Here is a 55279-nt window from a genome sequence, read left to right on the forward strand (position 1 = left end):
CCGCGGCTGGACCTGGGGCGGCTCCTGGGACACCCCCATCGACTACCAGCACTTCGAGAAGCCCTGACCCTCGACCGGAAAAACCACTGGGGTTACGTGAAATCGTGACGCGGGCTGCGTCTGGGATCGGCCACGACGGAATCCGCAGCCTCGCGCACTGGGGATGATCGACAGGCGCCCGGGATCGCCGCCGGATGGGGCGGCGGTTCTGGGCGTCGGCGCGTTCTAGTCGCGGCGGGCGTTCTGCAGCGCGAGGCCGCGCGGGGTTGCCACGCGGGTGATCAACGCGAACGCGCCGTCGCACAGGAGCGCCAGCAGTACCGCGGCCAGGCCGCCCGCGAAGATCGCTCCGTAACCCTGGGCTCCGACCGCGAAGCCGTCGACTATGTACCGGCCCAGGCCGCCGCCGTCGTTGACGATTGCTCCGATGGCCACCGTGGCGATCAGCTGGAGGAACGCCACCCGGGCGCCCGCCAGGATCACCGGGGATGCCAGCGGCAGCTCCAGGCGCAGCATGATCTGCCCTTCGCGGTAGCCCGTTCCGCGGGCCGCGTCGATCGTCTCCTGCTCCAACGTCACTACGCCCGCGTACGTGTTCGTGAACAACGGGGGCATCGCCAAGGCGACCAGCGCCAGCAGCAACGGCCAGAACGTCGTGTCCAGCTCCCAGCGGCTCGCCAGGAACCAGAACAGGATGATCAGCCCGAAACTCGGGATCGCCCGGCCGATGTTCACCGCGCTGCTCGCGAGGAACGCGCCGCGGCGGTAGTGGGCTAGCCACAGCGCCGCCGGGATGGTCAGCGCCGCCGCGATCGCCAGGGCGAGGAGCGAAAACCTGAGGTGCTCCAGGACGCGGTACGGGACGCCGGCCTTGTCGGTCCAGCTCCAGCGGTTCGGGTCCGCGAGCCACGCGTTCAGCTGATCGAGGAAGCTCATCGCGCCCGCACCTTCCGCGACCAGGGCGCCAGCACGCGCTCGCTGAGCCAGAGGGCCAGATCGACCACCACCGCCAGGACGACGGACAGGCCGACGCCGACGATGATCATCGTCGGGTTGGGGGTCGCCGTCTGGATGCCCGCTCGGATGAAGTAGCCCAGGCCGCCGAGGCCGAGCATCGAAGTCACGGTCACCAGGCCGATCGTCGTCACCGCCGCGACACGCAGGCCGGCGATCACCACCGGCAGGGCGAGGGGCAGCTCGATCTGCCAGAGCAGCCTGCCGCGCGTGTACCCCATCCCGACCGCGGCCTCGCGGACCTCGTTCGGCACCTGGTCGACGCCGGTGACGATGTTGCGGATCAGGATGAGCAGCGTGTACGTCGCGAGCGGGATCATCGCGGAGACGAACGTCAGCCCGAAGAACGGCACCAGCACCGCGAACGCGCCGAGGCTCGGGATCACGTACAACGCGCCCGCCGTGCCGAGGATCACCGGGTACGTCCAGCGGTAACGCAGGGAGACCACGGCGAGCCCGATCGAAACCACCAGCCCGATGCCGAGCGCGGCGCCGGTCAGCGAGACGTGCTCGATGAGGCGCTGGACGATGGCGTCGGCGTTGCGGTCCACCCACTTCCACTGGAAGATCGGCGGCCCGCTGTCGGCGGCCAGCGGCGTCACCGTGTTCACGTGCACCGGGCGACCTTACCCCGATCGGGCTGAAATATTCCGGGGAGTGGGAATTTCGGGTGCTATCTCCCACGATGTGGATTCTTGTCGGAGGTCAGGGCTAGGGTCCTTTCGTCTGTTCGAGTGACGAGGGAGTGGGGATTCGTGCGCTGGTTCCGGAACGCGTCCGTGGTGGCGGTGGCCGTCGCGGCGACGCTCGGTTTGGCCGCCTGTGGCGGCAGCGACAGCGGTGACAAGCCCGCCGCGCAGGGCAAGGGTGGGGCGCCGATCGTCGTCGCGTCCTTCAACTTCACCGACAGTCAGATCCTCGCCGAGATCTACGCGCAGGCGCTGGAGGCCAAGGGCTACCCGGTGACGCGCAAGCTGAACCTCGGGTCGCGGGAGCTGATCTACCCGTCGCTGAAGTCCGGTGAGCTGCAGTTCATCCCGGAGTACCAGGGTGCGGCGATCACCACCGGCTTCGGCAAGGAGGCCGGCAAGACCGCGCAGGAGGAGCACGACCAGCTGGCGAAGCTGTTCGAGCCCAGCGGCATCGGCCTGCTCAACTTCGCGCCCGCCGAGGACAAGAACACCTACATCATCAAGTCCGACCTGGCCAAGGACAAGGGCATCGCGTCCATCAGCGACCTGAAGAAGCTCGACAAGGTCGTCATGGCCGGCCCGCCGGAGTGCGAGAAGCGCCTTCCGTGCTTCAAGGGCTTCACCGACGTCTACAAGCTGACCAACATCACCTTCCAGACGATCCAGGAAGCCGGGCCGCGCGTCGAGCAGCTCAAGTCCGGTGCGGTCACGGTCATCCCGGTCGACTCGGTCAGCCCGCTGACCGGTGACTCGAAGTACACCGTGCTCAAGGACGACCTCAACATCGTGCCGACCGAGAACGTCGTGCCCGCGGTGACCAAGAAGGTCCTCGACGAGCGCGGCGCGGACTTCGCCACCGCCGTGAACGCGGTCAGCGCGAAGCTGACGACCGACGTCATGCGGGACCTCAACAAGCGCGTCGACTCCGACGGCGAACGCGCCGAAGACGTCGCGAAGGACTGGCTGAAGCAGGCCGGGCTCTGAGTCACGCGGTCCCGCTGACGACCCACGCCCGGGCCGTCAGCGGGATCGAGCCGTCGGGATCCGCCGGCAGGCGGCTGCGCAGCAGCTCGCGGATCCGGTCGCGGTGCGCCTGCGGCAGCGTGGCCAGGTACGTCGGCGCCGGGCCCTGCGCGCCGAGGAACGGCTGCCAGTAGTCGTCGAAGTCCGCGAACACCGTCGGGATCCTGATCTCGCCGACGGAGACCGCCGTGAAGCCCGCGTCCGTCCACAACCGGCCCAGCGGCTCCGGGTGGCACAGCGTGAACCGGCGGCCCTCGTCCAGCTCGGCGACCGTCTCCGGGTCGAGCTCGCCGGCCGCGTCCCAGAACCGGCGGATCAGCTCCATGCCCTCGGCGAGGTCCCACAGGTAGGTGGCGGCCAGCCCGCCCGGGGCGGTGACCCGCGCGATCTCCGCCGCCGCGCGGTCCGGGTCGGGGACGAAGTTCAGGACCAGGCCCGACACGACCACGTCGAACCGGGCGTCCGGGAACGGCAGCGAATGGGCGTCGGCGAGGGTGAACGCCGCCCGCGGGTCGGTCACGCTCGCGCGGGCCGACTCCAGGAATCCCTCGGACGGATCGGCGCCGACGACTTCCGCGGGGCCGGCCGCCGCCAGCACCGCCGACGTCAGTGCGCCGGTGCCGCAGCCGACGTCGAGCCAGCGCCGGCCCGCCGGGACGCCGAGCTGCCGGACGAACGTCTCCGCGATCCGGCGGCTCCACCGTCCGATGTAGGCCTCGTAAGCGTCGCCTGACTGCCACATGGCCCCGAGTACAGCACAGAAACCGCTGCTCAGCCGCCGGTCAGGGTCCCGGTCGCGTCGTGGCCCGCCGACGTCGCCCGGCGCAGGAATCCGGCGATCAGCGCCAGTTCGTCCTCGGTGTAGCGCGCGCAGAGCTCGTCCATCGCGGTGTTCATCCCCGCGTAGAGCCGGAACAGCTCCGCGTTGCGGCCGCGGACCGCGCGGACGGCGATCGAGCGCCGGTCGGCGGCCTCGGGGTCGCGTTCGCGGACGATCCAGCCGCCCTTCTGCAGCCGGTCGAGGATGCCGGTCATCGTCGCCGGGTGCAGCCCGGCCCGGCGGGCCAGCGCGCTCGGGCTGAGCGGGCCGTGCCGGGCGATCAGCTCGAGGCAGTCGAGGTCGACGTCCTTGAGCGCCAGCTGGGCGCTTACTTGGTGGTTCAGCAGCGAAAGCTGGTTGCGCAGCTCCCGCAGCGCATCTTTCACCGCCACGGTCGACCGGCGGTGCGCTCCCGCACTCATATGAACCTCGTATCAGTCGGCTGAGGAGCAGCCTAACCGCCGAGAGCCATTCGCGTGTACGCGCGGACGTCGGCGTCCGAATCGGTGCGCCGCGCCCGCAGCCGCACGGCGACCTCGGCGGAGTCCGCCCACTTGCCGAGCGCCTGGACGGCGGCCCGCCGGACGTTCGGGTGCTCGTCTTCCAGGGCTCCGAGCAGCGGTTCCGACGGCGTGGCCAGCGCACCCAGCGCCGTCGCCGCCCCGCGGCGCACCTGCCACGCCGGGTCCGCGGCCGCCGCCACGGCGAGGTCCGCCAGGTTGCCGCCGCAGCCGAGGTCGGCGGCGGCGGTCAGCGCGGCCGCGCGCACGAGCAGGTCCGGGTCGACGGCCAGCGCGGACACCGTGCCGGTGGCGCGCGGGTCGCCGATCGTCCCCAGCCCGGCCGCGACCGCGACCCGGACCTCGCGTGAGGCGTCCGAGGCCGCCTCCGCCAGTGTCGACGCCGCGTCCAGCGACACCAGGCCGCGGATCGCCTCCAGCCGGACCACGACCGCGGGGTCGGCGAGGGAAGCCGCGAACAGCGGCGCATCACCGAGCCGCAGCGCCCGCAGGACGTCCAGCGCCACCGACCGCACGTCCGCGTCGGACACCGCCAGGGCCGACCGCAGCCCCCCGGCCAGGGAAGACGACGGCGCCAGCACCTCCACCAGCTCGCGCAGCCCGGCCGCCGCCGCGGCCCGCACCCGCGCGTCGATGTCGTGCAACGCCGTGACCAGCGCCGGCCCGAAACCGTCCGGCGCCGACTCGGTGAGCACCGCGATCGCCGTCGTGCGGACCTCGGCGTCCGGATCGGACAGATACGTCGACAGCGAGGACAGCGACGGCTGTTCCTCCGCCATGGCGACGACCTCGAGGACCCGCGGCGACGAATGCGTCCGCGCCGGGCCGGCCGCGGTGACCACGTCCGGCGGTGTGTGCCCGCTGAAGGCCGTGTGGACCCCGAGGACTTCGACGGCGAAGTCCGGCACCGAGAACTCCGGCACCGGCACGACGTAGGGCGCCACCGGCCGCTTGACGAACTCCATCTCCCCGGACGGCGTCCGGCGCAGGTTCAGGTGCGCGAGCCACGAGACGTCGTCGCGGCCCGGGTGGTCGGTCCGGTCGTGGTAGAGCCCCCACCGGCTCTCGGTCCGCACCAGCGACGCCCGCGCCGCCATCTCGGCGCAGTCGCGGATGAACGTCACCTCGGCGCAGCGCATCAGCTCGTGCGGGGTCCGGGCGCCCATGCCCGCGATCTCGCCGGACATCCGCGCGAACGTCTCGAGGGCGATCTCCAGCTTCGCGGTCGTCTTGGGCGGTGCCACGTAGTCGTTGACGAACCGCCGCAGCTTGTACTCCACCTGCTGCTGGGGCGGACCATCCGGAGTGGACAACGGCCGGTAGATCAACGCGTGCGCCGCAGCGATCTGGTCTTCGGGCAAGGGGACAAGAGGACGCAGGGAACCCGACGCGTGCGCGCCCGCGAGGTCGCCGTAGACGAACGCGCCGATCATGTAGTTGTGCGGCACGCAGGCGAGGTCGCCGGCCGCGTACAGGCCGGGCACGGTCGTCGCGCCGTTCTCGTCCACCCAGACGCCGGACGCCGAATGCCCGCCGCACAGGCCGATCTCCGAGATGTGCATCTCGACGTCGTGCGTGCGGTAGTCGTGGCCGCGGGTGGCGTGGAACGTCCCCCGTGTCGGCCGTTCGGTCGTGTGCAGGATGTTCTCCAGCGCGCCGAGCGTCTCCTCCGGCAGGTGCGTCAGCTTGAGGTAGATCGGTCCGCGGGCCGACGAGATCTCGCGCGCCACCTCGGCCATCATCTGCCCGGACCAGTAGTCGCAGTCGACGAAGCGGTCGCCGGCCGCGTTGACCTGGTAGCCGCCGAACGGATTGGCGACGTACGCGCAGGCCGGGCCGTTGTAGTCCTTGATCAGCGGGTTGATCTGGAAGCACTCGATGCCGGACAGCTCGGCGCCCGCGTGGTAGGCCATCGCGTACCCGTCGCCGGCGTTGGTCGGGTTCTCGTACGTGCCGTAGAGATAACCGCTCGATGGCAGGCCCAATCGTCCACAAGGACCGGTCGCGAGGATCACCGCGGACGCGGAAACCGTGACGAACTCGCCGGTCCGCGTGTTGAACCCGACGGCACCGACCGCGCGTCCGCCGGACGTCAGCACGCGCACCGGCATCACGCGGTTCTCGATCGTGATGCGCTCGCGCATGTGCTTCTGCCGCAACACGCGGTAGAGCACCTTCTTGATGTCCTTGCCCTCCGGCATCGGCAGGACATAGCTGCCGGACCGGTGCACGCGCCGCACGGCGTACTCGCCGTACTCGTCCTTTTCGAACTTGACGCCGTACTTCTCCAGCCGTTGCACCATGGCGAACCCGCGCCGCGCGGTCTGGTACACAGTGGACTGGTTGACGACGCCGTCGTTGGCGCGGGTGATCTCGGCGACGTAGTCCTCCGGCGTCGCCTTGCCTGGGATGACCGCGTTGTTGACGCCGTCCATGCCCATGGCCAGCGCGCCCGAGTGCCGGACGTGCGCCTTTTCCAGCAGTAGCACGTTCGCGCCGTGCTCGGCGGCGGTCAGCGCGGCCATCGTCCCGGCCGTTCCACCGCCGATCACCAGGACGTCGGTCTCGAAGTGCGTCCGCGTGGACAGCGGGGGTGCTTCGAACGTCATGCCGCCACCAGCCCGTCCAGAACCTCGGCGCGCTCGGCCGCGACGGCGGGCTCGGCCGTCCGCGGCCGCGACGACTCGACGACCTTCGCCAGCCGCCCGTCACGGGTCAGCACCGCGACGCGGTCGGCCAGGAAGAGCGCTTCGTCGACGTCGTGGGTCACGAACACCACCGTCGTCGGCCGTTTGCGCCAGACCTCCACGAGTAGCCGCTGCATGGCCGTGCGGGTCTGGGCGTCCAGCGCCCCGAACGGCTCGTCGGCCAGGATCACCCGCGGCGCCCCGGCGAGGGTGCGGGCGAGCTGGACGCGCTGGCGCATGCCGCCGGAGAGCTCCCGCGGCAGGTGGTCCTCGTACCCGGCCAGCCCGACCTGGGACAGCCAGGACTCCGCTTCGGCCCGCCGCCGCGCCCGCGGGACGCGCCGGATGGACAGCGGCAGCTCGACGTTGCGGCGCACCGAACGCCAGGGCAGCAAGCCGTCGTCCTGGAACACCAGCGCGCGCTCGGCCGACGTGCCGGTCACCTCCTCGCCGGCGGACAGGACGCGGCCCGACGACACGGGCAGCAGCCCGGCCAAGGTGCGCAGCAGGGTCGACTTGCCGCACCCGGAAGGTCCGGTGACGGCCAGGATCTCGGCGTCGGCAATGTCCAGGCCGATGCCGGACAGCACCGCGCGGGGTCCGTAGTGGACGGTCAGGTTCTCGATGCGCAAGCTCATGAGTTCTCCCCTCGGGGCAGCCAGCGGGTGGCGCGGCGGCCGAGCAGTTCGACGGCGGCCGAGGTGACCCAGCCGAGCAGGCCGATGGTGAGCATCCCGACGATCACGCCCGGGTAGTCGACGACGGTGTAGGCCTGCCAGGTCCGGTAGCCGACGCCGAACTCGCCGGAGATCATCTCCGCCGAGATCACGCAGATCCACGAAACGCCCACGCCGACGGACAGCCCGCCGAACACGCCGGGCAGCGCGCCCGGCAGCACGACGTTCCACAGCACCCGCCGCGGTGAGCCCCCCATCGTGCGGATCGCGTCTTCCCAGACCACCGGCAGCGCGCGCACGGCGTGCCGCGTGCTGACCACGACCGGGAAGAACGCGGCGAGGAACGTGATGAACACGATGCCCTGCTCGTTGGTCGGGAAGAGCAGGATGGCGATCGGTACCACCGCGATGGCCGGGATCGGCCGCAGGACTTCCAGGAGTGGCTGGACGACGTCGGACGTGCCGCGGGAGCGCGCGATCGCCGTGCCGAGCCCGATACCGAACACCGCGGCCAGCGCGAAGCCCGTCACGATCCGGCGCAGGGAATCGAGCAGGTCCTGGTAGTAGACGGCGGTGCCGAGCTGGTAGCCGAGGTCGCGGGCCACCTCGACCGGTGTGGGCAGGCGGTCGAAGTGCAGCCACAGGTCGACGTCGAACGCGGTCAGCAGCTCCCACACGACCAGTGCGGCGACGATGCTGCCGGTGCGGACGGCGAGCCGGCTGAACCGGCGTCTCGGTGGCGCCGGTGGGGCTTCCGTGATGGCGGGTTCCTGTTCGAGGGTCTGGGTCATCGGGACTCCTCCACGGCTTGCGCGTAGCTGACGATCGAGCCGGTGTGCCCGGCGAGGTGGGCGCGGGCGCCGTCTTCGGTGGTGAAGGGCAGCAGCGCGCCGTCCGCGTCGCGCACCCAGACGGCCTTGTCCGCGAACCAGCGGGTGCCCGTGGCCGCGTCCGGGACGTAGGCCGCGCGGACTGGTTTCCCGGCGTGCGCCACGGCCTTGAGGAGGCAATCCGGGGTGGCCGCGGGGTGGGTCGCGGTCTCGCCGGTCAGCCACAGCTCACCCGCGGTGCGCGGATCGGTGACCGGCTGCGAACACGTCGTGTCGAAGCCCGTCACCGGGGACGGATTGGCCAAAATGGAGGCAGCCGCCTCGTACGCCGGCCCGTAGATCTCGCGCAGGTACCGGTCGTCGACGAACGCGCCGAGGTCGAGCCGCTTGATGTTGCCGATCGAACGCAGGAAGGGCGCGTCGGTTTCGAGCGCGCTGACCAGCGGGCGCTTCAGCGGCAGGTCGAAGGTGACCACGCCGCCGGCACCGTTGTAGAGGTAGACGACCTCGGGCGGCAGCTTGGTGGCGGACGCGACCTTCAGCGCCGCGTCCATCGGGTGCTGGTGCAGGTAGTCCGTCGCGTCGCGCTGCGCGCGCAGGAACTCCGCGACGACGTCGTGGTGGCTGTCCGCATAGGACTCCCGGACGACCACGCCGTGCCACGTCGGCAGGTTCAGCGCCGAGCCGTCGTAGAGCAGCCGCGCCTGGTTCGCGAACACCAGCTGCCCCGGCCACGCCACGAACTGCCCGAGCGCGTCGATCGACCCGGACAGCAGCCCGGACGCGCCGACCGCGGGCGCCTGGTTCTGCAGGTGGACGTCGCCGGTGCCGATGCCGATGTTCTGCAGGGCGTGCACGGTCGTGCCGTGCCCGGCCGAGCCGACGCTGGCCGAGATCTTCTTCCCGCGCAGGTCGGCCAGGGTGTGCGCCGGCGACTTCGGCGGCACCACGACCATGTTGAGTGCGCCCAGCAGGTTGTAGCCGGTGGCGGCGACCAGCTTGGTGCGTCCGTCGCCGAACTCCTGGGTCCGGGAACCGTTGATGAGCAACGGGTAGTCGCCCATCGAGCCGACGTCGATCTTCCCGGCCACCATTTGCGCGGTGATCGGGGCGCCGGTCGAGTAGTCCTGCCAGGTGACGTGATAGCGCTTCCCGTCCCGGTTGCCCAGGTCGGCGAGCCGCTTCTCGAAGTACCCCAGCGACCGCAGCAACGTGCCCGCGGTGACGGTGTTGATCGTCTTCGACTGGTAGCCGATCACGACGTCCACCTCGTTCGACGTGGCGGCGTTCGCGGTGCAGCCCGCGGCCAGCAGCGCGGCGACGAGCAGGATCCGGGCCCCGTTCATCGCAGCAGGTAAGGCATGTTGATGGTCACCGCGCCGGTCGGGCAGCGCGCCGCGCACGGCCCGCAGTACCAGCACTCGTCGACGTGCATGTACGCCTTGTCGGTGTCCGGGTCGATGGCCAGCGAGTCGAGCGGGCACATGTCGACACAGAGGCGGCAGCCGTCGAGGCACTTCGACTCGTCGATCGTCACCGGGACGTCGATCCGGCTCGGCACGAGGGGCATGGCGGTCTCCTTCAGGAGCGGTCGAGGCGGGCGCGCATGGTGAGGCGGTCGCCGCGCAGGCGGATGTATTCGAGGTCGACGGGCCGTCCGTCGGCGAAGTGCGTGAGGCGTTCCCACCGCAGCAGCGCCGCGCCCGGCGGAACTTCGAGGACCGCCGCGGTTTCCGGGTCGGCGTTGAGGGCTTCGACGTCGATGTCGGCGTAGCCCAGCCGCTGCCCGGACGTCTCTTCGATGAGCGCGAAGACGTCCCGGCCGGCGAGGTCGTGCTCCAGCAGCGGCTTCCCGATCTCCGGCAGCAGATAGGTGAGGTCGAGCGACAGCGGGACGCCGTCGAGTTTTCTGAGTCGCTCGAGGTAGACGACCTCGGAGCGTTCGGGCACGCCGAGCCGGTGCGCCACGACGGCGGGTGCGGGCACGAGGTCCGCCGCCCGGACTTCGTTGGTCACCTCGCCGTGTTCGCGCAGCACCTCGGCCAGCCCGGCCAGCCGGTTGAGCGCGTGCGGGTACTTGTGCCCGACGACGACCGTGCCGACACCCGGCTGGCGGGTGATCAGGCCGTCGTCACGCAGCAGCGCGAGGGCCTCCCGCACGGTGTTCCGGGTGACCGAGAACTCCACCGTGAGGTCCTCTTCACACGGCAGCGCCTCCTCGGCCAGCACCTGACGGCGCAGCAGGTCGGCGAGCTGCCGGGCGCTGTCCGACCGGGTGCGGCGGGGTGTGGTGGGCATGGCGGGGAGAATGGCCAGTGCACGTTAACACCGTGTTACGCCACTTCCGACCTCCTCGGCGACGCGCTGACCAGCGAAAACAGCTGTCCAGAGCGGACTTCCGCCGCTCACTATCTGAGACGTGCGAGGGCGCCCGCCGGTGGTGCGCCGGGCGGTGGAATCGTGGACCCTGATCTGTACGCCGGAGAAGGAGTCCAATGGGAAAGGTCACGGCCACCGCGGAGCGCACCATCGACGCCCCGGCCGACAAGGTCCGCGCGCTCGTCGCCGACTACGCCGAGACGCGGCCGAAGCTGCTCACCGAGCACTACCGCGACTACCAGGTCACCGAAGGCGGCGTCGGCGCCGGGACCAAGGCGGGCTGGAAGCTGCAGGCGACGTCCAAGCGCGTGCGGGACGTCAAGGCGACGGTCACCGAGCCGCGGCCCGGGACGCTGGTCGAGACCGACGCGAACTCCAGCATGGTCACCACGTGGACCGTCACCGAAGCGGGTGAACGCAGTGTGGTGAAGATCGAGACCACGTGGGACGGTGCGGGCGGGATCGGCGGCTTCTTCGAGAAGACCTTCGCCCCCGGCGGGCTCAAGAAGATCTACGACGGCGTCCTCGGCAAGCTCGCCGAGATCGTGTGACGCCTCACAATCGGAATCAGCGCCCCGGTTAGCTGGTTACATCGGACGGAATCCGGGGCGGCTGCCCCGCTTCGAGACTTTGGAGGAGATTCGACGATGAGCACGGCGACCGAAATCCGGCTGGCTTCGCGGCCGGAAGGTGTTCCGACGAACGACAACTTCGAGATCGTCGACACCGAGGTGCCCACCCCGGGTGACGGGCAGATCCTGGTCCGCAACCTGATCATGAGCGTCGACCCGGCGATGCGCGGCCGCATGAAGGACGTCAAGTCCTACGCGCCGCCGTTCCAGGTCGGCGAGGTCATGTCCGGCGGTGCGGTCGGCGAGGTCGTCGAGTCCCATGTGGACGACGTCAAGCCGGGTGACCACGTGCTGCACCAGGCCGGCTGGCGCACCCACGCCGTGCTCGACGCGGGCCGGTACGTCAAGGTCGACGGCGCCGCGGCGCCGCTGTCGACGTACCTCGGCGTGCTCGGCATGCCGGGCCTGACCGCGTACGCGGGCCTGCTGGAGTCGGCCGAGTTCAAGCCGGGCGACACGGTGTTCGTCTCGGGCGCGGCCGGCGCGGTCGGCTCGCTGGTCGGGCAGCTCGCGAAGCTGAAGGGCGCCAAGCGCGTCATCGGCTCGGCGGGTTCGGAGGAGAAGGTCCGGCACCTGATCGACGACCTCGGCTTCGACGCCGCGTTCAACTACAAGGACGGCCCGGTCGCCGAGCAGCTGCACAAGGCGGCGCCGGAGGGCATCGACGTCTACTTCGACAACGTCGGCGGCGAGCACCTCGAAGCCGCGATCGACGCGATCACCGTGCACGGGCGGATCGCCATCTGCGGGATGATCTCCACGTACAACGCCACCGAGCCGACGCCGGCGCCGCGCAACCTCGCGCAGGTCATCGCCAAGCGGCTCACCATCCGCGGCCTGCTGGTGATCGACCACTGGCACCTGCAGCAGCAGTTCGTCACCGAGGTCGCGCCGCTGGTGAACTCCGGCGAGATCAAGTACTCGGAGACCTTCGTCGACGGCATCCGCAACGCGCCCGAGGCGTTCCTCGGCCTGCTGTCGGGCGCCAACACCGGCAAGATGCTGGTCCGGATCGCGGACTAGAGGAGTCCGGCCAGCTCCGGCAGGGTCGACGCGGTGTAGGTGGGCGCGGGCGAGCCGGGCAGCGGGTGGACGCCGGGACGGGTGAGCAACGCCGTCTCGAGCCCCGCGGCCTGGGCGCCCGCGATGTCCCAGTCGTGCGCGGCGATCATGACCGCCCGCTCCCCGGGATAGGCGGCCGTGACCTGGAGGTAAGGCTCCGGCGCGGGCTTGAGCCTGCCGACCTGCTCGGCCGAGAAGATCCGGTCGAGCAGCGGCGCCAGCCCGGCGTTCAGCAGCTGCGCCTCGGCGGTGGCGAGCGGCGAATTCGTCAGGGCGACGATGGTGTGGCCCTGTTCGCGGAGCTTCACCAGGCCGGGTTCGACGTCCGGGTGGGCGGGGAGGCTGCGCAGTCCTTCGCCGATCTTCGCGAGATCGGCCTCCCGCCCGTGCCGGTCGGCGACCTCGATCGCGGCGTCGCCGGCGATGCCCGCGAAGTCCCGGTAGCTGCCGGTCGCCGTCACGGTCAGGACGGTGTGGATCGCCAGGCCGAACCACTCGCGCCGCAGCTCGGGCCCGCCGATGGTGGCGTCCAGCGCGGCGAGGTCCAGCAAGGTCTCGTTGACGTCGAGGACGCACAGCATGCGGCACTCCGGAGGTTCGAAGGTTCTCGTACCCGACCGAAGGTACGACAGCTGAGCGGCGGGGTTCGAACTGCTCCGCGGTGACGGCGGCGAGCGGGCGGCGCGACGCGGGCAACGGCACGTTCGTCGCCGGGATCAGTACTGCCCGGTCAACGCCCGCTCGTCGAGGCGTGCGTCCAGTTCCGCCGCCGACATCGGCAACGCCATCTGGTCACGCATGATCGTGCCCATCGACGGCAGCGTCTTCTCGTCGAGCACCGGCACCGAGCCCGCCGGGTCGCCACGCGGGGAGACGTCGCAGCTGCCGTCCGGTGCCGAAGTCGCCAGCAGCACGAACGGCGAGTGCGCGATCAGGGTGCGCGCGTGCTCGTCGATCCGGTCGATGACCTTCTGCTGCGTCAGCTCGGCGACCTCGCCGATCACCTCGCGCAGTGCCTCGTGTGTGTGTCGATGATCCCCATGTCGTCAACCTAGCGCCCACCACCGGCAGTCCGGCCCGCGATCACGATCCGCGCCGCCTCGGTGGACTTCTTCACCACCAGGTCCACCGAATAGCCGTGCTTCACGAACACGCCGTCGAGCTGGAACGTGCCGTAGCCGTGGGCCTGGGTGAACAACTGCTCCATCAGCTCCAGGGCCGTGGCCGGGTCCGGGGCGACGGCCAGGCAGCGCATCAGGAACTCGTCGGTCAGCCGGCGGGTCTGCTCGTGCAGGCCGACGTGGTCCGGTCCGTGCAGGCCGTCCGCGTAGAGGACGTTCATCCCGGCGCGGCGCTCGATCAGGTACCGCGTGTAGGCGCCCGCGGCCGCGGCGAGGGCTTCCGCCGGGGCGTCGTGCTCGGCGGCCGCCGCGGTGACGCGGTCGGCCAGCTGGCCGGCGATGTGGCCCGCGACCTCGGCCAGCAGGGTCTCGCGGTCGGCGAAGTGCCGGTAGGGCGCGCCGGGGCTGACCTTCGCGCGGCGGGCGACCTCGGCGACCGAGAAGCCGGCCAAGCCCTGCTCCGCGATCAGGTCGAGTGAGACGCGCACGAGCTCGCCGCGGAGGTCGCCGTGGTGGTACTTGCCGCCCATGACCTGGATCACGTCTCTCGCTCGAAATATGTAAGACCTCTCTTACGTAGAGATGTAAGAGGCCTCTTACGAACCGACGGTACTTGAACCTGGAGGGTTCCATGAGCACCACCACGCACGCCATCGCCGCTCCGGCGCCGGGCGCGCCCCTGGCGCCGACCACGATCGAGCGCCGTGACCTGCGTCCCGACGACGTGCTGATCGACATCGCGTTCGCCGGCATCTGCCACAGCGACATCCACCAGGCCAAGGAGGACTGGGGCCAGGCGATCTTCCCGATGGTCCCGGGTCACGAGATCGCCGGCGTCGTCGCCGCGGTCGGCTCGGACGTCACGAAGTACCAGGTCGGCGACCGCGTCGGGGTCGGCTGCATGGTCGACTCCTGCGGCGAGTGCGAATACTGCCTGGCCGGCACCGAGCAGTTCTGCGTCAAGGGCAACGTCCAGACCTACAACGGCGTCGGCTTCGACGGCGAGAACACCTACGGCGGCTACAGCAACCAGATCGTCGTGAAGGACGCCTTCGTCTGCGGCATCCCCGAGGGGATCGACCTGGACGTCGCCGCGCCGCTGCTGTGCGCGGGCATCACCACCTACTCCCCGCTGCACCACTGGGGCGCCGGCCCCGGCAAGAAGGTTGCCGTGATCGGCCTCGGCGGGCTCGGCCACATGGGCGTCAAGATCGCCGCCGCCATGGGCGCCGAGGTGACCGTGCTGAGCCAGAGCCTCAAGAAGCAGGAAGACGGCCTGAAGCTCGGCGCGAAGGACTACTACGCCACCAGCGACGAGGCGACCTTCGACGTCCTGCGCGGCAAGTTCGACATCATCCTCAACACCGTCTCGGCCAAGCTGCCGATCGACGCCTACCTGAGCCTGCTCAAGGTCGGCGGCGCGATGGTGAACGTCGGCGCGCCCGGCGAGCCGCTGGCCTACAACGCCTTCTCGCTGCTCGGCGGCAACAAGGTGCTGGCCGGTTCGATGATCGGCGGCATCGCCGAGACCCAGGAGATGCTGGACTTCTGCGCGAAGCACGGCATCGGCGCGGAGATCGAGACGATCTCGGCCGACAAGGTCAACGAGGCCTACGAGCGCGTCGAGAACTCCGACGTGCGCTACCGCTTCGTCATCGACGCCAAGACCATCGGTGCCTGACCCCTCGTGAGTGGTAATGCGGGTTCTAACGCGCATTACCACTCACGAGCGCGGTCAGAAGACGACGGTGCGGTTGCCGTGGACCAGCACGCGGTTCTCCAGGTGCCAGCGGAGGCCGCGGGCGAGGGTGACTTTTTCGATGTCCCGGCCCTTGCGGACCATGTCCTCGACCGAATCGCCGTGGTCGACGCGGATGACGTCCTGCTCGATGATCGGGCCCGCGTCGAGGTCCGCCGTCACGTAGTGGCAGGTCGCGCCGACCAGCTTCACACCGCGCGTGTGGGCCTGGTGGTACGGCTTCGCGCCGATGAACGACGGCAGGAAGCTGTGGTGGATGTTGATCGCCCGCCCGGCCCACTCGCGGCACAGGTCGGCGGGCAGGATCTGCATGAACCGGGCCAGCACCACCGCGTGCGGGTCGTGCTCGGCGACCAGCTTGCGGACCTCCGCGAACGCGGCTTCCTTGCCACCGGCCGGGAACGGCACGTGGTGGAACGGGATGCCGTGCGCGCGGGTGATGTCGGCCAGTGCGTCGTGGTTGCCGATCACCGCGGCGACGTCGACGTCGAGTTCCCCCGAGGCGACGCGGCCGAGCAGGTCGTACAGGCAGTGCCCGGCCGTGGAGACGAGGATCACCGCGCGGCGCCGCTCGCCGGTGTCGCTGACCCGCCAGCTCGACTCGGCGGACAGCTCCGCGGCGACCTCGCCGAAGCGGGCGCGCAACTCGTCGGCGTCGAAGGGCAGCGAGTCGGCCCGGACCACCTGGCGGGTGAAGAACCAGCCCGTGTCCGGGTCGGTGTGGTAGGCCGCCTCGACGATCCAGCCGCCGTGCTCGGCGAGGAACCCGGAGATCCGGGCGATGATGCCGGTGCGGTCGGGGCAGCCGAAGGTGATGACGTAGCGGCGTTCGGGAGCGGTCACGCCGTGCATTCTCCCTGGCGCTGGTCAGGGCGCTGCGAGCGGTGCGAGGTCACCCGTGACCGACGCCTGGTGCGGACGGCCCCACAGCGCCCGGTAGACGTCGTCGGCGGCGCCGGTGACCGCCGCGCCGGGCTCGCCGAGCGCCCACGTGCGCTCCGGCGTCGTGACGCGGACGTTGGCCGTCTTGCCCAGGCGCGGGGTGAGGTAGGTCAGGAACTCGTCGATGCCGTCGTTCGCGAAGCCGGGGGAGAAGCGGGTGCCCGGACCGTCTTCGAGGGCCGACTCGGCGTCGAGGCGGTGGATCGCCGTCTCGTGGGCCATCCGCCGCGTCCAGTCGCCGACCGTCGTGGCGAAGCCCGGGTACGGCGAGAAGGCCGGGGCTTCCGGGGCGCGGCCGAGCGCTTCGCGCAGCGCGAGGCGCTGGCCGTCCCACCACCCCAGCACGTCTTCCCAGTCCTCCGGTGGCGCCGGTTTCACGGGCCGGTTCACCGCCAAGCCGACCGCGAAGCCGTGCACGAACGCGATGTGCGTCACCAGGTCATGGACAGTCCACTTCGGACAGTTCGGCACCCGGGCCGACGGCCCGGCCGCCAGCGCCGCCCGTTTCAGCCCGTCCGCGTGGACGTCGATCGCTTCGAGCATGGGCCGACCGTAGCCGCCGGCCGGCCTCGATGGCGAACACCAATCCCAAGCCGAGGCTGAAGGACAACAGCAGGCCCTTGCCCGGCTCGTCCGCGAAAGCAGCACCGCCCGCGAAGCCGATCAAAACGCTGTACACCGCCCAGATCGCCGCTCCGGCGGCGTCGAGTGCGACGAACTTCGGCAGCGGGTAGCCGAGGCTGCCGGTGGCCAGCGCACTGGCGACGCGGCCGCCCGGCAGGTAGCGGGCCGCGATGATGAGCAGCCCGCCGTGGCGGCGCACCTGGTCGAGGGCCCATTCGTGGCGACGGCGGCCCTCCGGCCCGCGCTGCAGCCGCGCGAGCGCTTGCGGGCCGGCCGCCCGGCCGACGGCGTACCCGAGGCAGTCGCCCGCCCACGCACCCCCGGCCGCCACCGCGGCGAGCAGGGTCAATTGCGCCGGATCGGGCCCGAACAGGACGGCGACGGTGACGACCGTGGTCTCGCTGGGCATAAAGGGCAGCAACGCGTCCAATCCGGACACCGCGAAGACGAGCACCCACAGCCACGGCGAGCCGAGCGCCTCGCGCAGCAGTTCGGTGACCTGGCCCAGGAGTTCCACGGCTCAATGGTGATCACCGAAGGTCACCTGCGGGTGACGGAGCGGGGGTGGCCCGGTGAACGTTCAGGCGGGGGCGACGGCGGCCCAGGGAACCGTCAGTTCACCCAGCCGGATCCGGGACGGCGGGCCCAGCACCGGCCAGCCCCGCGCGGCCAGCAGCCGGACCGTCTCCAGCCAGCGCGAACGGGCACCGAAGGACTGGTGGGGAGCCGCCGTCGCCCAGCAGGCGTCCAAGGTGGACAGTAGCGCATGGACGCGCTCACCGGGGACGTTCCGGTGGATCAGCGCCTTCGGCAGCCGCTCGGCGATCGTCGACGGCTTCTCCAGCCCGGCCAGCCGCATCGAGAGCGTCAGCGAGACCGGACCGGCCTGGGAGACCAGCGCCCACGTCGACAGCCGGCCGATCTCGTCGCACGTGCCCTCGACCAGGAGGCCCTCGGCGGGCATCGAGCCGAGCATCCGGCCCCACGCGCCCGCGACCTCGTCCTCCGCGTACTGCCGGAGCACGTTGAACGCCCGCACCAGCACCGGCCGCGTCCCGGCGAGCTCGAAGCCGCCGCGGCGGAAGTCCAGCAGGGGCGGTGCCGCGGCGGGCAGAGCGGCGGCCACCCGCACCGGATCCAGCTCCAGGCCCAGCACCCGGACGTCGGGCCGGACCCGCCGCAGCCACCGGGCCAGCTCGACCGTCGTCACCGGGGAAGCGCCGTACCCGAGGTCGACGACCAGGGGTGCGCCGGCCGCGCGCAGCAGCCGGGAAGTGGCCGGCGCGGCCGCGATCCACCGGTCGACCCGGCGCAGGCGGTTCGGGTTGGTCGTGCCGCGCGTCGGCGCGCCGACCGGGGTCAGTTTGCTTTGGTGAGCCACTTCGCGGTGAATTCGGCTTCGCGTTCCAGCAGCTTCGTGACCTGCTCGGCGATCACGCTCTCCAGCTTCCCGCCGAACAGCGGGATCCGGACCGTGACCTCGCCGCTGGTCCGGTGCACCGTCCGGTCGCCGTCGGCCAGCAGCGCCGTCCGCGCGGTGATCTCGCCCGGGACGCCGCCGACCTCCACCGTGGCGTTGCCCTGGTGGCCGGTGCCGTCGTTGCTCACGCGCCAGGTCTGCGTGCGGGTCACCAGCAGGTCGCCCTTGTGCAGCGTCCGGACCGCCTGCGGCAGCTTGTCGGCGCTGATGCCCTGCCGCAGCTGGTACCGCAGGCCCGCGTCGGACGGTTCGTACGCCAGCAGCGCCGCGCTGTGCCCGCCCAGCTCCTCCAGGCGTGCCCGCAGCGCGTCTTCGCCGGCGACGGCCGCGTACGTGGACGCGACGTCGGCGGGGAACTCAGCGCGGTGCTCGATCCGGGATCCCATGAGCCGGACAGTACCGTCAGACGCGTGAACTCCGCCCGAACTCCCGCTCTCCCGAAGCTCGCCGCGTACACCACGCTGCGTCTCGGCGGCCCGGCCCGCCGCTTCGTCAGCGCTGTGACCAGCGAAGACCTGGTCGCGGCGGTCGGCGAGGCCGACGCGGCGGGCGAGCCGGTGCTGCTGCTCGGCGGCGGCTCCAACCTGGTGGTCGGCGACGCGGGGTTCGACGGCACGCTCGTCGAGGTGGCGAACACCGGCTGGCACCGTGACGGCGACCACATCGAGGTCCAGGCCGGTCAGAACTGGGACGCCTTCGTCGCCGCGCTGGTCGAGGCCGGGCTGGGCGGGCTCGAGTGCCTCTCCGGCATCCCCGGCAGCGTCGGCGCCACGCCGATCCAGAACGTCGGCGCGTACGGCTGCGAGGTCGCCGAGTCGATCGTCTCGGTCGAGCTCTACGACCGCGGGACGCGCGAAGTGCGCACGCTCAAGGCCGACGAACTCGGCTTCGCCTACCGCACCAGCGTCCTCAAGGGCACGGACACCGGCGTCGTCCTCTCGGTCCGCTTCGAGGTCCGCGAAGACGGCCGTTCCGCGCCCATCCGCTACGCCGAGCTGGCGCGCACGCTCGGCGTCGGGATCGGCGCCCGCGTCCCGGCCGCCGAAGCCCGCGAAGCCGTCCTCGAGCTGCGTCGCGGCAAGGGCATGGTGCTCGACCCGGACGACCACGACACCTGGAGCGCCGGCTCGTTCTTCACCAACCCCATCGTGCCGGGCGCCGAGGCCGAAGCGGTGCTCGAGCGGATCACGTCGGTCGCCGGCGCGGCGGCGCCGCAGTACCCGGCCGACGGCGGCGTCAAGCTGTCCGCCGCCTGGCTGATCGAGCGCGCCGGCTTCGGCAAGGGGTACCCCGGTCCGGGGAACCGCGTTTCGCTGTCGACGAAGCACACCCTGGCGCTGACCAACCGCGGCGACGCGACGACGGAGGACCTGCTCGCCCTGGCCCGCGAGGTCCGCGACGGCGTCCACGAGCGCTTCGGCGTCCGGCTGCACCCCGAACCGCTGCTGATCAACTGCGTGATTTGAGCCAAACCGGGCAACCCGTACGTGTGTAGGACGTCTTTGTCGACAAAGGCGTCGCCACCTGACTGGTTGGACTTTGCCCATCAGCGGGTAACGTCGGCTGGGCTACCAGCGCTAAAGGGCGTGTGCCCGCTGGTCGGCGGGGGATTTCGGGAGGTTTTCGGTGATCGAACGGCGTACGGTCTTCAAGGCTGCTCTGGCGGCTGGAGCCGCCCTGGTCGCCGCCGCGTGCTCGAGCGAGACGGGCGGCACCGCCAAGCCGACCGGTGCCAACAGCGACGGCGAAGGCGGTGGCGCGCAGCCAGTGGCGAAGATCACGGCCGAGCCCGCCGCCGACGCCAAGGACGTCCCGGTGCTCAAGCCCGCCGTGCTCAAGGTCGCCGACGGCAAGCTCACCGAGTGCAAGCTCAGCGCCGACGGCGGCAAGGAGGTCAAGGGCGACCTCTCGCCCGACGGCCTCACCTGGACCAGCTCCGAGCCGCTCGGCTACGGCAAGACCTACACCTACGCCGCCAAGGCCACCGGCTCCGACGGCAAGCCGGTCGAGTTCAAGGGCAGCTTCGCCACGATCGCCCCGGCCAAGCAGGTCCGCGCCACGCTCAACCCGGCCGACAACCAGACCGTCGGCGTGGCCATGCCGATCAGCGTCAAGTTCCAGTCGCCGGTGAAGAACCGCGCCGCGGTCGAGAAGGCCCTGTCCGTGAAGACGGACAAGGACGTCGAGGGCGCGTGGGGCTGGCTGTCCGACAGCCAGGTCGACTACCGGCCGAAGGAGTACTGGCCGCAGAACATCACCGTGAACGTCGAGGCGAAGCTCTACGGCGTCGACCTGGGCGGCGGCGCGTACGGCAAGGCCGACGTCACGACGAAGTTCAAGATCGGCCGCAACCAGGTGGTCAAGGTCAACACCCCGGACCACCAGATGCGCGTCTACCGCGGCGGCTCGCAGGTCAAGAGCTACCCGTGCGCGAACGGGCTGGACGGCGAGGTCGACCGCAACACCCCGAACGGCACCTACATCATCATGACCCGGGAGCCGACCGCGGTGTTCGACAACGCCCGCTACGGCTACACGAACGTCAACAAGAAGTGGGCCTGCCGGTTCTCCAACCACGGCGAGTACATCCACGAGAACCAGGACAACGCGGCCAACATCGGGAAGAACAACAACTCCCACGGCTGCGTCAACCTGCTCGAAGCCGACGCCAAGGACTTCTACGACTCGGCGATGATCGGCGACCCGGTCGAGATCACCGGCTCGAAGCTCAGCCCGCCGATGGCCTCGGACGTCAAGGACTGGAACTACAGCTGGGCGGCCTGGCAAGGGCTGGGTGCGAAGTAGCCCGTGCGCACCGAAGTCGTCGGGCACGGCGGGGTCCGGCTCGGCCTGCGGGTCGAGGGCGCCGAAAACAGCAGGCCGATCGTGTTCGTGCACGGCTGGGCGCAGTCGGCCGGCTGCTGGGCCGCGCAGCTCGCCGACCCGGCCCTGACCGAGCGGTTCCTCCTGGTCGCGGTGGACCTGCGCGGGCACGGCGCCTCCGACGTCCCGGCCTCCGGGTACGACGACCCGCAGGTCTGGGCGGACGACCTCGCCGCGGTGCTCGACTTCGCCGGTCCGGACGCGATCGTCGTCGCGTGGTCCTACGGCGGCCTGGTGCTGACCGACCACATCCGGGTGCACGGCACCGCACGCCTGCGCGGGCTCGTGCTCGTCGGTGCCATCACCGAGATCGGCCGCGACCGGCCGGGCGGGCGCATCGGTGCGCTGATGCGCGAGCACCTGCGGGCGATGCTTTCGGACGATCCGGACATCGCGATCCCGGCCCTCACCGCGTTCAGCCGGGGGATGGTCACCGGGCCGGTGCCCGGTGCGCAGGTCCAGGCCCTGCTCGGCGCCGCTCTCAGCGTGCCGCCTTCGGTCCGCTCGGCGCTCTTCCGCCGGGACGTCGGCAGCGAAGACGTGCTGGCCGGCATCGACAAACCCACCCTGGTCGTGCACGGCTCGCACGACCGTGTGATCGACTCCGCGGCGGCGGAGCACGCCATCGGGAAGATTCCGGGTGCCATCGGGCGTTGGTTCCTTGACGGGGGGCATGCGCCCTTCGCCGAGTCCGCGGCCGAGTTCGACGCGGTGCTCCGGCAGTTCGCCGAGGAATGCTGAAGCGCAGGAGAAGTGACCAGGTGACCAGCAACATCCGAAGGTTCCGCGCTGCGCCGCGCCGGATCGCGGTGCTGTCCGTACACACCTCGCCACTGGAACAACCCGGGACCGGCGACGCCGGCGGGCTGAACGTCTACGTCAGCCAGACCGCGACCGAGATGGCCCGCCGCGGCGTCGAGGTCGAGGTGTTCACCCGCGCGACCGCCTCCGGCCAGCCGCCGGTGGCCGAGCTGGCGCCCGGGGTGACCGTGCGGCACGTGCAAGCGGGCCCGTTCGAGCCACTGGGCCGCGATGAGCTGCCCGCCCAGCTGTGCGCGTTCACCTCCGGCGTGCTGCGGACCGAGGCCTTCCACGAGCCCGGCCACTACGACCTCATCCACTCCCACTACTGGCTGTCGGGCCAGGTCGGCTGGCTCGCCCGCGACCGGTGGTCCGTGCCGCTGGTGCACACCGCGCACACCCTGGCGAAGGTGAAGAACGCCGCGCTCGCCGAGGGCGACAAGCCCGAGCCGCGCACCCGCGTGATCGGCGAGGAGCAGGTGGTCGCCGAGGCCGACCGGCTGGTCGCCAACACCGCGGTCGAGGCGCGTCAGCTCATCGACCTCTACGACGCCGACCCGGGTGCGGTGCACGCCGTGCCGCCGGGCGTCGACCTCGAACGCTTCACGCCGGGCTCCCGGTCCGTGGCGCGCGCGGAACTGGGGCTGGCCGAAGACGACGTCGTGCTCGCCTTCGCCGGCCGGATCCAGCCGCTCAAGGCGCCGGACGTGCTGCTGCACGCCGCGGCCGCGATGCTGTGCCGCCGCCCCGAGCTGGCTTCGCGGCTGGTCGTGCTGATCGTCGGCGGGCCGTCGGGGACCGGGCTCGAGCAGCCGCAGGCCCTGCGCGAGCTGGCCGTTTCGCTCGGCATCGAGGGGCAGGTCCGGTTCCTGCCGCCGCAGCCGGGCGAACGCCTCGCCCGCGTCTTCCGCGCCGCCGACGTCGTCGCGGTGCCCAGCTACAACGAGTCGTTCGGCCTGGTCGCCCTCGAGGCGCAGGCCTGCGGGACGCCGGTGGTCGCCGCCGAGGTCGGCGGGCTGCCGGTGGCGGTGCCGCACGGCGTCTCCGGGCTGCTGGTGCCCGGGCACGGCGCCGAGGAGTGGGCGGACGCGCTGGCCGCCGTCGCGCTCCGCCCGGACCGGCGCGCCGAACTGGCCGCCAACGCCGTCGTGCACGCGCGCCGGTTCTCCTGGCGCCGGACCACGGACGCGCTCCTGGACATCTATGCTCAGGCCACCAGCGCCTTTTCCCGTGCGCTGGACCTGCGCACGGAGGTGGCGGTGTGAGCCTGGACGAGCTGATCCAGTCTACTTTGGACTCGGCGGAGCTGAAGTACGACAAGCGCGGGCCGGGAAAGTACTTCGTCACGCTGCCGGGGACGAAGAAGCTGCAGACCAACGCGTGGCTGGTCGACGGCGACCACGCGTTTTCGGTGGAGGCCTTCGTCTGCCGCCGTCCCGACGAGTCCCATGAGGACGTTTACCGATTCCTGTTGCAGCGCAACGCGAAGCTCTACGGCGTTCACTACACGGTGGACAACCTCGGGGACATCTACCTGGTCGGCCGGTTCGGCAAGGAGACGATGAGCGCCGACGAGCTCGACAAGGTGCTCGGCCAGGTGCTGGAAGCGGCCGACGGCGACTTCAACACGCTGCTCGAGATCGGCTTCGCGACGTCGATCAAGCGCGAGTGGGACTGGCGCGTCTCCCGCGGGGAATCCCTGGCCAACCTCCAGGCCTTCAAGCACCTCGTCGCGCCGGAGAAGCCGCACGAACCGGGCTTGACCGAGTCGTGACCCGGGCCGTGCAACGGCCCTGAACCGCACCTCCGTCTCCTCGCCAGCCGAACTGGAGGGAGACGCAGGATGCGGACTCGATGGAGAGCCGGGCTCGCGGTCGTGGGCGTGGCGTTCGTGCTGGCGGGCTGCTCGGCGGCCCAAGAGGGCAAAATGTCCACGGCGGACAGTGCCGGTTCCGGGCCGGTGCCGGCCGCGCCGCAGCAGGGCGCCGGCAAATCCGGGCCGGAGAAGGTGACCCCGCCGCAGCCGGGTGCCACCGAGCGCAAGCTCTCGCGCAGCGCCCGGCTGGAACTGACCGCCCCCAAGGTGGTCGACGTCGTCGCGCAGGCCCGCGGCATCGCGCTGGGCGCCGGCGGCTACACCGGGCAGGAGAGCACGGGCGACGAGCTGGCGACGCTCAACCTCGCGGTGCCCGCGGACAGGCTCGACGGCGTGCTCGACCAGCTCTCGCACCTGGGTAGCCGCCTGGTGAAGCGGGAGCTGAACACCCAGGACGTGACCGAGCAGGTCGTCGACGTCGAAGCGCGGCTGGCGACGCAGCGGGCGTCGGTGGAGCGGATCCGCACGTTGCTGGCGAAGGCGACGTCGGTGTCCGAGATCGCCTCGGTCGAGGGCGAGCTGACGAGCCGCGAGGCGGCGCTCGAATCACTCGAGCAGCAGCGGAACTCGCTGGCCGGCAGCGTGGCGATGGCGACCGTGGCGATGACCATCCGCAACGTCGCCGCGGCTCCTCCGCCGGCGGAGGACCACAGCGGGTTCCTCGGCGGGCTGGCCGGCGGCTGGCACGCGTTCCTCATCTTCGGCGGCGGCCTGCTGACCGTGCTGGGTGCGCTGGCGCCGTTCCTGCTGTTCCTCGTGCCGCTGGGCTGGCTCGGCTGGTGGCTCCACCGCCGTCGCCGGACCCCGGCGCCGGAACCGGGCGAGGGCTGAGCGGAACAGGCGGGACGGCTCGAGGGAGGGGGAGTCGCGATCTCGAGCCGCCCCGCTGAAGTTCCCGCCGATCAGGACCCGGTGACGAGGGGGGTGTCAACGGGGCCGGCGGGCCGCGGCTCGGCAGGGGGGAGACGAGCCGCGGTCAATGCCCGAACCCGGCCGGGGAGTGCGTGGAATCCGGCCGCTCGGGACGTAGCCAACCTGTCAGATCCCGCCCGGTAATCACAAGGCTACTGGCTAGCCCGTTCGAGTGAATTTTTGAAATGTCGATAACGGTGCGCAGTCTGAGGCCGGAATTTTGCGCGTTGTTGGCGGGCGGACTTGACGAAGAGTGAGGTGTTACTCCGCGGTAACACACTCTGGGTAGGACGACGGCTGCGGCGGAGGTCACCAGCCGGTTGCGGGGCGCGTTCTGGCAGGCTGTGGGGCATGGGCGAGATTGGGACGTTGGTGCTGCTGCGGCACGGGCAGAGCACGTGGAACGCGGAAAACCTGTTCACCGGCTGGGTGGACGTACCGCTTTCGGAGCAGGGCGAGGGCGAAGCCCGCCAGGGCGGCCGGTTGCTGGCCGGCGCCGGGCTGCTCCCGGACGTGGTGCACACCTCGCTGCTGCGCCGCGCGATCTCCACCGCGAACATCGCGCTGGACGCTGCCGACCGGCACTGGATCCCGGTGAAGCGCGACTGGCGCCTCAACGAGCGCCACTACGGCGCTCTCCAGGGCAAGGACAAGAAGCAGACCCTCGAGGAGTTCGGCGAGGAGCAGTTCATGCTCTGGCGCCGCTCGTACGACACCCCGCCGCCGCCGATCGACCCGAACGACAAGTGGAGCCAGGTGGGCGACCCCCGCTACGCCGGCCTCGGCGACAAGGCGCCGCTGACCGAGTGCCTGAAGGACGTCGTCGAGCGGCTGCTGCCGTACTGGGAGTCCGAGATCGTGCCCGACCTGCGCGCGGGCAAGACGGTGCTGGTGGCCGCGCACGGCAACTCGCTGCGCGCGCTGGTCAAGCACCTCGACGGCATCTCCGACGCCGACATCGCGGGGCTGAACATCCCGACGGGCATCCCGCTGCGCTACGACCTCACCGAGGACCTGCGGCCGGTGAAGCCGGGTGGCGAGTACCTCGACCCCGACGCCGCCAGGGAAGCCGCCGCCGCGGTGGCGAACCAGGGCCGCTGAGTTTCCGGTCGCCGAAGGCCACGTTGCGGGACTCCGGTCCCGTGGCGTGGCCTTCGTGGTTTCCCGAGCGCGAAGAACAATCGCAGGATCAATAGCGCATTCCCGGATCGGGGAAAATCCGGTTCGGATGACGAACCGCGAACACCACGCACGTCATCGGCTGGAGCAGCGGTGATCTGGTCGGCGTCGACGGACGCGGCTGCGGTTTCTGAACTTCACCCGGACGGTTTCCCGAGGAAATCGGGCTTGACCTGAAACGATTTCCGGTAGCGTGAAGTCGCATGAAGCGATTTTCGGTGCTCTTTCCGGTCCTGGGGGCGCTTCTGGTCCTGGGTGCCGCGTGCTCGGACCCGCCCGCCGGTGATCCGGGGGCCGCCGCTTCGCTGCCCGAACCCGTCATCCCGGCGAACCCCCCGCCGGCCCCGGCGGCCGCCGCCGAGGTGCACCTGCCACTCGACCCGTACTTCGGGCCTCCCCAGGGCCACCAGGAAACCCTCGAGAAGGCGAAGACCATCCTCATCACGAAGTGCATGCGGGAAAAGGGATTCGCCTACCAACCCGACACCGGCGGGGGCACCGCGCAGCCGAGCGCCCCGCTGCCCGGCTACGGGCTCAACGACCTGCAGGCCGCCCGCGAGCGGGGGTATTCGCCGTCCGGCGCCGGCAGCGTCCAGGCGGCCGCCGGGCCAGGCCGGATCCCGACGCTCGACAAGCTCGTGCAGGAACACGGCGCCGCGTGGGTCAAGGCGCTCCACGGCTTCCTGCCGCCGGACACCGCGGGCCCGGGCGGCTGCCTGAGCACCGCCGCCGTGAGCGCCCCCGAGTACGACCGGCTCGACCGGGAGCTGCCCGGGCGGCTCGCCGGCCAGGCGAGCGAACGGACCCGGGGCGACGGCCGGGTGGTCGCCGCGACGAGCGCGTGGAGCGCCTGCATGGCGGAGTCCGGCTACGCGTACAAGTCCCCGGCCGAGCCGCCGAAGCAGAAGTGGCCGACCCCGCCGTCGCCGGCCGAGCTCGCGACCGCGACGGCCGACGTGACCTGCAAGGCCCGGACGAACCTCGCGGGCATCTGGCTGGCCGTGCAGACCGGCTACCAGCAGACGCTGCTCGAGCGGAACGCGCCCGCGTTGAAGCAGCTCCAGGACGCCTGGCAGGCCGTGCTGAAGAACGCCGAGCGGATCGTCGCGACCGGCGGCTGAGGAGCCGCCGCGGGTGAGTCACAGCAGGCCGGCTTCGCGGGCCCGGGCGCCGGCCTGGAACCGCGACGACGCACCCAGCAGCTCCATCAGCTCCGCCACCCGGCGCCGGTAGGTGCGCAGGCTGACGCCGAGGACCCGGGCCGCCGTCTCGTCCTTGCAGCCCGACGCCAGCTGCTCCAGGATTTCCCGCGCGCCCAGCTCGGTGAACCGCGCCTGGTAGGACTCGAGGTCGGTCGCGGCGTGCCAGGCCGCTTCGAACAGCGACTGGATGCCCTGGACCAGGTCCGGGTTGCTGATCACCGTGTAGCCGCGGACGCCGCCGACGTCGTCGCCGGCCACGATCGCGATGCGGCGGTCGAGCAGGATCGTCTCGTTGATCTCGCGTTCGGTGATCCGGATCCGGGCGCCGTGCGCGGCCACCTGCCGCAGGTGGCCGGCCAGCGCGGGGTCGAACAGCACGGCGGGCAGGTAGATCTTGCGCAGGGTCATCGCGCGCGCCTGCTGCTCGCGCTCGGGCGCGCTCGGGTGCGCCACCGACCACGTGTGCAGGTCCCGGGCCGCGCAGGAAATCTCCGTCGCGACCTCGAACAGGTGCGCGGTCCGCTCGAACAGCTCGGCTTCGCCGCGCACCATGACGACGTCAGTCACCTTCTCCACGTATTCCAGTGTGGCAGCAAACTGCCAAACCCGGTGGTCATGCGGGCTCCGCCGGAAGGCTGGGGCCATGACCACGAACACGCTCCCCGCCGCCGCGGCGGGCACCTGGAAGCTCGGCTCCTTCGAAGTCAACCGCCTCGGGTTCGGCGCCATGCGCCTGATGTCCACTTCGGACGGTGGTATCCGCGCCCGCGAGACGTCGCTCGCCGTGCTGCGCCGGGCCGTCGAGCTCGGCGTGAACCACATCGACACGGCCGCGTTCTACTTCGCCGGCCCGCGCTCGGCGAACGAACTGATCAACAGCGCGCTGTCGCCCTACGACGACCTGGTCGTGACCACCAAGGTCGGGCCGGGCCGCGACTTCGAAGGCACCTTCTACACCGCCCGGCCCGAGCAGCTGCGCGCCCAGGTCGAAGAGAACCTGCGCGAGCTGGGCCTCGACCACCTCGACGTCGTCAACTACCGGATCGGCCAGGCCCTCGACCGCGGCACCGGCTCGCTCGCCGACGGCTTCGGCGCGCTCGCCGAACTGCGCGAAGCCGGGCTGATCCGCGAGCTGGGCATCTCCAACGTCGGCCCGGAGCACCTCACCGAGGCCCTCGCGATCGCGCCCGTCGTCTGCGTCCAGAACCAGTACGGCCTGACCGCCCGCCGCGAGGACGACGAACTCGTCCGGATGTGCGCCGAGCGGGGGATCGCCTTCGTCCCGTTCTTCGCCGTCGCGAGCGGGACGGGGGAGGACGCGCGGGTGGCCGAGGTCGCGCGCCGCCACGACGCCACCCCGGCGCAGGTGCGGCTCGCGTGGACCCTCCACCAAGGACCGCACGTCCTCGCCATCCCCGGTACGGGCGATGTCGAGCACCTCGAACAGAACGTCGCCGCGGCCGCGCTGGAGCTCACCGAGGAGGATTTGGCGGCTCTCGAGGGGAACGGGTGAATTCGCCGGAATGTCTCGCCGGGGAATCGATCGGGTGAACGCCGCCTGAAGCCCCGGCGAACATGTCCTCCGCAGGTGTCGCGGTGCTCACGACAAGGCGGACAACGCTAGGCCGAAGGGCCACTTCTCAGCTTACGATCGGCCTGTGACCACGCCTGTTTCACTCGCATTGGCCATCGGTGCACTGGTGGCCGGTGCGGTGGCCGGTTACTTCGTGGCGCGGGCCCGCACCCGCCGGGAAGAGGTCCGGCCGCCGGGCCCGACCATCGCCGAGCTCCTCGAACGGCTGGTCCGCTCCTCCCACAACGGCATCGTCGTGCTCAACCGGTTCGGCGACATGGTGCTGCACAACCCGCGCGCCTACGAGCTGGGCCTGGTCAAGGTCAACCAGGCCGACCCGCGGGCCCGCAAGGCCGCCGAGCAGGTCTCCGAGACCGACGAGGCCCTGGAAATCGACCTCTCGCCGCTCGAAGCGCGCGGCCGCCAGCCGGAGGCGGTGCTCGGCCAGGTCCGGCCGCTGGGCGACGGCTTCACCGTCGTCGAGGCCGTCGACCACTCCGAGGCCATCCGGCTGGAGGCCGTGCGCCGCGACTTCGTCGCCAACGTCAGCCACGAGCTCAAGACCCCGGTCGGCGCGATCGCGCTGCTCACCGAGGCGGTGCTCGACGCCGCCGAGGACGTCGCGGAGGTCCGCCGCTTCGGCGGCAAGATCCTGCGCGAGTCCACCCGGCTCGGCCAGCTCGTCACCGAGCTGATCGCGCTGTCGCGGCTGCAGGGCGCCGAACGGCTGCCCGACCTCAACGTCGTCGAGGTCGACGCGGTCGTCCGCGAGGCCCTCGGCCGCACCACGCTCTCGGCCGAGTCGGCCGACATCCGGATCACCACCGACACCCCGAGCGGCCTGCTCATCGAGGGCGACCGGACGCTGCTGGTCACCGCGCTGTCGAACCTGCTGGAGAACGCGGTCGCGTACTCGCCGGCCGGCAGCCCGGTGTCGATCTCCCGGCGGCTCGCCGACGGGATGGTCGAGATCGCCGTCACCGACCGCGGCATCGGCATCGCCGAGGACGAGCAGCAGCGCGTGTTCGAGCGCTTCTACCGCGCCGACAAGGCCCGCTCCCGCGCCACCGGCGGCACCGGCCTCGGCCTGGCGATCGTCAAGCACGTCGCGGCCAACCACGGCGGCTCGGTCGGGCTGTGGAGCCGTCCGGGCACCGGCTCGACGTTCACCCTGCGCATCCCCGCGCACGTCAGCCCCGAACCGGCCCCCGAGCCGGCGCGGGCGGCCAAGACCTCGCCGGCACCGCGGCAGGAGAAGACCCCCGAGCGCACCCCCAGGCTCGTGGTTACCGGGCAGGACAGCCCAGATCATGGAGGAAACCTGTGACCAGGGTTCTCATCGTCGAGGACGAGGAGTCGTTCGCCGACCCCCTCGCCTTCCTGCTGCGCAAGGAAGGGTTCACCGCGGCCGTGGCCGGCACCGGTCAGGCCGCGCTGGAGGAGTTCGACCGCAACGGCGCCGACATCGTGCTGCTCGACCTCATGCTGCCCGGGATGAGCGGCACCGACGTCTGCAAGCAGCTGCGCCAGCGCTCCGCCGTGCCGGTCATCATGGTGACCGCGCGCGACAGCGAGATCGACAAGGTCGTGGGCCTGGAGCTGGGCGCGGACGACTACGTCACCAAGCCGTACTCGGCGCGCGAGCTGATCGCCCGGGTCCGCGCGGTGCTGCGCCGCGGCGGCGAGCCCGGCTCGGAGGGCGAGCTGGCCCCGCTGGTGCTGTCGGCCGGCCCGGTCCGGATGGACGTCGAGCGGCACGTCGTGACCGTCGACGGCGCCGACGTCTCGCTCCCGCTCAAGGAGTTCGACCTGCTCGAGTACCTGCTCCGCAACGTCGGCCGCGTGCTGACCCGCGGGCAGCTGATCGACCGGGTGTGGGGCGCGGACTACGTCGGCGACACGAAGACGCTCGACGTCCACGTGAAGCGCCTCCGTTCGAAGATCGAACCGGACCCGGGCTCGCCGCGGCACCTCGTCACGGTTCGCGGCCTGGGCTACAAGTTCGAGACGTAAGCCCGATTCGGTGCGGTATCGCCCGATATCGGCGGCCTTGGCGGCTTCGGAGGCGCGCCGGGGCGGTACCGCACCGAGTGTTGTTGGTTACATGTTCGAGACCTGACGCCAGGCCCGGTACCCTGGACCCCCGTGCGCCTAGGGGTACTCGACGTCGGTTCCAACACCGTCCACCTGCTCGTGGTCGACGCCCACCGTGGCGCCCACCCGACGCCGATGCATTCCGAGAAGTCCGTGCTCCGGCTGGCCGAGCGGATCACCCGGAGCGGCGAGCTCAGCCGGGCCGGTGCCGACGAGCTCTGCACCGCGGTCCAGTCCGCGAAGGAAGCCGCCGCCCGGCTCGGCTGCGAAGAAGTCATGGCGTTCGCCACCTCCGCGGTCCGCGAGGCGAAGAACTCGGTGAAGGTGCTCGCCCGGGTGGCCGAGGAAACCGGCGTCGACCTGCAGGTCCTTTCGGGTACCGACGAAGCGAGGCTCACGTTCCTCGCCGTCCGCCGCTGGTACGGCTGGTCGGCCGGGCAGCTGCTGGTGCTCGACATCGGCGGCGGCTCCCTCGAGGTCGCGATGGGCCGCGACGAGGAGCCGGTGCTGGCCGAATCGCTGCCCCTGGGCGCCGGGCGCACCACCCGGACCCGTTTCCGGCACGACCCCCCGACGCGCTCGGAACTCGTCGCGACTTCAGCGTGGCTGGACGACCAGCTCACCGACCTCGCGCGCAAGGTCACCAAATGGGGTGAACCCGATCGGGTCGTCGCGACGTCGAAGACGTTCCGCTCCCTCGCCCGGCTGACCGGCGCGGCCCCCTCGGCGGCGGGCCCGCGCGTCCGACGTACGCTCACGGACACCGGATTGCGCCAGCTCCTGGCCTTCGTTTCGCGGATGCCTTCGGCCGATCTCGCGCAGCTCGAGGGCGTCAGCTCGAGCCGATCGCACCAGCTCGTGGCGGGTGCGCTCGTGGCGCAGGCGACGATGCGGGCGCTCGGTGTGCCGGAACTCGAGATCTGCCCGTGGGCTCTGCGAGAGGGTGTCATCCTGCGGCGGCTGGACCATTCGAACAGCGCGGATGAGACTGGAGCCGCCCGCGTGGGGCGCTTCGGCGCACAGGAGGACCGGTGAAAGCACGCGGCTGGACTTCCCGGACGGATAACGGGCACGGTGGAGAGGTGACGGACATGCAGAGGTCGGTGTACAGCGCGCGCGGCGCCGCCGGTGGGCCGTCGGGTACCACTCCGCGAGGTGCCGAACGCAACTCGGTGCGCGCAGGGGATCACCAGGTATGACGGACCAGACCGGAGGCGACCAGCCGCAGAAGACCGTGGCTGAGCTGCTCGCCCAGCACGGTGCCCAGGTCGACGGCGGACGCCGTCGCCGCCGGCGCGCCGCCGATGACGACGACGAACCCGCCACCCCGGAAGCCCCGCCCGGCGCCACCGGCTCGCACCGGCGGCCCGGCGTGAGCGACACCGGCCCGCAGGCGATCATCGACCGGGTGGCATCCGAGGGCACGCCGCCCCCGCCGGCACCCCCCGCGCGGCCCGCCGGACGGCGTCGCGCCGAGCCGCCGTCCCCGCCGCCGCCCGCGCCCCGCGCGGTGCCGCAGGACTCCCAGCCGCTGCCCCGGCCGGTGCCGCCGCCCCCGGCGCGGCCCGCCCCCGGCGGTGCCGAGTCCGGCCAGTACGCCCGCCCGGTCCCGCAGGAGTCCGGGCAGTTCGCCCGGCCGCCGCAGGAATCGGGCCAGTTCTCACGCCCGGTCGCGCCCGAGCCCGGGCCGCCGCGGCCGCCGGAGTCGGCCCAGCTGCCGGTGCCGCCGCGCGCCGCGCCGCGCCGCCAGCCCCCGCCGCCGTCCCAGCCGATGCCGGTTCCGCCGCCGCAGCCTTCGCAGCAGCTCCCGGTTCCGCCGTCGGCCGAGGAGACCCGCGCCGTGGCACCGGTCCGGCGCCGCCCCGGTCCGCCGCCGCCTTCGCAGCAGCTGCCGGTTCCGCCGCCGCCGCCTTCGCAGCAGCTGCCGACGCCCCCGCCGCCGCCCGGCGGCCCGCTGTCGGCCCGGCTCGACGGCCTCAACGGCACCCCGGACGCCGACATCGACGTCCCGCCGGGCCCGATGGCCAGCGGGACGTTCGCGCCGCCGCCCGCCGCGCCCGGCCGCCCGCGCCGCGCCCCGTCGCGCCGCCCGGAGCCGAAGCGCGAGGACCACACCGAGCAGTTCTCGGCGGTCCCCGACGACGAGCCGCCCGCCCCGCCGGCGCCGAAGAAGGGCAAGAAGCCCGAGCCGCCGGAGCCGTCCTCGCCCGCGGGCCTGGCGAACTGGCGCAAGCGGCGGCAGAAGGAGCAGATGGAGGACACCGAGATCGGCGTGATGCCGGTGGTGCCCACCGACGCCCCGGACGACGGCTACCCCGAGGACGACTTCGAGCCCGACGGCTTCGCCCCGGAGAGCAGCGGCTACCAGGCCGCCTACGAGGCGGGCCCGCCGACCGGCGCGTACCCGCCGCCGATGCCGTTCGCACCCGGCGGCGACCGGGCTTCCCGGGCGCCGATCCCGGACGACCTCGCGCCCTACGAGCGCGAGTTCGCCGACGACTACCCGGCGGACGGCCCGGACTTCGAGCAGGACGACTACGCCTACGAGCAGGGCGAAGACTACGAAGACGACGAGTACGACGACGCGCCCGAGCCGGTCGCGGAGCCGGAACCCGCGGCTTCGCCCGGCAAGCAGTGGCTGGCCCTGGCCGGCCAGCTGGCGATGGGTGTGGTCGGCGGTGCCGCCGTCTGGCTCGGCTTCAACTGGCTGTGGGTGAACATCCCGGCGGCCGCGCTGATCGCCGCGCTGCTGGTGGTCGTCGCGCTGGTCTGGATCGTGCGGAAGATCCGCCGCGCCGAAGACCTGCAGACGACGGTGCTCGCCGTGCTCGTGGGCTTGGTGGTGACGGTGTCGCCCGCCGCGTTGCTGCTGGTCGGCCGCTGACGCGGTGATCCGCGTCGCGTTGGCGGCCCGGCGGCGCCACCCACCTTGAGTGACGGGGCAGGATGGCGCGCGTGACAGACGAGCAGCCGGTCCCCGTCGGACTCAGCACGGCGTCCGTGTGGCCCCTCAAGGCGGGCACGGCCTTCGAGCTGGCCGCCGAGCTCGGCTACGACGGCGTCGAGGTGATGGTCTGGGCCGACCCGGTCAGCCAGGACGTCACGGCGCTGCGGCGCTGGTCGCGGCGCACCGGCGTGCCCGTGCTGTCGGTGCACTCGCCGTCGCTGCTGATCACCCAGCGGATCTGGTCGCCGGACCCGGTCGTGCGGCTGCGGATGTCGGTCGACGCCGCTCTCGAACTCGGCGCGCGCACGGTCGTGGTGCACCCGCCGTTCCGCTGGCAGCGCCGGTACGGGGATGCGTTCGGCGATCTGGTCGCCGAACTGGAGGAGTCGAGCGGCGTCGAAATCGCCGTGGAAAACATGTTCAAGGTCCGGCCGCCGGGTGGTTCGAAGAATTCGCGCGTGTCCGCGTTCCGGCCGTCGATCGATCCGACGGACGTCGGGTTCCGGCACTACACACTCGACCTGTCCCACACAGCGGCAGCCGAGATGGACGCGCTGGCGCTGGCGCAGCGGATGGGTGACGGCCTTTCGCACGTCCACTTGGCCGACGGCACCGGCGTCCCGAAGGACGAACACCTGGTGCCGGGGCGCGGTGGCCAGCCCTGCGCCGAACTGCTCGAGAAGCTGGTCAGCAACGGTTTCGCCGGCCAGATCGTGCTGGAGATCAACACCCGGCACGCCGTCACCGCGGCCGAGCGCGTCCGCGACCTGGCCGAGGCGCTGTTGTTCGCGCGGTTCCACCTCGGCCAATAACCGCGTCGGCATATCCACGCCCGAGTGCATTTCCGCCGGTCCAACCCGTAAAGTTCGGACCGTGAAACCGTCGCTCTCGTTGCTTGTCACCTACCCCGGTTCCCGGAATGGCGCGGACCCTTCGTGAGCGGAATGGACGGCACCGCCGTGTCCTTCGACACGGCGAGTGCGGCGCGGTCGCTGGGGGACGGCACCTTCACCGCGGTGCTGCGCGCGGAATGGGCCATCGGTTCCCACCCGCACGGTGGTTTCCTGCTCGCCCTGCTGGCCCGGGCGGCGATCGCCGCCCTGCACGAGCGCGGTGAGCCGCACGCGGAGCCGCTGGTCGTCAGCGCGGAGTTCCTGCACGCGCCCGCGCTCGGCCCGGTGCTGCTGCGCACGGACGTCCGCAAGGTCGGCCGCCGGGCGACGGTGGTCGAGGTCCGGCTGGAGCAGCGCGGCCGCAGCTGCGTCGAGGCCAGGGTGACGACGGGCCGGCTCCCGATGCGCCGCCCGGAGTGGACGGACGTGCCGTCGATGCCCGCCGAGCCGCCGCCCGGGGCGCTGGCGATGGCGGAGAGCACCGAGGGGCCGTTCAACCTGGCCAAGGGGTGCGAGGTCCGCCTGGACCCGGCGACCGCGGGCTACCTGACCGGCCGCACGGACGAGCCACCCCGCATGCGGCTGTGGGTCCGGCCGCGGCACAGCCTGGTCGACCCGTACTTTTCGCTGCTGGCGTCCGACGTGAACCCGCCGGTGGTGATGAACCTCGGCCGCATCGGCTGGGCGCCGACGGTCCAGCTGACGGCCCTGCTGCGCACCCGCCCGGCGCCGGGCTGGCTGCGGGTGGTGGTGGAGTCGAGGTCGGTCCACGAGTCCTGGTTCGACTCCGACGCAACGGTGGTGGACGCCCAGGGCCGGCTGGTGTGCCAGGCCCGGCAGCTGGGCCTGGCCCCGGCACCGGGCGGCTGAGCGCCGGTTGGAGCGGTTGTGGGGTGCGCGGTGGCACGGCTGCCGGGCCGGTTGGGTGCTGAGCGGCTCTGGCACGGTCCCGGCGAGCCCGCGCGTGGCTCGGTGCTGATTGCGGCGGCCCGGCCCCAGCGAGCGGCTCCGCCAAGCTCCGGCCGTGGGCCCCCGAGTGGGGGCCGCGGGCACCCGGTCGGCAAGCGAGCCCGCCCCACTCCCGGCACCTCGCCCCGGCACTCGGCGCCCCCGGTGGGTTTGGCACGCTGGGCTCCATGACGGTCATCGCGGTGCTGGGTGCGGGCAAAATCGGCGAGGCGTTGCTCTCGGGGCTGCTGCACGGCGGCCACGACGCCGGCGACCTCCTCTTCACCGAGCGGTACCCGGCGCGCGCCGACGAACTGACCAGCCGCTACGGCGTCCGGGGCGTCGAGGTCGAGGAAGCCGCCAAGCGGGCCGATGTGCTCGTTGTCGCCGTCAAGCCGCAGGACATCGAGCCCGTTCTGGACGAGCTCGCGCCGCTGCTCGGGCCGTCGTCGCTCGTCGTGTCGCTGTGCGCCGGGCTGCCCACCTCGCTCTACGAACGGCGGCTCGCCGACGGTGTTCCCGTCGTGCGGGTCATGCCAAACACGCCGATGCTCGTCAACGAGGCCATGAGCGCCATCTCCGCCGGGCGGCACGCCACCGCCGAACACCTCGCCGTGGTGCGGGACCTGCTCTCGCACGTCGGGCAGGTCGTCGAGGTGCCGGAAAGCCAGCAGGACGCCGTCACCGCGCTGTCCGGGTCCGGCCCCGCCTACTTCTTCTACCTGGTCGAGGCCATGATCGACGCCGGCATCCTGCTGGGCCTGCCGCGGGCGCTCGCCGGGCAGCTGATCATCCAGTCGGCCGTCGGGGCGGCGAAGATGCTCGCCGAATCCGATGAGCACCCCGTGCTGCTGCGCGAGGCCGTGACCTCGCCGGCCGGGACGACCATCAACGCCATCCGCGAGCTCGAGAAGCACGGCGTCCGCGCCGCGCTGCTGGCCGCCATCGAGGCCGCCAAGGACCGCTCGGTGGAGCTCGGGAAGGCCCACGACGAAGCCTGATTTCCCCGGAAAGGGCGATCGCCCGGGTCTTGCACGCGCGGGTGCTTGTGCGTTAGCGCTGGTAGGGGCCCATCTCGGTGACAGGCGTCGCATTAGTCCCACCAGTCCCGCTACTCTCGATAGAGCACGTGCGTGTCGATACCACAGGTGGGGAAGCCTCGTGGCGCGACACGTGTCGAAGGACGCGGTAAACATGTCTCCGAACAAAAAGGAGGATTTGCCCGCCGTCGGGCAGGTCCAGTTTCTGACGGTCGCCGAAGTGGCCACGCTGATGCGGGTCTCCAAGATGACCGTCTACCGTCTCGTGCACTCGGGTGAGCTGCCCGCCGTCAGGGTCGGGAAGTCCTTCCGGGTGCCGGAGAAAGCAGTGCACGAGTACCTCCAAGGTGCCTACTACGACGTGGGTTGAACCGGCTGCCGGGCACGCCGTGGCCAGCGGCGCGCAGCGCTACGACGTGCCCGCCGACCGGCCCGCCGACTGGCCCGCCCGGGGAGACGGGTAACCTGGAAAACCGCTCGTGCCTGTGCGCTCCACCCGTTGGACGCTGCGCCGGGCAGCGTGACCGACGTCGACCTAAGGAGCGCCCATGGGCTCTGTGATCAAGAAGCGCCGCAAGCGCATGTCGAAGAAGAAGCACCGCAAGCTGCTTCGCCGTACGCGCGTCCAGCGTCGTAAGGCCGGCAAGTAAGCCTGCTGAGCGTGACCGTGGCCCGTCCAGTCTCTGGACGGGCCACGTCCATGTGGTGGGCAGGTCCGCCCGTTCGAGTGAGGCGTTCGTCGCTTTCCGGCGAAACCGGTGTTAATAGCACGTGAGATGGGCCGGAGCTACCACTGAAGAGCGGTAACATCTCAACGGCGTCCGCGCGATGCTGCCAGTGAGTGCAGGTTCGCGCGCCTCGGGTGACCGTCCACCCCCCACATGCCCTACGCCGCAGGGAGTCGCATGCCGTCGAACATCGTGCTCGTCACCGGGGTCGCCGGGGAACTGGGCGGGAAACTGCTCGCCCGGCTGGGCAACAACCCCGACTTCGAACGGGTCATCGGTGTCGACACGGTCCCGCCGGACAAGACGGTCCTGCAGCGCATGGGCCACGCGGAGTTCGTCCGCGCGGACATCAGGAACCCGCTGATCGCGAAGGTGATCAGCACGGCCCAGGTCGACACGGTGGTGCACGCGTCCTGCACCGCGCACCCGGCCGGGCCGGGCCGCCGCACGGCGATCAAGGAAGTCAACGTCATCGGCACCATGCGGCTGCTCGCCGCCTGCCAGCGGTCGCCGCTGGTCCGGAAGCTGGTGGTCAAGTCGACGGCGGCGGTGTACGGCGCCGGCGCCCGCTCGCAGGCGGTGTTCACCGAGGACTCCGAGCTCATCCCCACCTCGACCAGCGGGTACGCGAAGGACGCCGTCGAGATGGAGGGGTACGTGCGCGGCCTGGTGCGCCGCCGCCCGGACATCACCACGACGCTGTTCCGCTTCGCCAACATCATCGGCCCCGAGACCGACACCGTCCTCGCGCGCTACTTCGCGCTGCCGGTGGTGCCGACGGTCTTCGGCTACGACGCGCGCATCCAGCTGCTGCACTCCTCCGACGCGTTGTCCGTGCTGGAGCGGGCGACCTTGACCGACCAGCCCGGCGTGTTCAACGTCGGCGCGGAAGGGGTACTCACCCTTTCGCAGGCGATCCGGCGAGCCGGCCGGGTCGAGCTGCCGATGCCGCGGAGTGTGGTGCCGTCGGTCGGCAAGGTGCTGCGCGGCGCCAGGGTGGTGGACTTCTCCGCCGACCAGGTCCGGCTGCTGAACTTCGGCCGGGTGGTCGACATCGCCAAGCTGAAGCAGGAGTTCGGGTACACCCCGCGGTGGACCACGCGTGAGGCGTTCGACGACTACATCGTCGGACGCGGGCTCCGCCCGGTGCTCGACGGCGGCAGACTGGCCGGACTGGCCGGCAAGGTGCTCGTCGCCGCCGCAACGGGTCAGAGCCGGTGACCAGGCTGCACGACGATTGGGACGACTTCGGAAGCGAGGCGGAGACGGTGGGCGGTGCCGAGGCGCAGGTCATCCCCCTGCACGGACCGGGCCGGGAGAAGCCCGAGGCGGTGACGGCGGAGCAGGACCTGCGCGAGCAGGAAGCCGCCCGGGCCGACGCGCCGGTCGTCGCCTTCCCCGGCGGCGTCGAGCAGCCGGCGCCGGCCGAGCCCCTTTCGGACGCCGCGCGGTCGGCGCTCGGGTTCCTCCGCGACCGGCTGACCGGTGACTACACCGTCGACGAGTTCGGCTTCGACGCCGAGCTCACCGAGGCGGTGTTCCTGCCGCCGCTGCGCGCGCTGTACCAGAAGTGGTTCCGCGTCGACACGCACGGCGTCGAGAACCTCCCGGCGGCCGGCGGCGCGCTGCTGGTCTCCAACCACTCGGGCACGATCCCGCTCGACTCCCTGATGACGGCGGTGGCTGTCCACGACGAGACCGGCGGCCGGCACCTGCGCGGCCTCGGCGCGGACCTGGTGTTCCAGGTGCCGCTCGTGGGGTCGTTCGCCCGCAAGTCCGGCCAGACGCTGGCCTGCCACGCGGACGCCGAGCGCCTGCTGCGCAAGGGCGAGCTGGTCGGGGTGTGGCCGGAGGGCTTCAAGGGCGTCGGCAAGCCGTTCGCCTCGCGCTACAAGCTGCAGCGCTTCGGCCGCGGCGGTTTCGTGTCGGCCGCGCTGCGCGCCGGCGTGCCGATCATCCCGGTGTCGGTGATCGGCGCCGAAGAGATCTACCCGAAGCTCGGTGACATCAAGGTGCTGGCCCGCATGCTGGGGCTGCCGTACTTCCCGGTGACGCCGTTCTTCCCGATGCTGGGCCTGCTGGGCGCGGTCCCGCTGCCGACCAAGTGGAGCATCGAGTTCGGCGAGCCGATCGCGACCGACTCCTACGGCCCGGACGCCGTCGACGACCCGATGCTGGTGTTCCAGCTGACCGACCAGGTGCGGGAGTCGATCCAGCAGACGCTGTACCGGCGGCTTTCGCAGCGGAAGTCCGTCTTCCGCGGCTGAGCCGGCCACTCCGGCCCGAGGAGGTGCTCTGTCCTCTCCGGGGCCAGGCGGTGCAGATGGGCCCGTCCGGCGCGAACTGGGCTGGCTCGGCTGCCACAGCACCTTCGGCTGCCGGCACCCCACCGCGGCACCGACCTCGCGCTGCGCGTCGCCGAACTGACCGCCACGCGCGCGGCCGCGCTGGACGCCCACGCCGCCGAACTGCGGCGCATCGAACGGTCGCTGCACGACGGGACGCAGAACCGGCTCGTCGCGGTGAACGTGCTGCTCGGTGCGGCGAAGCGGGCGTTGACGCGGGATCCCGCGGCGGCCGATGAGATCCTCGAGCGCGCCCCGGACGCCGGCGAGCAGGCGCTCGCCGAACTGCGCGCGGTGGTGCGCAGTGTCCTCCAGCCGGTGCTGACCGAACGCAGCCTGCCCGACGCGCTCACCGCGCCGGCCGCCGACTGCCCGGTGACCTGCCGGATCGACGCCGACCTGCCGGGCCGGCCGGCCGTCTCGGTCCAGGGGACGGCCTACTTCGTGGTCGCGAGGCGCTGACGAACGTCGCCAGGCACAGCGGGGCGAACACGGTGACGGTCCGGCTCCGCGGCGAGCGGGACCGGGTGCACGTGGAGGTCAGCGACGACGGCCGCGGCGGGGCGCACGAGGACACCGGGTCCGGGCTGACCGGCATCCGGCGCCGCGTCGAGGCCCACGACGGGTCGTTCGCACTGGCCGGCCCGGCCGGCGGCCCGACGACGCAGAGGGTGAGCCTGCCGTGCGGATCGTGATCGCCGAGGACGACCTGCTGCTGCGCGAGGGGGTCGCGATGCTGCTGCGCGCCGAGGGCGTCGACGTGCGGGCGGCGGTGGCCAACGCCGTCGACTTCCTGGCGGCGGTGGACGAACACGCGCCGGATCTGGCCATTGTGGACGTCCGGATGCCGCCGACAACCGGCTCGGCCGCCTCAGCGCCCGGGAACGCGAAGTCCTGGCGCTGATGGCGGAGAGCTTGGGCAACAGCGCGATCGCCGAACGGCTCGTCGTGACCGGGCGGTGAGGGTGGCTCAGGGGGTGACTTCTGCCCGCCGGTAGCCCAGCCGTCCCCGGGTCGCGACGAGCAGCACGAGGGCGATCACGGTCGAGGCGAGCAGGAACGCGTGTGTCGTGTCGCGGACCGTCAGCGACGGGAACATTTCCGACCAGGCGAGCGAGAAGAAGTTGTTGACGCTGGTGTGCAGCAGCATCGCCAGCGGCAGGCTCTGGCCGGTGCGGTTGAACACCCAGGTCATGATGATGCTGAAGGTGACGCAGGTGGCGACGAACTCGACCACCGTCAGCCAGGTGACGTCCGGCCAGCCGCCCCATTCACTGAAGAACAGCGGCAGGTGCCACACGCCCCACAGCGGGCCGAGGACCAGCGTGCCGCCGAGCGGCCCGAAGCGCTGCTGGAGACGGGGGAGCGCGAAGTCCCGCCAGCCGGGTTCCTCCGCGAGCCCGGTCGTGACCATCTGCAGCACCAGGCCGGGCACGTAGGCCACCAGCGTCGCCACCGCGGGCAACACGGGGTTCTGCTCCGACAGCGCGATCGTGGTGATCGTCAGCGCGGCCGGCACGCTGACCACGACCGCCACGTACCAGAGCCAGTTGACCCGCCACTTGAACAGCCGCGCGGTCCAGCGGCGCAGCCCCGTGCGTCCGTCGGCGATCGCGGTGACGAGGAACGCCGAGCCGATCGGGCCGAGGTAGGCACCCGGCAGGACGCCGGCGAACTGCGCGGTGCCGAGCACCTCCGGGAACCGGAAGTGCAGGACGCCCAGCCCGTTCTCCGACAGGATGTAGGGCGTCCACGCGACCCAGCTCAGCAGGTTGGCCAGGACGAAGAACCACGTGAGCGGGTGTCTGCGGATGCTGTCCCGCAGGCCGCCGCTGTCACTGCTCCGCTCTTCGATGTCCACTCGGGTCGCCACCGCACTGCCCTTCGCCGAAGCTGCTTTTCCGATGCGGAAAGCACATCAGCCGGCGGCGGCCGGGTCATTCCCGCGCGCACCCGAAAAGGTGGTAGCGCAGGCGCTACCGGCGGCGGTAGGCCATGCCCGCCGCCACGGCGCCGGCCAGCGCGCCGGCTCCGAGCACCGAAGGCACGCCGATCTTCGCCGCCTTGCGGCCGGTCCGGAAGTCGCGGATCTCCCAGCCGCGGGCCCGGGCCACGTCCCGCAGGCCGCCGTCCGGGTTGACCGCCACCGCGGTGCCCACCGCCGACAGCATCGGGATGTCGTTCGCCGAGTCCGAGTACGCCGTGCAGCGCTTGAGGTTCAGGCCCTCGCGGGAGGCCAGGGCCCGCACCGCGTGGGCCTTCGCGCGGCCGTGCAGCAAGTCCCCGACCAGGCGGCCCGTGTACACGCCGTCGCGGGTCTCCGCGACCGTGCCCAGCGCCCCGGTGAGGCCCAGGCGGCGGGAGATGATCGCCGCCAGCTCGATCGGGGTGGCCGTCACCAGCCAGACGCGCTGGCCCGCGTCCAGGTGCATCTGGGCCAGCGCGCGCGTGCCGGACCAGATCTTGTCCGCCATCAGCTCGTCGTAGATCTCTTCGCTGATCGACGTCAGCTCGGCCACCGTGCGGCCGGCCACAAAGGACAGTGCGCGCTCGCGGTGGGTCTTGATGTCCTCTTTGTTCTCGCGGCCGCCGAGCCGGAACTTGATCTGGCCCCAGACGAACCCGGCCAGGTCCGACGACGTGAAGAACTTCCGCGCCGCGAGCCCGCGGGCGAAGTAGAAGATCGACGCGCCCATCATCATCGTGTTGTCGACGTCGAAGAACGCGGCCGCGGTCAGGTCCGGCGGGGCCGGCGGGGCGGGGGGCTCGGCGGCTTCGGAGACCACGCGGGCGTGGGCGGCCTCGGCCGACGCCTCGCCCGCGAGCGCGGCGAGCCGTTCCAGCTCCTGACTCTTATCCCTGCCACGCCAAGCTGACACGCACACCGCCTCCACGTCTGCCCACGTCTGGCCACGCTCCTGAAAACGTCCGGGTCCTTCGCACAGCGTAGCGAGCCGCCCACCGCGCCGTCGCAGGTGTGGGCGGGACCTCAGCCGATCACGATCGGCGGCAGGCCCGGCAGCAGCGGCGGGATCGACACCAGCGGCGGCGGGGGTGTGGTGGTGGTGGTCGTCGGCGGCCGGGAGGTCGTCGACGGCTGGCCGAAGACCGGCGGCGGCGTCACCCCGCCGGTCGGCGCGGGGATGCCCGGGGTCGCCGCGGCGTCCGACGGGGGCAGCTGCGTGCCGGTCACGGTCGGTGCGGTGCCTTCCTGCGACGAGGGCGAGACCGACGCCGACGTCGGCTGGCTGCCGGTGGACGGGACGGGCCGCTGCGTGCACTCGCCGGTCGCCGGGAGCGGGCCCAGCTCGTCGGACGTGCCGGTGGTGATCCGGTAGCAGTTCATCCGCGCCACCAGGCCGCTGGTGCGCTCCTGGACCTTGCCGAGCAGCTCCCGGACGTCGCCGAACACCGGCGCCGCGTCGGCCGGGAGCGGCTGCGCGCCCAGCCTCGCCGCCTGGTTGCGCGCCCACAGCCGGACGTCGGACAGCGCCTGCGTGCCGCCGCCGTCGCTGGTCGCCGCGACGGACAGCTGGGCGACGCCGGCCCGCAGGTCGGCGGCGAAATCGTCGTACGCGGTCCGGTAGTCGGCTTCGCTCGCGCCCTGGGTGGCCAGCTCGCCGAGCTCGGTGATCCGGTTGGTGGCGAATTCGAGGTGCTTGCGCGCCTTCTCCTGGTCACCGAACGTGAGGCCCAGCGCGGTCGACTCGCCGGCGCGCTTCACGGTGTAGAGCGGGTCGCCGGGCAGCGCGGTGCGCGAGAGCACCAGCGTCAGCCCCGAGAGGACGAGGACGAGGAAGAGCGCGGCGGCCACCAGGTCGGCGGTCCGCGGCCGCCACCTCCGACGTGGGGTGGTGGCCGCCGCCGTCTCCAGGCGGCCGGCGATCTCCGCGCGGATCCGCTGCCGGGTTTCCAGGTCCGGGGACCCGGCCGCGCCGAGGTCCCGCAGCGCGCCGACGAGCGCGAGTTCGTCGGCGAACTCGCCGTCGCGGCGCACCGGCGACGGTTCCAGGGCGCGCGCGAACCGCTCGCTCTCGGCTCGCTCACGCGCAAACCTCACGGCGCTGCTCTCCATCCCGGGCTTCGGCCGGCCTGACACCGGTCTGCGTGGGGTAACGATCCAGCAGCCGCCAGGGTTACCGGTTTCGGCCGACGAACGGAAAAGTTCGCGGGTTCAGCGCAATCCGGTGGGCAGAAGTTGTGCCAATCGGCGCACGGCGCGGTGCTGGAGCGCCTTGATCGCCCCTTCGTTGCGGTTCATGATCTCGGCCGTCTCGGCCACGGACAGGCCCTGCAGGAACCGCAGGACGATGCATTCCCGCTGGTCTTCGCCCAGTTCGGCGACGCAGCGCAGGAGCTCGGCCCGGGTGGCGCGGCTGATCGCCTCCTGCTCGGGGCCCACCTGGACGGCCGCACCGACGGTGAAGGGCGCCGAACCGGGCTCGGTCACCTCGTCGGTGACCACCTCGAGCTTGAACCGGCTCGACTTCACGTGGTCGAGCACGAGGTTGCGGGCGATGGTGACGAACCAGGCGCCGACGTCACGGCCCTGGTAGCTCACCGACGTGATGCGGCGCAGCGCGCGCAGGAACGTCTCGCTGGTGACGTCCTCGGCGAGGTCGCGGTCACCGAGCCGGAACAGCACGTACCGGTAGACGACGTCGACGTACCGGTCGTAGAGCCGGCCGAAGGCGGACGTGTCGCCGTCCTGCGCGGCCCGCACCAGGTCCCAGGCCTCGGCCTTCGCCGCCTCGGCGCGCTCGTCGTCGGCCGCCTGCCGGCTCAGCGGCACGGCCGGCGTCCGTCCGAAGACGCGCTCGGCGAACATGAAGACGGGCCCGCGGCTGACGGCGGTCGGGACGGTCATCGGGCGGCACCTCCGGCGGTGGCTTCGGCCCAGCGGGCCTGGGTACCCCCGGAATCCGGACGAGCAGGGGCCGGCCGGCTCGCGTGCCCCACGACCTCGTGGGCAGGCAAGTTCCTCACGGCGACTCCCTCTCTCCGGTCGCGGCGGTGATCAACACCACCGGCGCGACGCAGTGCAGCATACGTGTTGTTACCGCTAAGTAGGTAGTGGTTCCGGGGTTGCGCAGACGCGACGCTCGCGGTCAGCACCCATGACGTCGCTTCAGATGACAGACTTGCAACGGTTGGCGCCGGGCGAGGAGAGGTGGGTCGCGGGTGAGTGCTCCAGAGGGGACGCAGCCGGGGGTCGGCGGGCTGCTCACACGGGCCGCGGCCACGTGGCCGGAGCACCCGGCCGTGCTCGAGACCGGCACCGGACGCGGCCTGACCTACCGCCAGGTCGACGCGGCCGCCCAGGCCCAGGCCCGCAGGCTGGCGGACGCCGGCGTCGCGCCGGGGGACCGGGTCGGGGTGCGGCTGCCGACGTCGGTGGACTTCGTGGTCGCCTTCTTCGGCGCGCTGCGGGCGGGGGCGGTCGTCGTGCCGCTGTCGCCGCAGGTGCCCGGGCCCGAGCTCGCGAAGCTGCTCGAGCACAGCGGCGCGAAGGTCGTCGTCCAGCGCGACGCGGACGAGGATCTCCCGGACGGCGTGAGCGGTCTCACGCCCGTGGGTGACCCGGACGGAGGAGGCGAATTCGCCGACGCCGGCCGGTCCGGGGAGGACATCGCGGTCGTTTCGTACACGTCCGGCACCACCGGGCCGCCGCGCGGGGTGATGCTGTCGCACCGCGCGCTGCTGGCCAACCTCGAGCAGATCAGCGGGGTCGAAGGTGTCCTCGAACACGACGACCGCGTGCTGATCACCATCCCGCTCTTCCACGTCTACGGCCTCGGGCCCGGCCTCCTGCAGGCGGTCGCCGTGGGCGCGACCGCGGTCCTCTCGGAGCGCTTCGAAGCCCAGCGGACGCTGGACGACTGCGCCGAACACCGCGTCACCTCGATCACCGGCGTCCCGACGATGTACGGGGAGTTCGCCGCGCTGGGTGCCGACGAGCTCCGCCGCGGCCTGGCCACCGTGCGGCGGATGACGTCGGGTGCCGCGCCGCTGCACCCGAAGGTGCTGGGCGCGATCCGCGAGGCCACCGGCCTCGACGTCTACGAGGGCTACGGCCTCACCGAATGCGCCCCGGTGGTGACGTCGACGCTGGTCACCGGCTACCCGAAGCCGGGCTCGGTCGGGCGGCCGCTGCCCGGGATCGAGCTGCGGCTGGTGGACAGCGACGGCACCGACCAGGCCGTGCCGCTCGACCCGGACGACGTCGACGACGTCTTCGAGGCCGAGGGCGAGACCGGGCTGGTGTCGGTCCGCGGCGCCAACCTCTTCTCCGGCTACTGGCCCGACGGCGGGCACGGCCCGGACGCCGAGGGCTGGTTCCGCACCGGCGACGTCGGCTACCTCGACACCGACGGTGACCTGCACCTCGTCGACCGGGCCAACGACCTGATCATCGTCAACGGCTTCAACGTCTTCCCCCGCGAGGTGGAGGAGGTCATCGGGCAGCTGCCGGAGGTGGCCGAGGCCGCGGTCGTCGGCGTCGTCGACGAGCGCAGCGGCGAAGCGGTCAAGGCGGTCGTCGTGCCGGCGGCCGGGGCGGCGCTGTCCGAGCAGCAGGTCGCCGATCACTGCGCGGCCCACCTGGCCGGGTACAAGGTGCCGCACCTGGTCGAGTTCGCCGAGTCGCTGCCGCACTCGGCCACCGGGAAGCTGCGCCGCCTGCGGTTGCGGTAGGTGCGGTAGGAAGGACGCCATGGCGCACGAAGTGACGGTGATGGGCCGGGACGGTTGCCACCTCTGCGAGGTCGCGGAGGCCGACGTCGCCCGGATCTGCGGCGAGCTCGGCGTCGCCTGGACGGCCGAGGACGTCGACACCGACCCGGAGTGGCGCGCGGAGTACGGCGACCGCGTCCCGGTGATCCTGGTCGACGGCGCCGAGCACGGGTACTGGCGCGTCGAAGAGGACCGGCTCCGGCGCGCGCTCGCTTGACCCCGGCGGTGAGCCGTAACACGTCCGTAAGCCACCTCGGGCCGCCGTGGCGCCCGCGTGCTCCGAAGATGGGGACGTGAGCACTCTGCAGGACGCGCCGCCCGAGGCGCCGCGTCGGCTTTCGCTACCGGTCGCGACGCTGATCGGCCTCCTCGCGCTGGCCGCCGCCCTCGGCGTCGGCCACCTGGTCGCGGGCTTCGTCGGGTACACGGCGTCGCCGTTCATCGCGGTGGCCAACTACGTCATCGACCACAGCCCGACCGCCGTCGTGAAGTGGGCCGAGCGGACGCTGGGCACCTGGGACAAGCCGGTGCTCAAGCTCGGGCTCGCGGTCGTGCTGGTGCTGTTCGCGCTGGTCGCCGGGCAGCTTTCGCGCCGGACGCCGCGGGCCGGGCAGGTGCTCGTCGTGCTTCTCGGCGCAGCCGGCGTCGCGGCCGTGTACGTGCGCAGCGACCTCGGGCAGGTTTCGCTGCTCGCGCCGGTCGCCGCCCTGGTCGCCGGGCTCGCGGTGTTCACCTTCCTGCACCGGATCGCGCTGCCGGTGGACGTCGTCGACGAGCGGGGCTTCGACCGCCGCAAGTTCCTGCGCGCCGGGGTCGGCGTCGCGGCGGGATCGGGGATCGCGGCCGTCGCCGGCCAGGTCACCGGGACGAGCTCGAACGCCGAGGACTCGCGGGCCGTCGTCGGGCCGCTCGTCCCGGCGCGCACGGCGCCGCCGCTGCCCGCGGACGCCGACTTCGCGAAGCTCGGCTCACCGCCGTTCATCACGCCGAACGCGGACTTCTACCGCATCGACACCGCGCTGGTCGTGCCGCAGCTGCGCACCGAGGACTGGAGCCTGCGCATCCACGGGATGGTCGACCGCGAGGTGAAGTTCTCCTACGCCGACATCCGCAGCCGGCCGCTGGTCGAGCGCCGCGTGACGCTGACGTGCGTGTCCAACGAGGTCGGCGGGCCGCTGATCTCGAACGCGACCTGGATCGGCGTGGACCTCGTCGACCTGCTCGACCAGGCCGGCGTGCAGCCGGGCGCGGAGCAGATGTTCGCCACCAGCGTCGACGGCTGGACGTGCGGCACGCCGGCGAACGTCGCCCTCGACCCGGACCGCGGCGCGATGCTGGCGATCGGGATGAACGGCCAGCCGCTGCCGGTCGAGCACGGCTTCCCGGCGCGGATCGTCATCCCCGGCCTGTACGGCTACGTGTCGGCGACGAAGTGGGTCGAATCTCTCGAATTCACCCGGTGGGACGCCCGGCAGGCGTACTGGCTGAGCCGGGGGTGGGCCGAGCAGGCGCCGATCAAGACCGAATCGCGGATCGACTCGCCGCGCGGGTTCGCGGGCGTCACGGCGGGCAAGGTGCGGCTGACCGGCACGGCGTGGGCGCAGCACACCGGCATCGCGACGGTCGAGGTCCGGCTGGACCAGGGCCCGTGGCAGCCGGCGACGCTGGCCGCGGAGGTGAGCAAGGACACCTGGCGGATGTGGTGGATCGAGCTCGGCGTGCCGAAGGGGACGCACCAGGCGTCGGTCCGGGCCACCGATCAGGACGGCTACACGCAGACGGAGAACCGGGCGGACCCCGTCCCGGACGGCGCCACCGGCTGGCACTCGGTCACCCTCGACGCCCGCTGACGCGCACGGGGCGACCAGTGCGCCGGAGCCGTTCACCGGGCCCGGCGCGCCGCTCGCCGCGCGGCCGGGGCCGCGCCGCCGGGCGGCAGTCGATCACCGCCGGTCCGCGCGGGAGCCGGAAGTGCCTGCCGGACAAGGATTCTGACGCCGTGTCGTGATCGCCGTCGCCCTCCCGCCGCCCCGGAACCGCCTCCGACCAGTGACTTTGTGCGTGCGTTCACAAGTGGTCTACCGTAGGGCCATCGCCCGGAGCGGGCCGGTATCGAACCGGACTCCGGGTCCTGGGTCAAGACACAGTTCCGAATGGCGATGGCCGCCAGACGTGCACAGCGGGCAGGAGACGACGGCGTGGTGACACAGCGGGGGAGGCGCGACGCGGCGGACTCCCCGGGCCGGGCGCCCCGGCGCCCCCGCCGGCCGGCCGGCCCCGACGCCGACAACGCTCCCACCGCCGAAATGCCCGCGGTGCCCGCGGGTGAGCCGGGCCGCAACGGGGATGCCCCCGAGGCCGTCCGGGCGAAGTCCATTCCCGAGGCCGCCGTCGCGCGGCTGGCCGTCTACCTCCGGGTGTTGTCCGGAATGTCGGAACAGGGCGCGACGACCGTTTCGAGCGAAGAGCTGTCGCAGGCCGCGGGCGTCAATTCCGCGAAGCTGCGCAAGGACCTCTCCTACCTGGGCTCCTACGGCACCCGTGGCGTCGGCTACGAGGTCGCCGTCCTGGTCAGCCAGATCGAGCGCATCCTCGGCCTGACCCGGCAGCACAAGGTCGCCGTGGTCGGGATCGGCAACCTGGGCCACGCGCTGGCCAACTACGGCGGCTTCCCGGGGCGCGGCTTCCCGGTCGAAGCGCTGTTCGACCTGGACGCGGACCTGATCGGCGTGCCGGTCGGCGGGCTCCCGGTCTCGCACATGGACGACATCCCCCGGATCTGCGCCGAGCGAGGCATCTCCATCGGCGTGATCGCCACCCCGCCCACCGCGGCGCAATCGGTGTGTGACCGCCTGGTCGCGGGCGGTGTCCAGTGCATCCTCAACTTTGCTCCCGTCGTGCTGCAAGTTCCGGCTCACATTGAGGTCCGGAAAGTGGATTTGGCCGTCGAGCTGCAGATACTCTCGTTCCATGTGGCCCGCCGAGCGGACAGTGAAGGCCTAGCCGCCGGTAATCAGGGCAATTCCGGATTACCCGGTGCGGTGCTGCCGTCCGACAATGGAAACGGCAGGCGGAACGGCACGGGTCCGGACGGCGGACGGGAAATGGTGGTGCGCTCATGAGCGTTTTGGCGGTCGGTCTTTCGCACCGGAGTGCGGAGCTGAGCACGCTCGAGCGCGTCGCGGTGCCGGTGCCGGAGATCGGCAAGATCCTCGACGAGCTGCAGCAGGCCGAGCACGTCAGCGAGGTCGTGCTCGTCTCGACCTGCAACCGGATCGAGGTCTACGCGGTCGTCGAGACCTTCCACGGCGGCCTCAACGACGTCTCCGAAGTGCTCGCCCGCCAGGCCGGGATGACGCCCGCCGAGCTCTACGACAGCCTGTACGTGCACTACGCCGGCGCCGCCGTCGAGCACCTGTTCTCCGTCACCTCGGGCCTGGACTCGATGGTCGTCGGCGAGACCCAGATCCTGGGCCAGGTCCGCTCCGCCTACGCCACCGCGCGCGAGGCCGGCACCGTCGGCCGCACGCTGCACGAGCTGATCCAGACCGCGCTGCGCGTCGGCAAGCGCGTGCACACCGAGACCGGGCTCGACCAGCTCGGCGCGTCGGTCGTCTCCGAAGCGCTCGCCGCGGCCGGGGACGTCACCGGCAAGCACGCCGTCATCGTCGGCGCCGGCTCGATGGGCGCGCTCAGCGCGTCGCAGCTGCGGAAGGCCGGGATCGGCGAGATCACCGTGGCCAACCGCACCGACGCCCGCGCCCGCCGGCTCGCCGCGAACGTCACCGAGCAGGGCGTGCCGGCCCGGGCGGTCCCGCTGTCCGCGGTCGCCGGCACGGTCCGCGACGCCGACATCGTCATCTGCTGCACCGGCGCGCAGGACGCCGTCTTCGGCCCCGGGCACGTGCTGCCGCGCGGCGGCCGGGACCTCGTCGTCTGCGACCTGGGCCTGCCCCGGGACGTCGACCCGGCGGTCGGCGAGCTCGCCGGCGTCCGGGTGGTCGACCTGGCCACCATCCAGCGCCGGATGCGCGAGGCGGGGACGCCGACCACCGAGCGCCAGACCGCCAAGGCGACCGGGATCGTCCTCGACGAGGTGCGCGACTACCTCGCCGGGCAGCGCAGTGCCGAGGTGACGCCGACCGTGACCGCGCTGCGCCGCCGCGCGGCCGAGGTCGTCGACGCCGAGCTGCTGCGGCTCGACAACCGCCTGCCCGGCCTGGACGGCGCCGTCCGCGAAGAGGTCGGCCGCACGGTCCGCCGGGTGGTCGACAAGCTGCTGCACGCGCCGACGGTGCGGGTCAAGCAGCTGGCCGCCGAGACGGCCGACACCGACTACGCGAACGCGTTGCGAGAACTGTTCTGCCTCGACCCGCAGGCGCCCGCCGCGGTGGCGAGCCCGAAGCCCCCACCAGAGAAGAAGCCGTAGTGACCAGAGTCATTCGTATGGGTACGCGCGGTTCGAAGCTCGCGCTCACCCAGACCGGGACCGTCGCCGACGCCCTGCGTGCCACCGGCGTCGAGGTCGAGATCGTCAAGGTGACCACCCCCGGCGACAAGTCGCTGGCGCCGATCGCCACGATCGGGGTCGGCGTGTTCACCTCCGCGCTGCGGGAAGCCTTGCTGCGCAACGAGGTCGACGTCATCGTCCACTCCTACAAGGACCTGCCGACGGCGCCGGAGCCCGGGATCACGCTGGCCGCCGTGCCGCCCCGCGAAGACCCGCGGGACGCGCTGATCGCGCGCGACGGGCTCACGCTGGGTGAGCTGCCGCCGGGTTCGACGGTGGGCACGGGGGCCGCGCGGCGCACCGCGCAGCTGCGTGCGCTGGGTCTCGGTTTGGAAATCGTGCCGATTCGCGGCAATATCGACACCCGCATGCGCAAGGTGACCGACGGCGAGCTCGATGCCGTGGTGCTGGCGCGTGCCGGACTGGCCAGGGTCGGACTGGTCGAGGCGATCACCGAGACCCTCGACCCGATCCAGATGCTGCCCGCACCCGCGCAGGGTGCGCTGGCGGTGGAGTGCCGGGCCGCCGACGTGGACCTCGAGCAGCTGCTCCGGTCCACTTTGGACGACGAGGGCACGCGGGCCGCGGTGACGGCCGAGCGGGCCCTGCTGGCCGCGCTCGAGGCGGGGTGCAGCGCGCCGGTGGGCGCGCTCGCCGAGATCGTCGAAGATCTCGACGCCGAGGGCAAGGTCGTGGAACGGATCTCGCTGCGCGGCACCGCCGCGGTCGAGGGCGAGGAAGGTGCGGTGGACATGGTCCGGGCCATCGCACTGGCCGACAAGGACCAGGCCGCCCAGCTGGGCAAGGACCTGGCCGCCGAGCTGCTGGACCTCGGAGCCGGAGCCCTCTCCGGCCCCGCTCAGTAGCGCTCTCGCGAGCGCTTCGAAGAAGACGTAGGAGACCTGCGTCCGTGCGACCCCGCGCGGCCGCCGCAAGAGGAGAAACGCACAGATGACCCCCGCGCGAAAAACCACCGGGCGCGTAGCGTTCGTGGGCTCCGGGCCCGGCGACGCCGGCCTGCTCACGGTCCGTGCCCAGGAGCTGCTGACCAAGGCCGAGGTCGTGGTGACCGACCCCGACGTGCCGCAGTCCGTGCTCGCCATGGCGGCCGAGGGCGCCGAGGTCCGGCCCGCCGTCGGCGAGGCCACCGAGGTCGCCAAGGACCTGACCACCGAAGCCAAGGCCGGCCGGCTGGTGCTGCGGCTGGTCGCGGGCGACCCGCTGACCACCCCGGCGGTGGTGGCCGAGGTCCAGGCGGTCGCGCGCACGAGCGCCGTGTTCGACGTCATCCCGGGTGTCTCGCCGGCCGCGGCCGTCCCCGCGTACGCGGGTGTCGCCCTGGGCGGCACGCACACCGAGGTCGACGTCCGCGGCGACGTCGACTGGGCGGCCCTGGCCGCCGCGCCCGGCCCGCTGGTACTGCACGCGACGTCGGCGCACCTGGCCGAGGCCGCGTCGGCGCTGACCGGCAACGGCGTCCCGGCGTCGACCCCGGTCGCGGTCACCGCGAACGGCACCATCAACACCCAGCGCACCCTCGACACCACGCTCGAGAAGGTCGCCAACGACGCCGGCGAGCTCGTCGGACCGCTGATCGTCACGATCGGCCAGGCCGCCGGGCAGCGCTCGAAGCTGTCGTGGTGGGAGTCGCGTGCGCTCTACGGCTGGAAGGTCCTGGTGCCGCGCACCAAGGAGCAGGCCGGCGAGATGGCCGAGCGCCTGCGCGGCCACGGCGCGACCTCGCACGAGGTGCCGACCATCTCGGTCGAGCCGCCCCGCAGCCCGGCCCAGATGGAGCGTTCGGTCAAGGGCCTGGTCGACGGCCGCTACCAGTGGATCGTCTTCACCTCCACCAACGCGGTCCGCGCGGTGTGGGAGAAGTTCGAAGAGTTCGGGCTCGATGCTCGTGCGTTCTCCGGCGTGAAGATCGCCTGTGTGGGTGAGTCGACGGCGGCGAAGGTGCGCTCGTTCGGCATCATCCCGGAGCTGATCCCCTCGGGCGAGCAGTCGTCCGAAGGCCTGCTGGCCGAGTTCCCGCCGTACGACGACGTGCTCGACCCGGTCGACCGCGTGCTGCTGCCGCGGGCCGACATCGCCACCGAGACGCTGTCTGCCGGCCTGCGCGAGCGCGGCTGGGAAATCGACGACGTGACGGCCTACCGGACCGTCCGGGCCGCCCCGCCGCCCGCCGAGACCCGCGAGATGATCAAGACCGGCGGCTTCGACGCGGTCTGCTTCACCTCGTCCTCGACCGTGCGGAACCTGGTCGGCATCGCCGGCAAGCCGCACACCCGCACGCTGGTCGCGTGCATCGGCCCGAAGACCGCCGAGACCGCGGTGGAGTTCGGGCTCCGGGTCGACGTCCAGCCCGAGAAGGCGGACGTCCCCCACCTGGTGGACGCGCTGGCCGAGCACGCCGCCCGGCTGCGCGCGGAAGGTGCCCTGCCGCCGCCGCGCAAGGCGAAGCGGGCCCGCCGCTCCTGAGGTTCGACGTGCCGAAGGCCGCCCCGGTTCGCCGGGGCGGCCTTCGCTCGTTTCAGCGGGGGTTGTCTTCGCGCCACTTCAGGTAGTCGGCGACCGACGCGGCGACGTCGAACCGGGGCTTGAAGCCGGTGTCCTCGGTGAGCCGGGAGATGTCCAGGTACGGGTCCTCGCCCGGGCCGTCGGCGCGGCCCGGCGGAAGGTCCACCTTCAGGGCCTCCGCGAACTCGCCGTAGGTGAACGGGCGGCCGCTCGAGACGTTGTACGTGTCGTGCCGCAGCTTCTCCGCGGTGGTGAGCAGGGCGATCGCGCGGCCCGCGTCCGGCGCGTAGCAGACGTCCCCGCCGTCGCCGGCGCGCACTCCGGGCGGCGGTGCTGCCGCGTTGACCAGCCGGGGGATCGGGCAGAACGGGGAGTCCGGGTCGACCAGCGGGCCCCAGATCGTGCCGATGCGCAGCACCACCGGCTGGACGCCGCTGCCCGCCAGGCCGTGCGTCGTCAGCGGCTCGACCGCCTTCTTGAACGCGATGATGAGGTGCGGCAGGGCGACCGCCGGGAGGTCCAAGCCTTCGTGCCACGGGATCTCGGGACGGCCGATGTACACGCCGAGGCTGCTCGCGACCGCGAACCGGCGAACACCCCAGGTGCGGGCCGCGGCCAGGGCGTTGAGCAGGCCGGTCGTGTCCGTGCGGAAGAACTCGACCGGATCCTCGCCCGGAATGCCGCCGGCGAGGTGGACGATGTCGGTGATCGCGTGCCGCTCGCCGAGGGCGAGGAACGCCTCGCGGTCGGTCACGTCGAGTCGTTCGACCGCGACCCGGCCTTCGAGGAACGACGGGACTTCACCGCGGCGGTGGGACGTCACGACCACGTCGTGGCCGAGGTCGAGGAGCGCGCGGGCGGTGTGGGCGCCGATCATGCCCAGCCCGCCGGTGACGAGGATCATCGCGCCAGGCTAGGGACACCCGGCCGGTGAGTTCTTGAACGAATCACGCAGGAACGGCAGGGAGGACGCGGTGTGGTCGTGGCCGCAGGCGCACGCCTCGAGGCTGCCGCCGAGGAGCGCGCGCGGGGTCAGCCCGGTCAGGCGGCGGCACTCCCGGTTGAGGTGGGCTTGGTCGGCGTACCCGGCGTCGGCGGCGAGGCCGGCCGGGCTGCCGGCGCCCGCCTGGGCCAGCGCGAGGAAGCCCTGGAACCGCAGTGTCCGCTGGAGGACCTTGGGGCTCACCCCCACCGCCTGCCGGCAGCGGCGGCGCAGCTGGCTGGGGGAGAGCGCGAGGTCCCCGGCCAAGGTGTCGATGTCGACCGGGTGCCACGGCATCAGCCGCCGCACGGCCTCGGTGACCAGCGGGTCCACGGCCCTCACCGGCAGCAAGGCCTGGATGATTTCGAGGGCGCGCTCCGGGGAACCTGCCGTGGCCACGGCTTCGGCCAAGCGGCCGTCCGCCAGGTCGACGTGCTGGTCGACCAGGTCGTCGAGGGGCACCGGCAGCGGCGGCGCGGCCCCCGGCCGGAACCGCACGCCGACGAGGGTCGTGCGCGGCGGGATGATCTCGAGCCGCGCCGCGGTCAGCGGGCCGAGCAGCCGGGGCCGGCCGCCGGCCGGGAAGTGGAGCTCCATCCCGCCGGTCGGCAGGTGCCGCTGGACGTACGGCGCGTCACCGGTGCGCTGGACCCAGACCGTCCGCACCAGGCCGGCCAGCACGGGCACGGGGAGGCGTTCGACGTACACCTTTCGCACCGAAGCGGTTCCGCGAGAGCGGCGTCAAGCGCACCCTTGCGGAACTGCGGCGAAAGGAGCGGGAGTAACTTGGTAAGGGTGTTCCCCGAGCATCGTCCCCGCAGGCTTCGCACCACCCCGGCCATGCGCAG

The 55279-nt window shown here is 72.0% G+C and carries 60 protein-coding genes and 1 pseudogene (1 of these 61 cut by a window edge); 36 read left to right on the forward strand and 25 right to left on the reverse strand.

What is annotated here, in order from left to right:
* A partial coding sequence (locus C2L58_RS09830; protein ID WP_146073563.1) for a M15 family metallopeptidase occupies nt 1-67 on the forward strand: 67 nt, incomplete at its 5' end.
* A 158-nt stretch (nt 68-225) separates the two neighbouring features.
* Here C2L58_RS09830 and C2L58_RS09835 read toward each other — a convergent pair.
* Both C2L58_RS09835 and C2L58_RS09840 read right to left on the reverse strand, forming a co-directional pair.
* On the reverse strand, nt 226-936 hold the full coding sequence (locus C2L58_RS09835) for an ABC transporter permease (protein WP_103337255.1): 711 nt from the start codon (nt 934-936) through the stop codon (nt 226-228).
* Nucleotides 933-1631 carry an ABC transporter permease gene (locus C2L58_RS09840; protein WP_103337256.1) on the reverse strand — a complete coding sequence of 233 codons (699 nt, stop codon included), beginning with the start codon at nt 1629-1631 and terminating at the stop codon, nt 933-935. Before C2L58_RS09840 ends, C2L58_RS09835 begins: the two co-directional genes overlap by 4 nt.
* 138 nt (nt 1632-1769) lie before the next feature.
* Here C2L58_RS09840 and C2L58_RS09845 point away from each other — a divergent pair, with 138 nt between their 5' ends.
* On the forward strand, nt 1770-2690 hold the full coding sequence (locus tag C2L58_RS09845; RefSeq protein ID WP_103337257.1) for an ABC transporter substrate-binding protein: 921 nt from the start codon (nt 1770-1772) through the stop codon (nt 2688-2690).
* 1 nt (nt 2691) lies between these two features.
* On the opposite strand, the gene C2L58_RS09850 is transcribed toward C2L58_RS09845, so the two are convergent.
* The 8 genes from C2L58_RS09850 to C2L58_RS09885 are packed head-to-tail and all read right to left on the reverse strand — an operon-like array spanning nt 2692 to nt 10562.
* Complete coding sequence (locus tag C2L58_RS09850; protein WP_103337258.1) at nt 2692-3471, reverse strand: class I SAM-dependent methyltransferase; 780 nt, start codon at nt 3469-3471, stop codon at nt 2692-2694.
* Nucleotides 3472-3500: 29 nt separating this feature from the next.
* Nucleotides 3501-3971, reverse strand: a complete 471-nt coding sequence (locus C2L58_RS09855) for a MarR family transcriptional regulator (protein ID WP_103337259.1) — start codon at nt 3969-3971, stop codon at nt 3501-3503.
* Nucleotides 3972-4003: 32 nt separating this feature from the next.
* Nucleotides 4004-6679, reverse strand: coding sequence for a fumarate reductase/succinate dehydrogenase flavoprotein subunit (locus C2L58_RS09860; RefSeq protein ID WP_103337260.1), 2676 nt, complete (start codon nt 6677-6679; stop codon nt 4004-4006).
* Entirely contained in the window at nt 6676-7395 is a 720-nt protein-coding gene (locus tag C2L58_RS09865) for an ABC transporter ATP-binding protein (RefSeq protein ID WP_103337261.1), read from the reverse strand. The genes C2L58_RS09860 and C2L58_RS09865 overlap by 4 nt, the downstream gene beginning before the upstream one ends.
* Nucleotides 7392-8225 carry an ABC transporter permease gene (locus C2L58_RS09870; RefSeq protein WP_103337262.1) on the reverse strand — a complete coding sequence of 278 codons (834 nt, stop codon included), beginning with the start codon at nt 8223-8225 and terminating at the stop codon, nt 7392-7394. The genes C2L58_RS09865 and C2L58_RS09870 overlap by 4 nt, the downstream gene beginning before the upstream one ends.
* Complete coding sequence (locus tag C2L58_RS09875) at nt 8222-9610, reverse strand: ABC transporter substrate-binding protein (protein ID WP_103337263.1); 1389 nt, start codon at nt 9608-9610, stop codon at nt 8222-8224. Before C2L58_RS09875 ends, C2L58_RS09870 begins: the two co-directional genes overlap by 4 nt.
* On the reverse strand, nt 9607-9834 hold the full coding sequence (locus tag C2L58_RS09880) for a 4Fe-4S dicluster domain-containing protein (RefSeq protein WP_103337264.1): 228 nt from the start codon (nt 9832-9834) through the stop codon (nt 9607-9609). The genes C2L58_RS09875 and C2L58_RS09880 overlap by 4 nt, the downstream gene beginning before the upstream one ends.
* Nucleotides 9835-9845: 11 nt before the next feature.
* The gene (locus tag C2L58_RS09885) at nt 9846-10562 is read right to left on the reverse strand and encodes a GntR family transcriptional regulator (RefSeq protein WP_103337265.1); all 717 of its coding nucleotides are present in this window, start codon (nt 10560-10562) and stop codon (nt 9846-9848) included.
* Between the two features lie 197 nt (nt 10563-10759).
* Between C2L58_RS09885 and C2L58_RS09890 the strand changes: the two genes are divergently transcribed.
* Both C2L58_RS09890 and C2L58_RS09895 read left to right on the forward strand, forming a co-directional pair.
* A complete protein-coding gene (locus C2L58_RS09890; RefSeq protein ID WP_086842463.1) occupies nt 10760-11194 on the forward strand; it encodes an SRPBCC family protein in 435 nt (144 codons plus the stop codon).
* Between the two features lie 96 nt (nt 11195-11290).
* A complete protein-coding gene (locus C2L58_RS09895) occupies nt 11291-12298 on the forward strand; it encodes an NADP-dependent oxidoreductase (protein WP_103337266.1) in 1008 nt (335 codons plus the stop codon).
* Here the strand turns inward: C2L58_RS09895 and C2L58_RS09900 are convergent.
* The 3 genes from C2L58_RS09900 to C2L58_RS09910 form a co-directional block, all read right to left on the reverse strand.
* Nucleotides 12295-12918, reverse strand: coding sequence for an HAD family hydrolase (locus C2L58_RS09900; protein ID WP_103337267.1), 624 nt, complete (start codon nt 12916-12918; stop codon nt 12295-12297). The two genes, C2L58_RS09895 and C2L58_RS09900, sit on opposite strands and share 4 nt — an antisense overlap.
* 135 nt (nt 12919-13053) lie before the next feature.
* Nucleotides 13054-13341 carry a pyridoxamine 5'-phosphate oxidase family protein gene (locus C2L58_RS09905; protein WP_233225651.1) on the reverse strand — a complete coding sequence of 96 codons (288 nt, stop codon included), beginning with the start codon at nt 13339-13341 and terminating at the stop codon, nt 13054-13056.
* Between the two features lie 47 nt (nt 13342-13388).
* Entirely contained in the window at nt 13389-14000 is a 612-nt protein-coding gene (locus tag C2L58_RS09910; RefSeq protein WP_103337269.1) for a TetR/AcrR family transcriptional regulator, read from the reverse strand.
* An 89-nt stretch (nt 14001-14089) separates the two neighbouring features.
* Between C2L58_RS09910 and C2L58_RS09915 the strand changes: the two genes are divergently transcribed.
* Entirely contained in the window at nt 14090-15139 is a 1050-nt protein-coding gene (locus tag C2L58_RS09915; RefSeq protein ID WP_103337270.1) for an NAD(P)-dependent alcohol dehydrogenase, read from the forward strand.
* Nucleotides 15140-15193: 54 nt separating this feature from the next.
* On the opposite strand, the gene purU is transcribed toward C2L58_RS09915, so the two are convergent.
* From purU to C2L58_RS09940, 5 genes are all read right to left on the reverse strand, one after another.
* The gene (purU, locus tag C2L58_RS09920) at nt 15194-16069 is read right to left on the reverse strand and encodes a formyltetrahydrofolate deformylase (RefSeq protein WP_199191194.1); all 876 of its coding nucleotides are present in this window, start codon (nt 16067-16069) and stop codon (nt 15194-15196) included.
* Between the two features lie 15 nt (nt 16070-16084).
* Nucleotides 16085-16702: a maleylpyruvate isomerase family mycothiol-dependent enzyme gene (locus C2L58_RS09925; protein ID WP_103337271.1), complete on the reverse strand. Its 618-nt coding sequence runs from the start codon at nt 16700-16702 to the stop codon at nt 16085-16087.
* A complete protein-coding gene (locus C2L58_RS09930) occupies nt 16599-17300 on the reverse strand; it encodes a DedA family protein (RefSeq protein WP_103337272.1) in 702 nt (233 codons plus the stop codon). Before C2L58_RS09930 ends, C2L58_RS09925 begins: the two co-directional genes overlap by 104 nt.
* 63 nt (nt 17301-17363) lie before the next feature.
* Complete coding sequence (locus C2L58_RS09935; RefSeq protein WP_103337273.1) at nt 17364-18164, reverse strand: SAM-dependent methyltransferase; 801 nt, start codon at nt 18162-18164, stop codon at nt 17364-17366.
* A complete protein-coding gene (locus tag C2L58_RS09940; protein WP_103337274.1) occupies nt 18143-18649 on the reverse strand; it encodes a DUF2505 domain-containing protein in 507 nt (168 codons plus the stop codon). Before C2L58_RS09940 ends, C2L58_RS09935 begins: the two co-directional genes overlap by 22 nt.
* Before the next feature lie 24 nt (nt 18650-18673).
* On the opposite strand from C2L58_RS09940, the gene C2L58_RS09945 reads away from it, so the two are divergent.
* From C2L58_RS09945 to C2L58_RS09980, 8 genes are all read left to right on the forward strand, one after another.
* On the forward strand, nt 18674-19729 hold the full coding sequence (locus tag C2L58_RS09945; RefSeq protein WP_103337275.1) for a UDP-N-acetylmuramate dehydrogenase: 1056 nt from the start codon (nt 18674-18676) through the stop codon (nt 19727-19729).
* 160 nt (nt 19730-19889) lie between these two features.
* Nucleotides 19890-21068 (forward strand): L,D-transpeptidase, encoded by a 1179-nt coding sequence (locus C2L58_RS09950; protein WP_103337276.1) that lies wholly within the window; start codon nt 19890-19892, stop codon nt 21066-21068.
* A gap of 3 nt (nt 21069-21071) precedes the next feature.
* Nucleotides 21072-21887: an alpha/beta fold hydrolase gene (locus tag C2L58_RS09955; RefSeq protein WP_103337277.1), complete on the forward strand. Its 816-nt coding sequence runs from the start codon at nt 21072-21074 to the stop codon at nt 21885-21887.
* Entirely contained in the window at nt 21881-23212 is a 1332-nt protein-coding gene (gene mshA / locus C2L58_RS09960; protein WP_199191195.1) for a D-inositol-3-phosphate glycosyltransferase, read from the forward strand. The genes C2L58_RS09955 and mshA overlap by 7 nt, the downstream gene beginning before the upstream one ends.
* Nucleotides 23209-23721, forward strand: a complete 513-nt coding sequence (locus C2L58_RS09965) for a YbjN domain-containing protein (RefSeq protein ID WP_103337278.1) — start codon at nt 23209-23211, stop codon at nt 23719-23721. The genes mshA and C2L58_RS09965 overlap by 4 nt, the downstream gene beginning before the upstream one ends.
* Before the next feature lie 69 nt (nt 23722-23790).
* Nucleotides 23791-24654: a DUF4349 domain-containing protein gene (locus tag C2L58_RS09970; protein WP_233225653.1), complete on the forward strand. Its 864-nt coding sequence runs from the start codon at nt 23791-23793 to the stop codon at nt 24652-24654.
* Nucleotides 24655-25086: 432 nt separating this feature from the next.
* Entirely contained in the window at nt 25087-25836 is a 750-nt protein-coding gene (locus tag C2L58_RS09975) for a phosphoglyceromutase (RefSeq protein ID WP_103337280.1), read from the forward strand.
* Between the two features lie 281 nt (nt 25837-26117).
* Nucleotides 26118-27035, forward strand: a complete 918-nt coding sequence (locus tag C2L58_RS09980) for a hypothetical protein (protein WP_103337281.1) — start codon at nt 26118-26120, stop codon at nt 27033-27035.
* 18 nt (nt 27036-27053) lie between these two features.
* On the opposite strand, the gene C2L58_RS09985 is transcribed toward C2L58_RS09980, so the two are convergent.
* The gene (locus tag C2L58_RS09985; protein ID WP_103337282.1) at nt 27054-27692 is read right to left on the reverse strand and encodes a DUF6879 family protein; all 639 of its coding nucleotides are present in this window, start codon (nt 27690-27692) and stop codon (nt 27054-27056) included.
* Between the two features lie 67 nt (nt 27693-27759).
* Here C2L58_RS09985 and C2L58_RS09990 point away from each other — a divergent pair, with 67 nt between their 5' ends.
* The 15 genes and pseudogenes from C2L58_RS09990 to C2L58_RS50340 form a co-directional block, all read left to right on the forward strand.
* On the forward strand, nt 27760-28629 hold the full coding sequence (locus C2L58_RS09990) for an oxidoreductase (protein ID WP_103337283.1): 870 nt from the start codon (nt 27760-27762) through the stop codon (nt 28627-28629).
* 145 nt (nt 28630-28774) lie between these two features.
* Nucleotides 28775-30016 carry a sensor histidine kinase gene (locus C2L58_RS09995; protein ID WP_199191196.1) on the forward strand — a complete coding sequence of 414 codons (1242 nt, stop codon included), beginning with the start codon at nt 28775-28777 and terminating at the stop codon, nt 30014-30016.
* Nucleotides 30013-30702: a response regulator transcription factor gene (locus tag C2L58_RS10000; protein ID WP_013222396.1), complete on the forward strand. Its 690-nt coding sequence runs from the start codon at nt 30013-30015 to the stop codon at nt 30700-30702. The genes C2L58_RS09995 and C2L58_RS10000 overlap by 4 nt, the downstream gene beginning before the upstream one ends.
* A gap of 132 nt (nt 30703-30834) precedes the next feature.
* The gene (locus C2L58_RS10005; protein WP_103337284.1) at nt 30835-31818 is read left to right on the forward strand and encodes a Ppx/GppA phosphatase family protein; all 984 of its coding nucleotides are present in this window, start codon (nt 30835-30837) and stop codon (nt 31816-31818) included.
* Nucleotides 31819-31978: 160 nt separating this feature from the next.
* Nucleotides 31979-33667 carry a hypothetical protein gene (locus C2L58_RS10010; protein WP_233225654.1) on the forward strand — a complete coding sequence of 563 codons (1689 nt, stop codon included), beginning with the start codon at nt 31979-31981 and terminating at the stop codon, nt 33665-33667.
* A gap of 62 nt (nt 33668-33729) precedes the next feature.
* On the forward strand, nt 33730-34542 hold the full coding sequence (locus tag C2L58_RS10015) for a sugar phosphate isomerase/epimerase family protein (RefSeq protein ID WP_199191197.1): 813 nt from the start codon (nt 33730-33732) through the stop codon (nt 34540-34542).
* Nucleotides 34543-34674: 132 nt separating this feature from the next.
* The gene (locus tag C2L58_RS10020) at nt 34675-35493 is read left to right on the forward strand and encodes a thioesterase family protein (protein WP_103337286.1); all 819 of its coding nucleotides are present in this window, start codon (nt 34675-34677) and stop codon (nt 35491-35493) included.
* A gap of 266 nt (nt 35494-35759) precedes the next feature.
* Nucleotides 35760-36572 carry a pyrroline-5-carboxylate reductase gene (gene proC / locus C2L58_RS10025; RefSeq protein WP_103337287.1) on the forward strand — a complete coding sequence of 271 codons (813 nt, stop codon included), beginning with the start codon at nt 35760-35762 and terminating at the stop codon, nt 36570-36572.
* A 193-nt stretch (nt 36573-36765) separates the two neighbouring features.
* Nucleotides 36766-36981 carry a helix-turn-helix domain-containing protein gene (locus tag C2L58_RS10030; protein ID WP_013222402.1) on the forward strand — a complete coding sequence of 72 codons (216 nt, stop codon included), beginning with the start codon at nt 36766-36768 and terminating at the stop codon, nt 36979-36981.
* A 178-nt stretch (nt 36982-37159) separates the two neighbouring features.
* On the forward strand, nt 37160-37261 hold the full coding sequence (locus C2L58_RS10035) for a 30S ribosomal protein bS22 (RefSeq protein WP_007030867.1): 102 nt from the start codon (nt 37160-37162) through the stop codon (nt 37259-37261).
* 255 nt (nt 37262-37516) lie between these two features.
* The gene (locus tag C2L58_RS10040) at nt 37517-38560 is read left to right on the forward strand and encodes an NAD-dependent epimerase/dehydratase family protein (protein WP_103337288.1); all 1044 of its coding nucleotides are present in this window, start codon (nt 37517-37519) and stop codon (nt 38558-38560) included.
* Entirely contained in the window at nt 38557-39606 is a 1050-nt protein-coding gene (locus tag C2L58_RS10045; RefSeq protein WP_199191198.1) for a lysophospholipid acyltransferase family protein, read from the forward strand. The genes C2L58_RS10040 and C2L58_RS10045 overlap by 4 nt, the downstream gene beginning before the upstream one ends.
* Nucleotides 39607-39861: 255 nt before the next feature.
* Complete coding sequence (locus C2L58_RS50330; protein ID WP_233225655.1) at nt 39862-40146, forward strand: histidine kinase; 285 nt, start codon at nt 39862-39864, stop codon at nt 40144-40146.
* Nucleotides 40147-40178: 32 nt separating this feature from the next.
* Nucleotides 40179-40379: a hypothetical protein gene (locus C2L58_RS50335; protein ID WP_233225656.1), complete on the forward strand. Its 201-nt coding sequence runs from the start codon at nt 40179-40181 to the stop codon at nt 40377-40379.
* A pseudogene (locus C2L58_RS50340) lies at nt 40367-40540 on the forward strand (response regulator transcription factor); the annotation flags it as partial. The gene C2L58_RS50335 and the pseudogene C2L58_RS50340, both read left to right, overlap by 13 nt.
* A 114-nt stretch (nt 40541-40654) precedes the next feature.
* Here the strand turns inward: C2L58_RS50340 and C2L58_RS10060 are convergent.
* The 4 genes from C2L58_RS10060 to C2L58_RS10075 form a co-directional block, all read right to left on the reverse strand.
* Complete coding sequence (locus C2L58_RS10060; RefSeq protein ID WP_103337289.1) at nt 40655-41557, reverse strand: CPBP family intramembrane glutamic endopeptidase; 903 nt, start codon at nt 41555-41557, stop codon at nt 40655-40657.
* Between the two features lie 103 nt (nt 41558-41660).
* On the reverse strand, nt 41661-42563 hold the full coding sequence (locus C2L58_RS10065; RefSeq protein WP_369904172.1) for an HAD family hydrolase: 903 nt from the start codon (nt 42561-42563) through the stop codon (nt 41661-41663).
* 110 nt (nt 42564-42673) lie between these two features.
* Nucleotides 42674-43744, reverse strand: a complete 1071-nt coding sequence (locus C2L58_RS10070; protein ID WP_103337383.1) for a DUF5667 domain-containing protein — start codon at nt 43742-43744, stop codon at nt 42674-42676.
* A gap of 114 nt (nt 43745-43858) precedes the next feature.
* On the reverse strand, nt 43859-44551 hold the full coding sequence (locus tag C2L58_RS10075; RefSeq protein ID WP_103337290.1) for a sigma-70 family RNA polymerase sigma factor: 693 nt from the start codon (nt 44549-44551) through the stop codon (nt 43859-43861).
* 314 nt (nt 44552-44865) lie between these two features.
* On the opposite strand from C2L58_RS10075, the gene C2L58_RS10080 reads away from it, so the two are divergent.
* From C2L58_RS10080 to C2L58_RS10110, 7 genes are all read left to right on the forward strand, one after another.
* The gene (locus tag C2L58_RS10080) at nt 44866-46377 is read left to right on the forward strand and encodes an AMP-binding protein (RefSeq protein WP_103337291.1); all 1512 of its coding nucleotides are present in this window, start codon (nt 44866-44868) and stop codon (nt 46375-46377) included.
* Nucleotides 46378-46396: 19 nt separating this feature from the next.
* Nucleotides 46397-46633 (forward strand): glutaredoxin family protein, encoded by a 237-nt coding sequence (locus C2L58_RS10085; RefSeq protein WP_103337292.1) that lies wholly within the window; start codon nt 46397-46399, stop codon nt 46631-46633.
* A gap of 76 nt (nt 46634-46709) precedes the next feature.
* Entirely contained in the window at nt 46710-48266 is a 1557-nt protein-coding gene (locus C2L58_RS10090) for a molybdopterin-dependent oxidoreductase (RefSeq protein ID WP_103337293.1), read from the forward strand.
* A 348-nt stretch (nt 48267-48614) separates the two neighbouring features.
* Entirely contained in the window at nt 48615-49538 is a 924-nt protein-coding gene (locus C2L58_RS10095) for a redox-sensing transcriptional repressor Rex (RefSeq protein WP_103337294.1), read from the forward strand.
* On the forward strand, nt 49535-50845 hold the full coding sequence (locus C2L58_RS10100) for a glutamyl-tRNA reductase (protein ID WP_103337295.1): 1311 nt from the start codon (nt 49535-49537) through the stop codon (nt 50843-50845). The genes C2L58_RS10095 and C2L58_RS10100 overlap by 4 nt, the downstream gene beginning before the upstream one ends.
* A gap of 17 nt (nt 50846-50862) precedes the next feature.
* Entirely contained in the window at nt 50863-51792 is a 930-nt protein-coding gene (gene hemC / locus C2L58_RS10105; protein WP_093945337.1) for a hydroxymethylbilane synthase, read from the forward strand.
* 85 nt (nt 51793-51877) lie between these two features.
* Nucleotides 51878-53410: a uroporphyrinogen-III synthase gene (locus C2L58_RS10110; protein ID WP_103337296.1), complete on the forward strand. Its 1533-nt coding sequence runs from the start codon at nt 51878-51880 to the stop codon at nt 53408-53410.
* A 52-nt stretch (nt 53411-53462) separates the two neighbouring features.
* Here C2L58_RS10110 and C2L58_RS10115 read toward each other — a convergent pair whose 3' ends face one another.
* Nucleotides 53463-54353, reverse strand: coding sequence for an NAD-dependent epimerase/dehydratase family protein (locus C2L58_RS10115; RefSeq protein ID WP_103337297.1), 891 nt, complete (start codon nt 54351-54353; stop codon nt 53463-53465).
* 9 nt (nt 54354-54362) lie between these two features.
* Nucleotides 54363-55139, reverse strand: coding sequence for a helix-turn-helix domain-containing protein (locus tag C2L58_RS10120; protein WP_233225657.1), 777 nt, complete (start codon nt 55137-55139; stop codon nt 54363-54365).
* Nucleotides 55140-55226: 87 nt separating this feature from the next.
* Here C2L58_RS10120 and hemB point away from each other — a divergent pair, with 87 nt between their 5' ends.
* Nucleotides 55227-55279, forward strand: the beginning of a protein-coding gene (gene hemB, locus C2L58_RS10125) for a porphobilinogen synthase (RefSeq protein WP_103337299.1). It continues 919 nt past the right edge of the window; the window shows 53 of its 972 coding nt (coding positions 1-53); the start codon lies at nt 55227-55229; the stop codon falls past the right edge of the window.

The organism is Amycolatopsis sp. CA-126428 (assembly GCF_002904335.1).
GTDB lineage: Bacteria > Actinomycetota > Actinomycetes > Mycobacteriales > Pseudonocardiaceae > Amycolatopsis.

Bases quoted from the DNA above. Each gene is read 5' to 3' on its own strand.
- C2L58_RS09835 (WP_103337255.1), bottom strand. From the start codon at position 936: ATGAGCTTCCTCGATCAGCTGAACGCGTGGCTCGCGGACCCGAACCGC.
- C2L58_RS09850 (WP_103337258.1), bottom strand. From the start codon at position 3,471: ATGTGGCAGTCAGGCGACGCTTACGAGGCCTACATCGGACGGTGGAGC.
- C2L58_RS09855 (WP_103337259.1), bottom strand. From the start codon at position 3,971: ATGAGTGCGGGAGCGCACCGCCGGTCGACCGTGGCGGTGAAAGATGCG.
- C2L58_RS09860 (WP_103337260.1), bottom strand. From the start codon at position 6,679: ATGACGTTCGAAGCACCCCCGCTGTCCACGCGGACGCACTTCGAGACC.
- C2L58_RS09865 (WP_103337261.1), bottom strand. From the start codon at position 7,395: ATGAGCTTGCGCATCGAGAACCTGACCGTCCACTACGGACCCCGCGCG.
- C2L58_RS09870 (WP_103337262.1), bottom strand. From the start codon at position 8,225: ATGACCCAGACCCTCGAACAGGAACCCGCCATCACGGAAGCCCCACCG.
- C2L58_RS09875 (WP_103337263.1), bottom strand. From the start codon at position 9,610: ATGAACGGGGCCCGGATCCTGCTCGTCGCCGCGCTGCTGGCCGCGGGC.
- C2L58_RS09880 (WP_103337264.1), bottom strand. From the start codon at position 9,834: ATGCCCCTCGTGCCGAGCCGGATCGACGTCCCGGTGACGATCGACGAG.
- C2L58_RS09885 (WP_103337265.1), bottom strand. From the start codon at position 10,562: ATGCCCACCACACCCCGCCGCACCCGGTCGGACAGCGCCCGGCAGCTC.
- C2L58_RS09890 (WP_086842463.1), top strand. From the start codon at position 10,760: ATGGGAAAGGTCACGGCCACCGCGGAGCGCACCATCGACGCCCCGGCC.
- C2L58_RS09895 (WP_103337266.1), top strand. From the start codon at position 11,291: ATGAGCACGGCGACCGAAATCCGGCTGGCTTCGCGGCCGGAAGGTGTT.
- C2L58_RS09900 (WP_103337267.1), bottom strand. From the start codon at position 12,918: ATGCTGTGCGTCCTCGACGTCAACGAGACCTTGCTGGACCTCGCCGCG.
- C2L58_RS09915 (WP_103337270.1), top strand. From the start codon at position 14,090: ATGAGCACCACCACGCACGCCATCGCCGCTCCGGCGCCGGGCGCGCCC.
- purU (WP_199191194.1), bottom strand. From the start codon at position 16,069: ATGCACGGCGTGACCGCTCCCGAACGCCGCTACGTCATCACCTTCGGC.
- C2L58_RS09925 (WP_103337271.1), bottom strand. From the start codon at position 16,702: ATGCTCGAAGCGATCGACGTCCACGCGGACGGGCTGAAACGGGCGGCG.
- C2L58_RS09940 (WP_103337274.1), bottom strand. From the start codon at position 18,649: ATGGGATCCCGGATCGAGCACCGCGCTGAGTTCCCCGCCGACGTCGCG.
- mshA (WP_199191195.1), top strand. From the start codon at position 21,881: ATGCTGAAGCGCAGGAGAAGTGACCAGGTGACCAGCAACATCCGAAGG.
- C2L58_RS09970 (WP_233225653.1), top strand. From the start codon at position 23,791: ATGCGGACTCGATGGAGAGCCGGGCTCGCGGTCGTGGGCGTGGCGTTC.
- C2L58_RS09975 (WP_103337280.1), top strand. From the start codon at position 25,087: ATGGGCGAGATTGGGACGTTGGTGCTGCTGCGGCACGGGCAGAGCACG.
- C2L58_RS09980 (WP_103337281.1), top strand. From the start codon at position 26,118: ATGAAGCGATTTTCGGTGCTCTTTCCGGTCCTGGGGGCGCTTCTGGTC.
- C2L58_RS09990 (WP_103337283.1), top strand. From the start codon at position 27,760: ATGACCACGAACACGCTCCCCGCCGCCGCGGCGGGCACCTGGAAGCTC.
- C2L58_RS10010 (WP_233225654.1), top strand. From the start codon at position 31,979: ATGACGGACCAGACCGGAGGCGACCAGCCGCAGAAGACCGTGGCTGAG.
- C2L58_RS10015 (WP_199191197.1), top strand. From the start codon at position 33,730: ATGGCGCGCGTGACAGACGAGCAGCCGGTCCCCGTCGGACTCAGCACG.
- C2L58_RS10020 (WP_103337286.1), top strand. From the start codon at position 34,675: ATGGACGGCACCGCCGTGTCCTTCGACACGGCGAGTGCGGCGCGGTCG.
- proC (WP_103337287.1), top strand. From the start codon at position 35,760: ATGACGGTCATCGCGGTGCTGGGTGCGGGCAAAATCGGCGAGGCGTTG.
- C2L58_RS10030 (WP_013222402.1), top strand. From the start codon at position 36,766: ATGTCTCCGAACAAAAAGGAGGATTTGCCCGCCGTCGGGCAGGTCCAG.
- C2L58_RS10035 (WP_007030867.1), top strand. From the start codon at position 37,160: ATGGGCTCTGTGATCAAGAAGCGCCGCAAGCGCATGTCGAAGAAGAAG.
- C2L58_RS10040 (WP_103337288.1), top strand. From the start codon at position 37,517: ATGCCGTCGAACATCGTGCTCGTCACCGGGGTCGCCGGGGAACTGGGC.
- C2L58_RS10075 (WP_103337290.1), bottom strand. From the start codon at position 44,551: ATGACCGTCCCGACCGCCGTCAGCCGCGGGCCCGTCTTCATGTTCGCC.
- C2L58_RS10085 (WP_103337292.1), top strand. From the start codon at position 46,397: ATGGCGCACGAAGTGACGGTGATGGGCCGGGACGGTTGCCACCTCTGC.
- C2L58_RS10100 (WP_103337295.1), top strand. From the start codon at position 49,535: ATGAGCGTTTTGGCGGTCGGTCTTTCGCACCGGAGTGCGGAGCTGAGC.
- hemC (WP_093945337.1), top strand. From the start codon at position 50,863: ATGGGTACGCGCGGTTCGAAGCTCGCGCTCACCCAGACCGGGACCGTC.
- C2L58_RS10110 (WP_103337296.1), top strand. From the start codon at position 51,878: ATGACCCCCGCGCGAAAAACCACCGGGCGCGTAGCGTTCGTGGGCTCC.
- C2L58_RS10115 (WP_103337297.1), bottom strand. From the start codon at position 54,353: ATGATCCTCGTCACCGGCGGGCTGGGCATGATCGGCGCCCACACCGCC.